We start from the raw sequence: 45,269 nt of genomic DNA, 5'->3' as shown, positions 1-45,269 counted from the left end.
GCTCGTCAGGCTCATAACCTGAAGGTCACAGGTTCAAATCCTGTCCCCGCAACCAAATCCACAAAACGGCCCGCCTCGCGCGGGCCGTTTTGCGTTTGCGGCCTGGCGCGGCCAGTTTTTGATGCTCGTCAAGTTACCCGATGGTGTGGGTCTCGGCAGGCGCCGTCTTCCCGTGTTAAACTGCCTGGCATGGAGATGGACACCGACAAGATCGACAATGCCGTTCTGGGGCTGCTTTGGCTAACGCTGCATGAAGAGAGGCGCGCCTGGAAGGGATTGGATTGGGATGCTCTGGATCGCTTGCACCAGAAGGGGCTGATCGCCAACCCAGCGATCAAGGCGAAGTCGGTAGTTCTGACAGATGAAGTCCTGCGACGTGCCGAGGAGCTGTTCCGCACCCTGTTCACGCGGCCGGCGCCGTGAGCGCTGGCTGGCGTTCCAATTCGACAGCAAGAGTCGCGCAGGCAAAACCGACAACTTGCTCCGCAGGCTCATCCCGCAACAATTGCGGTTGGGCGTTCCGCCCGACCACCGTCTGGCGGCGGTGTCCGGAGCGGCGGACTTTCAAGTCGAATTGCTACCGCCGGCGCTGCCATGGCGCCTGGTTCAGTTGATACGGTTCTCCAACCCCACCGTCAGCGGAATCTCAAGCCCCCGCCGCAATCCCGTCGCAACGACCGACACCCTGAATTTTCCTGCGAGCGCCTTGTCGAAAATGGCGCCGACGATGATGTCGGCATCGGCGTCGACCTCCTCGCGTATGCGGGTGGCGGCTTCGTCGACCTCGAACAGCGTCATGTCAGTGCCGCCCGATATCGAGACAAGGACGCCCTTGGCGCCCATCATGGAGGCTTCGTCGAGAAGCGGGTTTGCGATCGCCGCTTCGGCTGCCTTCCTGGCGCGGTCCTCCCCGGTGGCTTCGCCGGTCCCCATCATCGCGCGACCCATATCGCGCATCACCGACTTCACATCGGCAAAGTCGAGATTGATCAGGCCTTCCTTGACGATGAGATCGGTGATGCAGCCGACGCCGGCGTAGAGAACGCGGTCCGCCATCGCGAAAGCGTCCGCGAAGGTCGTCCTGGCATCGGCGATCCTGAAAAGGTTCTGGTTCGGTATGACGATGACGGTATCGGCGCTTTCGCGCAGCCGCTCGATGCCCTCATTGGCGGCATGCATTCGGCGGTTTCCTTCGAAGACGAACGGCTTGGTGACGACGGCCACGGTCAGTATTCCCGCGTTGCGCGCGGCCTGCGCTATGACCGGTGCTGCACCGGTTCCAGTTCCGCCTCCCATGCCCGCGGTCACGAAGCACATATGCGTTCCCGCGAGATGATCCATGATTTCGTCGATCGATTCGACGGCCGCGGCATGGCCGACATCGGGCAGGGAGCCTGCACCCAAGCCTTCCGTGACGTGCGCTCCCAATTGGATCAGCCGCGTTGCCTTCGACATGGTGAGCGCCTGGGCATCGGTGTTGGCAACGATAAATTCGGTGCCCTGCAAGCCTTCGGCGATCATGTTGTTGATGGCGTTGCCGCCACCGCCGCCAACCCCGATGACGGATATTTTGGGCCTCATCTCCGAGATTGCCGGCCTCGTTGCAGTGTTCATTTGCCGTCTCTCCCCTTGAATGCGCAAGCGCAGCGGTCGGTGGAAGGCTTGTTCCTGGCGCACTGCAAAGACTTTGGACAGTGCGCGAATCAGGACAGCCGAGCGTGACCAAGGGAATCAGACGGTTGAACCGGCTGCAAGTGCACTATTCGCGCTCGCGCATGTTATGCGCTATTGGTTCGCCGTCGGTGCTACGTGTGGCGGCTGCCCGAATGTCGTCCGATGACAACGTCTCCCGTAAACGATTTTCCCGTTCTACTTCACGCCGATGCCGGCAGTCAGGCCGCCATCGATCCTGTAGTCCGCGCCGGTGCAGAACCCGGCTTTCGATGAACACAGAAAGGCGATGAGTTCCGCCACTTCCTCCGGCTCGCCGATGCGCCCGATGGGGTGCGCTTCGCCGAAGCGCTTGTAGGCGGCCTCGACATCGGCGTCGGTGCCGTTTTCGCCGCGCGCCGCCTTTTCCAGGATCGGGGTGCGGATCGAGCCCGGGCTGACGGAATTGACGCGAATGCCAGAGCGCGCGTGGTCGAGCGCCAGAGCGCGCGTCAATGTGTGGATGGCGCCCTTGGTCGTGGCATAGGCGGCGACGTTCTGCTGGCAGGCGAAACCTTGCACCGAAGCCACGTTGACGATGGCGCCGCCGCCTCGCCTGAGCATTTCCGGAATACCGAAATGCGCGGTCAGGTAGATCGAGCCGACATTGACGGACATCGCCCGGTTCCAGATGTCGAAATCGGTGCTCACAGCGGTGCCGTACGGATGGACTGCCGCGGAATTGACGATAATATCGAGGCCGCCGAACCGCTCGACACCGGCTGCGACCGCGTCGCGGACCTGATCCGGCACGGAGACGTCGACGGTCATGACCAGCGCCCCAGCGCCGGAGCTGTCCAGTTCCGCTGTCATCGCCGCGTTGGCCGCGCGATCGATGCCGCAGGCGATGATCGCCGCGCCGCCCGCAGCAAGACGTCTGGCGGTCGCCAGGCCGATCCCGGTCGTCCCCGTCACCAGAGCGATCTTGCCGTCGAAATCCTTCATTGCGCAAACTCCTTTAATTTGACTTCCATTGTGGCCCAACAATACGGTTCTGTTTTATCGCAAAGGGAAAGCCTCGATGGAACAGTGTTGGCGCTGGTATGGCCCGAACGACCCGGTGACGCTCGATCATGTCAAGCAGGCCGGAGCCACGGGCGTCGTGTCCGCCCTGCATAATATCTACGACGGCCGCGCCTGGCCTTTGACGGACATCCTGGAGCGCCAGCGGATCATCGAGGCCGAAGGGCTGACCTGGTCGGTCGTGGAGAGCATTCCCGTCCACAATTCGATCAAGATCGGCTCGGCGGAAAGGCTTCGCTATGTCGGCTGGTACAAGGACACGATCCGTGCGCTCGCCAAGGCTGGCATTGCGACGATCTGCTATAATTTCATGCCGGTGGTCGACTGGACCCGCACCGACCTTGCATATCGGCTTCCAACGACGGGCTACGCCCTGCGTTTCGATGCGATCGATTTTGCCGCATACGACATTTTCGTCCTGAAGCGCAGGAATGCCGAAGCCAGCTACAGCGCGGCACGTGTCGCCGAAGCGGAATCGCGACTGAAGGAACTGAGCGACGAGCAGATCGACAGGATCGAGCGCAATCTCATTGCCGGCCTGCCGGCGACCGAGCGCAGCTACGACCGTGATAGTTTTCGCGAGGCATTGGCGGAATATGACTCGATCGGGCCGAAGGAGTTGCGCGACAATCTTGCCTGGTTTTTGCGCGAGATCATTCCGGTGGTCGAGCAGGAGGGAGTGCGCATGTGCATCCATCCCGACGACCCGCCATTCTCGCTCTATGGCTTGCCACGGATCGTTTCGACTGCCGAGGACGCGCGTTTCATCCTCAACGCCGTCGACAGCCCGGCGAACGGCCTGACATTCTGCACCGGCTCCTATGGTACGCGCGCCGACAACGACATTGTCGGCATGGTCAAGGAATTCGCCGACCGGATCCATTTCGTCCATCTGCGCAATGTAACCATCGAGGATGACGGCTCCTTCTATGAAGCCGAGCATCTGGAGGGCGGCACCGACATGGCGCATGTCATCCTCGCTTTGATGCAGGAAGAGACACGTCGCCGTAGGGAAGGTCGCGCCGATTGGCGGATTCCCATGCGACCCGATCATGGCCATCTGCTTGCCGACGATATCGGCAAGACCAGGATCAACCCCGGCTACTCGTTGATCGGCCGCCTGAAAGGCCTCGCCGAACTGCGTGGCATCATGCGCGCTGTGGAACGTTTTGAGCTGGCCTGAGGATCGCAAACAGGAAGGCCCGGGCGATCAACATCGGCTGGTGCTAAGGTCGATGGCTTGATGAAACAAGCTCGGCCTTGCGCCGTGCCGTCTCCAACCCGATGGCGATGAAGCGGCGCGCATGCCGGGCCAGTTCCATATTGTCGGTCCACAGATTGCGCCAGATGGCGGTTTTCTTCGACAGGTTCTCGTCGACGATCTCGGACGAGAAGGATTCGAAACTGAGGTCGTCGCTATAGCCGATTGCGGTCAACGCATCGAAGATCGCGGCAAAGTCGATGTTGCCGGTGCCGAGGAAGCCGCGATGGCTCTCGCCGATATGGACATAGCCGATCTTGTCAGCCGCATGGCGGATGGCCAGCCCGATATCGGCCTCCTCGATGTTCATGTGGAAAGTGTCGAGATGCAGGAAGATGTTGTCGGAACCGGTGTCCTCGATGAACGCCAGCCCTTGCGCCGCGGTGTTGAGCAGATTGCTCTCGAAGCGGTTGACGATCTCGAGGTTGAGCGTAACGCCGGCGGCTTTGGCGGTCTCCGCGACCTTGGCAAGCGTTCCGGCGCTGCGGTTCCATTGATCGCGTGTCGGCGCCTGCGCCTGCAATCCATGGCTGGTGCTGAGGATGCCGGCGACCTTCTGGCCGCCGAGATCGCGGGTGAGCGCGATCGTGCGTTTCAGGATTTCGACGCCATGCGCGGCAATCGCCTTGTCGGCGCTTGAAATGTCGCCGTCGGCCGGTAGTCCGATGCTGATCGCCACGCCGAGATCGAGCTCGGCGATGCGCTTGGCCAGTCCGCCAATATCGACATTGGCAGGGTCGAGATAGGAGAATTCGATCAGGTCGAAGCCGGCCTCTTTGGTGTTGGCCAGCGTCCGCTCGAGGTCGCCTTGCACCGAGCTCGCCGACCAGACAAAAGAATGGATTCCAATGCGCGACATGATCGTCTCCTGCTGGTCGAGAGCATCGGACCCAAAAGTGGAAACCGGTTTTGGGAAAATCCGATGCTCAAACAAAAAAACGGTGCGACCGGTCGTCCCGGCCGCACCAGCCTTGGGAGGCTCTAAGCTAGCGGGCCGCCGTCCAGCCCTTGTAGTCCTTCAGGTTCTCGGCCGTGATCAGCTGCGGGTCGAGCAGCACCGTCGCCTCGGCCGGCTTTTTGCCGGCAAGCACTTCGGCTGCCATCTGCAGCGACTGGCCAGCCATGACGTAAGGATCCTGCGAGGCCGAGGCCTTGATCATCGACGTGCCGGAAGAGAGTTCCTTCTCGATATCGGGCGCGCCGTCGACCGCGGTGAAGATGAACTCCGAGCGGTTGAGCTGCTTGGCCGCAAGTTGGGCGCCGATCGCCGTCGGATCATTGATGGCGAATACCGCATCGATCTTGTCGAAACGGGTCAGCAGCGACTGGAACACTTTTAGGCCGCCGTCGCGCGAGCCTTCGGCATTCTGGTCGTCGGAGAGGATCTTGATATCCGGGTGCTTCGCAAGCACGTCCTTGCAGCCCTTCACCCGCTCCAGGATCGACGACGATGCAGGGCCGTTCAGGATGACATAGTCACCTTTGCCACCGGTTTGGTCGACGAGGTACTGGCAGGCCGCTTCGCCGGCCTTGACGTTGTTGGTCATCACGGTGACGTCGGCGCCCGGCGCCGAGACGTCGAACGCGGCAACAACGATGCCCGCCGCTTGCGCCTTCTTAACCGCTGGTGCGATGGCCTTAGCATCGACGGCGTTGAGCATGATCACGTCGACGCCGGCCGCGATGAAGGAGTCGACCTGCGAGACCTGCTTGTTGAGGTCGTAGTCGGCCGACACCGACGTCACCTCGACATTGGGATTGATCTTTCTGGCCGTGTCTTCGATGCCCTTGATGGTGGCGACGAAGAACGGGTTGCCGAGCAGGCCGACCGATATGCCGACCTTGTTCAGATCCTTGGCCGAAGCCGGTGCGATGGCGACGGCCGCGAGGGCAACGCCGCAGAGCAGTTTAGCGATGGTCTTCATTGTTTTCCTCCTGATGCCCCGCGCCTCTCACGGTGCGTTACATGAAACCGGGTCGTTGACGCCGGCGACTAAGGTCAATCACGTTCTTGCTCCTGCCTGGAGCCTGTAGCGGTCGAGGGCGACCGCCACGATGATGACCAATCCCTTGATGATGTACTGCCAGATGTCGGAAACACCGGCCAGGATGAGCCCGTTGGAGAGCACCGCTATGATCAGGCCGCCGATCAGCGTGCCCCAGATCGAGCCGACGCCGCCGACGAAGCTGGTGCCGCCGAGAATGACCGCGGCAATGGCGTCGAGTTCGTAGGACTGCCCAAGCTGCAGCCCGTTGGCGGCATAGAGCCGGGCCGCCGACATGGCGCCGCCAAGACCGGCCAGAAGGCCTGAAACGCCATAGACGAAGAGCAGCACCAGCGGCACCTTGATGCCGGTGAGGCGGGCGGCCTCGGCATTGCCGCCGACGGCATAGATCCAGGTGCCGAGCACGGTGCGTTTGAGCACCAGCCAGGACAGCACCACGACCGACAGAGCAATGATGACCAGCCAGGGAATGCCGAACAGCGAACCGTTGCCGATGAAGTCGAACGGCAGGTCCGAGTTGAACACCGTGGTGTCCTGGCCGAGCAGGCGGGCGACGCCGCGCACGGCGGTCAGCGAACCCAGCGTAACGATGAAGGGCGGCAGCTTGATATAGGCGACGAGCAGCCCGTTGATGACGCCGAAGCCGAGGCCGACCAGAATGGCCGCCGGCACGCCGAGCATGCCCCACTCCGGCACCAGCGACACCATCACCGCCACCATCGCCGATGCGGCAAGGATGGAGCCGACGGACAGGTCGATGCCGCCGGTCAGGATGACGAAGGTCATGCCGGCCGCAAGGACGATGTTGATCGACGACTGCTGCGTGACGATCAACAGGTTGGTCTCGGTGAGGAAGCGCGGGTTCATGATCTGGAAGCCGGCCGCCAAAAGGATCAGAACCGGCAGCATGCCAAGGGCGGCGAAGGCGGTGCGCAGCCGCCGGCTTCTGCCGACGGCCTGGTCGCCCGCGCTCATCTCGGTTGCCTTGTCGGTCATCCCTTGGCCGCTCCCGTTGCAAGTTCCATGATTGCCTCCTGACTGAGCGGCTGGCCTTCGGATGCCGTCACCTCGCCAGCGATAGTGCCGTCGCGCATCACCAGCACGCGGTCGGCGACGCCGATCACCTCCGGCAGTTCGCTGGAGATCATCAGGATGGCGATGCCCTTCTTGGCGAGATCGTCGATCAGCCGGTAGATTTCCGACTTCGCCCCGACATCGACGCCGCGGGTCGGTTCGTCGAGGATGAGGACCCGCGGTTCGGTTTCGAGCAGGCGGGCGAGCAGCACCTTCTGCTGGTTGCCGCCCGACAGCGAGCCGGCATTGGCCTGCACCGACCTGGTGCGGATGGAGAGGTCGGAAACGGCCTTGGCGGCGCGCTTTTCGGCCGTCGCGAAGTCGCGCAAGCCTCCGGCCTGCGCATCCCTGGCGAGCACGCCCATGCTGATATTGTCGGAAATCGACATGTCGAGGAACAGGCCGAGTTCCTTCCGGTCTTCGGTAAGATAGGCAATGCCGGCGTCCAGCGCCTCGCGCGGCGAGCCGATCGCTATCGGCTTGCCGTCGAGTTCCAGCGTGCCTGATGTGTGCCTGTCGGCGCCGAAGATCAGCCGTGCGAGCTCGGTGCGGCCCGAACCGACAAGGCCCGCCAGCGCCAGCACTTCGCCCTTGTGCAGATCGAAGGAACAGTGCTTCAGGAGATTGCCATCCGACATACCGCGCACCGACAATGCGATCGCCCGCTTGCTGTCCGGCGGGCGGTGATCTTTTTTGTAGAAGGCAGACAGGTCACGGCCGACCATCATCGAAACGAGGCGCGAGGCGTTCAGATCGGCGCGATCGAGCGTGCCGACATAGCCGCTGTCGCGCAGCACGCTGACGCGGTCGGCAAGCTGGTAGACCTCCTCCATGCGGTGGCTGATGTAGATGATGGCGATGCCCTGCGACTTCAGCGTCGCAATCACCTCGAACAGCCTGTCCGTCTCGCGCGAGGTCAGCGAGGTCGTCGGCTCGTCCATGACGATGATGCGCGCGCTGCTCGACAGCGCGCGGGCGATCTCGACCATCTGGCGCTCGCCAAGCGACAGGCTGGAGACAAGGGAGCGCGCCGGGAAGGAAACGCCGAGCCGCGCAACGATTTCCTTGGCGCGCCGGTTGCACTGGTCGCGGTCGACGATGCCGAACCGTCTCGGCTCGTTGCCGAGGAAGATGTTCTGGGCAACCGTCAGGTTGGGCGCCAGCGACAGCTCCTGATAAATGACGGCAATGCCATTGGCGCGTGCCTTGATCGGGTCGCCGGTCGCGACCGGCGCGCCGTCGATCAAGATGTCGCCGCCGGGATCTGGCCGATAGGCGCCGGACAGCACCTTCATCAGCGTCGACTTGCCGGCGCCGTTTTCTCCCATCAGCGCGTGCAGTTCGCCGGCGTGCACAGTCAGCGACACATCCTGCAAGGCGCGGATCGGGCCGAACGTCTTGGAGATGTGCCGCATCTCCAGCACCGGCTGGCGCACTGGTTCGAACCGGGCAGCGGCGGTCATCGCGCGCCTCCCGCTGCTGCACCAACGATGCCTCGGTCGGCGGAAAGGCCGCGCCAGCTGTCGCGATAGAAGGCAAGCCCTGTGAGGCTTGAAGCACGAACAGGCTCCGGCGCCTCGGCGGCAAATTCGCGTCCAACACTCTCGAAGGCGAGAGCCGCCGCTCCAGTGGCGCTGCCCTCCAGCGTGGCGCCCTGCATGAAGGCCTGGCCGGGACGCAGCTGCGCCAGCAGGCTGGCGAGCAGGCCGCCACTGTTCAGCCCGCCATCGACGATTATGGTGTTGTTCGAATGGATCAGGTCGAGACACAGATCGACCATCAGCGCGACATAGAGCAGCGCCACGGCCGCGCGCTCCTCCGCGGTGGGTGTGCGCCCGACCAGTTCGCCGGGATGGCCAGGCATCGGCCCACCTGGTGCGAAGCTGGGCAGCGCCATGATGCCGGCGTCGATCACCTGCTGTACCGAGGAGCGGTCGATTGCGCCCTGCCAGCCGGCGCTGATCGTCGCGAATTCACGGCCGCCCATGAAGCGGATGGTCGGCACCGGGCCACCGTCGACATCGACATTGACCAGCATGTCGCGATCGCGATCGAGCGCGTCGAGCGGGCAGTCCGGATTGAGCACGACGACCCAGGTGCCGGTCGAGACGACGGTGACCGGGCCAAGCTCCTGGCGGCGATAGGCATGGAGCGCCGCATTGCTGTCATGGACACCGTTGTGAATGGCGATCGGCCGTGTCGCCCCGCCAAAGCGATGCTCGCCGATCACCGCGCCGGCACGCTCGAAGGCGGGCATTTGGCGGCGCCAACCCTCGGCGTCTACCAGCGTGGAGAAATCGCGCTTGCGCGGCGCCCACAGATGCGAGTGGCAGCCGAGATAGGACACCTCCGACACCGCCCGGCCACCAAAGCGCCAGCTCCAGTACTGGGGATAACCGAGGATCGATTTGGCGGCGGCGAACGCGCTTGGTTGCACCGTCTTCAGCCACAGCATGTGGCGACCATAGTTGAAGCCGAGCGGCAGATGGGGCGAGAAGGTCTCGGCAAAATCCGGAATGCGGCGATCGATCTGAGCGGCAATCTCGGCCGGCGGCTCCTGCTCGTAGTCGAGGATCGGATGCGTCAGCGCTGCATCGTCAATCAAGGCAAAGGTGCAGCCATGGCCCGAAACCATCAACCCCTCTATGCGATGGATATCGACCGCCTCGCCGACGGCGCGAGCCGCCCAATCGTGAAGCGCTGCCTCATCGAGCACGCTGAAGCCGCCTTTGCGCGTCCATTTCGGCTGGGTCCGGCGCTCGTCGAGGATTTGCCCGTCCTGACCGAAGACGAACAGCTTCGAGTTGGTCTTGCCGAAGTCGAGGACGGCCACCTTCACTGGACGGCTCCCGAGGCAGAGGCGATCCGCACCATGACGCCGGCGTTTTCGAGCATGCGTGCGTCGGCATCGGAAAGACCGTCGTCGGTCACCAGCGTGCCGATGCGCGACAAGGGCAGCGCGACGTTGCGCGCGTGGATCGACAGTTTGCGGCTGTCGGCCAGCACCACGATCTGGTCGGCGCATAGGCTGAGTTCGACGATGGAGCGGACCAGCAGCGGATGCGATTCCAGCACGCCCTCCGGGCTGATGCCTTGCGCGCCAAGAAAGAACTTCGATGCGTAGAAAGGCACCGTCTGGGTGAGCGAATGAATGATGCCAGGCTCGCGATGAAGTTCACCCCCGGCAACGGTTAGGCTACAATGGCCGTGGTCGCTCAAATAGGCGATGAGCGGCATCGAATTGGTGTAGAGCCGGATGTTGCGGTCGGCGAGTTTGGCGCCGAGATGGAAACAGGTCGAACCGCCATGCACGATGACGGCGTCGCCATCGCGCACCATGGTCGCAGCGAGAGCGGCGATCTGCCGCTTGGCTTCGACCGCGAGATCGCGGTTCTCGTCGTAAGGCCTGGCAAAGGCGACACCCGCCTGCGAAGCGCCATCGAGCGCCGAGATGCCGCCGTAGACCTTCCGTGCTTCGCCGGCCTCGTCGATCTTGTCGATGTCGCGCCGCACCGTCGCAGCCGACACGCCGAGCCGCTCCTGCAGCTCGCGCACCGAGGCGAAGGGGCGATCCCGCAACAAGTCTACGATCTGACGCTGGCGGCCGGAGTCGCTCAACGGATACCCTCCCGAAATGCCATTTTGCCACGGCAATTGGTGAAACTTACTCAACGCGGATCAGATTGCAAGCTAGATTTGATGGGATAAGATCACCATTGACGTAACTTACTCGCATCTGCGATACCAACGTCATTCGTTATCCCAGCTACGGGGATCCAAAGCCGTGGCTACGCGGCCGGTTTGTTGAAAGGAGTTTCGATGGCAATCAATGCGGATGCGCAGGAACTGGCCGCTTTGCGGTCGCTTTCGGCCAGCATCGGGCGCGACCCGCATTTGACCCAGGCCGCGGGCGGCAACACTTCGCTGAAAGCCGGAGACACGCTCTGGATCAAGGCTTCGGGTACCTGGCTGAAGAATGCGCTCGCCGAAGACATCATGGTTCCCGTGGCGATCCCCCCGCTGCTCAGGGCTGTCGAACAGCGCGACCCGGCCGCCGATCAGCCACAGGCGTTCGCCATCCAGGCGCTCAACATCCGCAAGCTGCGACCCTCGATCGAGACCACGGTTCACGCGCTGATGCCGCAGCGCGTCGTTCTGCATGTCCACTGCGTCGACACCATTTCGCTTGCCGTGCAGGCCGACTGCGAGGCTCAACTCGCCAAGCGCCTGGATGGCCTCGAATGGGCGTATGTCCGTTATCTCCGGCCGGGCCTGCCGCTTGCCCAGTGCATTGCCGAGCGCCTTCGGCCTGGGGTCGATGTGCTGATCCTTGCCAATCACGGCCTGGTGGTCGCAGCCGAGACCGTGGCCGGCGCCGAGGCGCTGCTCCGCCGCGTCACGGGGCTGCTGGCGCGGCCGCCACGCGAGGTGGCGGAGCCAGACATCGCGGCATTGACGGCGCTCATCGGACGCACCGGTTACAGGTTGCCGGCGGATGTCGAAGCGCATGCCGTCGCGATCGATCCTGAAACCTGCCGCATGGCGTCGGGGGGCAGCCTCTATCCCGATCACGTCATCTTTCTCGGCAAGGGTTCGGTCGTGGCGCGGCCTGGCGAGGACGTTCTGCGCGTCATCGAACGGTGCGGCACGGCACCGGTGGCGATCCTGTTTCCCGGGCTTGGCGTGCTGATGCGCGGCGACGCCAGTCCCGGCGCCGATGCCATGCAACGCTGCCTTGCCGACGTGACGGCGCGGGTCGACGTCGCGGCGAAGCTGAATTATCTGACCGCCGCCGAGAACGACGAACTGATCAACTGGGACGCCGAGCAGTATCGCCAGAAACTCAATGCAGCTGGCGGCTGACATGGCGCGTCCAATTGGCCCCCTTTCGATCGGCATCGACATCGGCACATCAGGCGCCCGCGCCGTCGCCATGCGCCCGGATTTTTCGATTGCCGCGCGTTCCGCCGTTCCACTCGACAGATTTGGCCAGAACGCCCGCGACCCCTCAGTGTGGTGGTCAGCGGTGGGCGCGGCGCTGGCGGAACTGCTTTCGGGCATCGATCGTGCGGCGGTCCGGTCGATCGCCGTCGACGGCACTTCGGGCACGCTGCTGCCGGTCGACGGCGCCGGGCGGCCGCTGGCCGAGCCGTTGATGTACAACGACAAGGTCGACGACGACGCCATTCTGGCGGTGATCGCGCGCGAGGCGCCGGCCGCGAGCGCAGCACGTGGGGCGACGTCCGGTCTCGCCAAGGCGCTGTCATACCAGCGCCTGTCTGGCGTTGCCGCGGTGCTGCATCAGGCCGACTGGATCGCGGCACAGTTCTCTGGCCGCTTCGACACCAGCGACGAGAACAATGCCCTGAAAACCGGCTACGATTTCGAGGCCCGCCGCTGGCCGGACTGGATCGCGGCGACCGGCATGCGCATGGAACTCCTGCCTGATGTCGTCAGGCCGGGCGATGTCACGGGAACGCTCACCGCGAGCACAGCGGACCTGTTCGGCCTGGCGCACGACGTCGCCGTGGCCGCCGGCACGACCGATGGCTGCGCGTCGTTCCTGGCGACGGGCGCTGCGGCAGTTGGCGACGGCGTCACCGCGCTGGGGTCCTCGCTGACCCTCAAAATCCTCTCCGACCGGCCGATCTCGGCGCCGCAGTTCGGCATCTACAGCCATCGGTTGGGAGATGCCTATCTGGCGGGTGGTGCGTCGAATTCGGGGGGCAAGGTGCTGGCGCAGCATTTCTCGCTCGGGCGTATCATCGAGCTGAGTGCGGCCATAGACCCCATGACGGAGACCGGCCTCGACTATTATCCGCTTCCCGCGGTCGGCGAACGCTTTCCGATAGCCGACCCTGCTCTGCCGCCACGTCTGACGCCGCGGCCTGCGGACGACGCCGACTATCTGAAAGCCATGTTCGAGGGCATTGCGGCGATCGAGGCGCTCGGCTATGGCCGGCTTGCCGAACTCGGCGCCCCCCAATTGACGTCGGTAAGAAGTGTCGGCGGCGGTGCGGCAAACATCGCCTGGACCGCGATCCGGCAGCGCAAGCTGGGTGTCGATTTTCTGCCCGCGCTTTCGGACGAGGCGGCCGCCGGCACGGCGCGGCTGGCGCTGATGGGCGCAATCGAAGCGGGGCTTTTGTGAGCACGAAAACGGTTGAACATCTCGACGGCATCGCGGCGCTGGTTGAGCGCTATCAAGTATTCCTGCTCGATCAGTTCGGCGTGCTGCACGATGGTACGAACCCCTATCCGGGCGCTGTGGAGGCATTGTCGGCGCTGAAGCGAGCAGGCAGGACGATCGTGCTGGTCTCGAACTCCGGCAGGCGGGCGCGGCCCAATGAGGCCCGGTTGCTGAAGCTCGGCTTCCAACCAGGAAGCTGGGATCAATTTGTCTCTTCCGGCGAGATCGCGTGGCGGTCCTTTCACGAAATGGCGATATCCGGAACGCTGCGCCCAAACACAAAGTGCCTGCTGATCAGCCGCGAAGGCGACCGCTCGGCGATTGAAGGCCTGCCTTTCACGTTGACCGGGGACGGCGACGATGCCGAGCTGGTGCTGATCGCCGCCAGCGAGGGCGATCGCTACGACATCGACCATTATCGCAGACTATTTGCACCGGCAGCGATGCGGCAGGTGCCGTGCTTCTGCACCAATCCCGACAAGATCATGCTGACGGCAGTGGGGCCTCGCTTTGGCGCCGGTCAGCTTGCGGATCTCTACGAGAGCTTCGGCGGCAGCGTCACCCGCATCGGCAAGCCCTACGCCCCGATCTTCGACGCCGCGCTGGCGCTGGCGGGCAACCCGGAGCGCAGCAGCGTGGTCTGTGTCGGCGACAGCGTCGAACACGATATCGCTGGTGGAATTGGTGCCGGCGTGGCGACTGCGCTGGTCTTGTCCGGAATATTGGCGGATACCCCTGACCTGGCCGACCTTTTCGACAGTCTGGACGCCTACCCCGATTACACTACGGAGATTTTCAAATTCGCAGATTGAGATGGGCTGCTTCCGAGGGTTGAGCGCTGCCATGGTGATCGTTTCGTCGTTCGTGCTGCTTTTCGTGGCGCAGCCCTTTGGCTGCTGTTGCCAGTTCACATCTGGTTGGTCAGAGGCTATTGAACTGCATGCGTGATTTCCAACTCCCCGGGCGCTCGCCGGTTCGTGCGACGGAAGCGATGGCCGCGACATCGCACCCTCTGGCGACGCTGGCGGCGGTCGAGATGCTGCGGTCTGGCGGCAATGCAATGGATGCAGCCGTGTGCGCGGCGGCGGTGCAGGCGGTCGTCGAGCCGCAATCGACCGGTATCGGCGGCGACTGTTTCGTCCTCTACTGTCCCAACGGCCAAGGCGAGGTTCTGGCCTTCAACGGCTCCGGCCGCGCACCTGCAGCAGCAGAGGCTGAGTGGTATCTGGACAGGGGGCATGACGAACTGCCTGAGTCCGGTCCGCACGCAGTCACCGTGCCGGGCGCCGTCGACGCCTGGTGCCGCCTGCTCGAGGATCACGGCAGAAAGGGCATCGACGCCGCGCTCGCACCCGCCATACGTTACGCCGAACAGGGCTACGTCGTCCAAGACCGTGTGGCCTTCGACTGGGCTGAAAGTGCTGCCTTGCTGGCCGCCGACGAACATGCCGCGCGGATTTTTCTGCCGGATGGAAAGGCGCCGCTGGCCGGCGAACTGCACCGGCAGCCGCAACTGGCCGACACCTTGCGCATCGTCTCGCGCCGCGGTCGTGCCGGCTTCTATGAAGGCGAGGTCGCCGATGACATGGTGTCGCGTCTGCGTGCTCTCGGTGGGCTGCATGCGCTCGAGGATTTTGCGGCTACGAAGGGCGACTATGTCAGGCCGGTCGGCACATCCTACCGGGGCTACGACATCCATCAGATGCCGCCGAACAACCAGGGGCTGACGGCACTGATCATGCTGAATGTGCTGTCGGGCTTTTCGCTCGGCTCTCTGGAGCCGAACGGCGCCGAGCGCTTTCACCTCGAGATCGAGGCGGGGCGGCTTGCCTATCAGGACCGCGACAATTTCATCGGCGACCAGAACCAAGTCCATGTCCCCGTAGAGCAGTTGTTGTCCAGATCCCATGCGGACCAGCTTCGCGCCGAGATCGATCCGGCGCGCGCGATGACGCATCTGCCACGCCTGGAGCTTCAGCCGAGCGATACGGTCTACATCTCGGTGGTCGACCGCGATCGTAATGCAGTCAGCTTCATCAACTCGACCTTTTATTCGTTCGGCAGCGGGGTGGTCGGCCCCAAGAGCGGGGTCGTCCTGCAGAATCGCGGCAGCAGCTTCCGCCTGGCGGCGGACCACCCAAACCGAATCGCCCCGGGAAAACGCCCGATGCACACCATCATGCCAGGCATGGTGACAGCCAAGGGCCGGGCGATCATGCCGTTCGGCGTGATGGGCGGCGGCTACCAGCCGTTCGGCCATGTCCACCTGCTCACCAACATGATCGATTTCGGCATGGACCCGCAGGAGGCGCTGGATGCGCCACGCGTGTTCTACAGACAGGATACGGTGGAGGCGGAGCGTGGCGTTCCGGCCGATGCAATCGCCGGCCTGCGCGAGCGAGGCCACCAAGTGTCCATCGCGACCGAGCCGCATGGCGGCGGCCAGCTGGTGCTGATCGACTGGGACAAGGGTACGCTTACCGGCGCCTCCGATCCACGCAAGGACGGTTGCGCGCTGGGTTACTGACGATCGGCCGCGTCCTGCGTGCTGGTCCTGTTCAGCTTTGGCGCTGCCGCCACCAGCGCCTTGCCGATCGCCGACTGCGGGGCACCGATGACCGCACGGGCATTGCCGCTCTCGGCGACGCGGCCGCCATCGAGAATGACGACACGATGAGCGATGGCGCTAATAACGCCAAGATCATGCGAAATGAACAGATAGGCGATCCGTTGCTCGCGTTGCAGATCGAGCAGCAATTGCAGGATCTGTCGGCGCACCGATACGTCGAGCGCAGACACCGCTTCGTCGAGCACGATCAGCGACGGCATTGTGGCGATGGCGCGAGCAATCGCTATGCGCTGGCGCTGGCCGCCCGAGATCTCGTGGATGGCGCGGCCGGCGAGATCAGCGCTCAAGCCGACACGCTCGAGCAGAGCAGCGATGCGGTGCGGGCGCTCCGGTCGAGATGCGACGCCATGGATGCGCAAAGGATCGTCAAGCACGCGCGCTACCATGGCGCGCGGGTTGAAGGCGGCGAGCGGGTCCTGGAACACCATTTGCAAACGCGCGCGCCGTGCGCGCAAGGCAGCGCCGTTCAGGGACAGGAAATCGCCGCCCTCGAACTCGATATGGCCGGCGTCCGGTTCGATCAGCCGCAGCACCAGCCTGGCGATCGTCGACTTGCCGCTGCCGGACGGCCCGGCCAGCGCCAGCGTCTCGCCGGGCTCGATGTGGAAGGAAATGTCATCGACGGCGGCGATCGTCTTGTCGCCACGACGATATCGTTTGGTCAGGCCGGAAACGGCCAGCAATGGACTGCTCACCTCGTCGCTCCTGCCTGCCGCAGCAGCGGTTCGGCATCGAGGCCGAGATGGGCGTCGAGCAGCGCTCTTGTGTAGGCGTGGCGCGGGCTAGCGATGATCTGCGCCGTCGCACCGAGCTCGACCAGCTCGCCGTGCCGGAACACGGCGATGCGCTCGGCCAGCTCGGCGGCCAGCGCGATGTCATGGCTGACGAACAGCAGCGTCATGCCGTCCTCGGCCACCAATTGCCGGATCAGCGCGACGATCTCGGCCTGCACGATTGTATCGAGCGCGCTGGTCGCCTCGTCGGCGATCAGCAGTTTCGGACCGGCCGCGATCGCTGCGGCGATCGCCACGCGCTGCTTCTGGCCGCCGGAAAGCTGGTGGGGATAGGCGCGCAGAGCGACCTCCGGGTCGGGCAGGCGGACGCGTCCAAGCAGGGTTTTTGCCTTGGCATAGGATTGCGACCAAGTAAGGCCGAGATGCGTATTCGCGACTTCCGCGACCTGCTCGCCGACCGCCATCACCGGATCGAGGCTGGCCGACGGGTCCTGAAAGACGAAGCCGATATCGCGGCCACCGAGTGGGGTGTGGGTGGACCGGGTAATGAATTCGGATGGCGGCGACTGCAAAAACCAGTCGATACGGCCTTCAATCCTGGTGGATTGCGGCAGCAGCCCGGCAATGGCCAGCGCCAGCGTGCTCTTGCCCGAACCGCTCTCGCCGATGATGGCGAAGCGTTCGCCGGCGGCGACATCGAAGCCGACATGTTTCAGCGCCGCCACCTCGCTGCCGTCACGGCGATAGATCACCGTCAGATCGCGGATCGAAAGCAGCGCCGTCACGACAGGCTCCTTCTCACCGCCGCCGTCTCGACGAAGCCTTCACCGGCGAGATAGACGCCGAGCACGGTCAGCACGAGCGCTACGCCCGGAATGATCGACAGGAAAGGCGCGGTGCGCAGCACGGCGCGACCTTCGGCGATCATGCCGCCCCAGGTCACGCGGTTGGGGTCGCCGAGGCCGAGAAACGAGAGGGCCGCTTCGGTGAGGATCGCGGCGGCGACGATCACCGACGACAGCGCCAGCACCAGCGGCAATGCGTTGGGCAGCACTTCGCGAAAGGCGATCTCCAGCGGATGCATGCCGATGACACGGGCGCCGGCGACAAAATCGCGCTCGCGGATCGACAGCACTTCGGCGCGGGCAACACGCGCCGGCCCCGTCCAGGCGCCAAGCGCGATCGCTGCGACAACGACGCCGAGCGACGGCCCGACGACACTGACGAAAGCCAGCGCCAGCAGGAAGCTCGGCACGGTCTGGAAGGCGTCGGTGATGCGCATCAGCACCTCGTCGACGAGGCCGCCGGCAAAGCCCGCCAGCGTGCCCACTATTGCGCCGACGGCAAGGGCTGCGGCTGCCGCCGCCAGCCCGACCGCCAAGGAGGTACGGGCGCCGTGGAGAAGCTCGGCCAGCACATCACGGCCGAGCCGGTCGGTGCCGAGCGGCAGCGACCAGTCCTGAAAGGGCGGCAGCAGCGCCGGCCCGGCAATAGCCTGCGGATCGCCGGGAAAGAATTGCGACGCCGATAGCGCCATGGCGAACAGCACTACCAGAATGATCGCGCCGGCGATCGCTTCCGGCGTGCGAAGAAAGCGGCGAAACGGGCTCACGCGCTGGTCTCGCTGGCGCCGACGCGCGGATCGAGGAAAGCGTAGGCGATATCGACGAGAAGGTTGATGATGATAACGAGAACGGCGCTGACGAGAATGATGCCGAGCAGCAGCGGCGTGTCGCGCGCCGCCACCGCCTCCTGCGCCAGCCGGCCAAGGCCGGGCACCGAAAAGACGCTTTCGATGACGACGCTGCCGCCGAGCATCTGCGCCGATTGCAGGCCTAGCATGGTGACCAACGGCAACAGCGCGTTGCGGGCGACGTGAGCGAGCACGATGCGGCGGCGGGAAAGCCCCTTGGCGCGAGCGGCGAGCACAAAATCCTGCCGCCAGACTTCGGCCACGCCGGCGCGCATCATGCGCAGATAGAGTGCCAGATAGATGAAGCCGAGTGCGGACACCGGCAGGATGAGATGGCGGGCGATATCGGCCGCGCGGTCGAGGCCGGTCTTGCCCGACGCGATGCTCTCGATGCCGCCGATCGGAAACCAGCGCAGGTCGACGGCAAAGATGATGATCAGCACCAACCCGAGCCAGAAGCCCGGTACCGCATAGAGCGCCAGCGAACCGATCGACAGGAAACGGTCGCGAAAACTGCCGGGCCTGGCGCCGGCATAGATGCCGAGTGCCGAGCCGAGCCCGAAGGAGAGCGCGGTGGCGCTGCCCATCAACAGCAACGTATTGGGCAGGCGTTCGAGGATGACGTCGCGGATCGGCCGCGAGAAGGTGACCGACTGGCCGAGGTCGAGATGCAGCAGCGCCCAGAGGTAGTTCGCCAGCCGCGTCAACGCCGACTGGTCGAGGCCCCAACGATGGCGCAGCAATTCGATCATGCCGGCGTCACCGCCGGTCGAGACGATATAGGCGTCGACCGCGTCGCCGGGGGCGGCTTCCAGCAAAAGGAAAGTGCCGATCACGACAATCAGCAGCACGAAGACGCTGCCGACGAGGCGACGGCGAAGGAGGAGAACCGCGCGGGTCATGGTGGCGCCGGCTGCTTGGCGGTGTGCCGATCGTGAGATGCGCTGCGCCCCACACAGATTTCGCTGCGAATTTTCATCCGCGCGATAGTGTCACGATTCCAAATAAGTGTCCGCCCAGTTCGACACCGCCCAGCGCGGGTTGTTGGCGACATTCCCCACCGTGTCTCTGACAACGCTGATGAAGCTCCATTCGGCGACATTGATCAGCGGCAGGTCGGCTGCGACCTTTTTTTGAAACTCCTTGTAAAGTTCCGTCCGCACGGTGGGGTCGAGCGTCTCGGACGCCTTGGCGATGAGGGCGTCGAGTTCGTCGTTCTTGTAGCCGCCCTGGTTGGAGAAAGGCACGCCGTCCGGAATGCCGCTCTGCACCAGGATGGTAGTCGAGATCGCCGGATCGCCGCGGAACACCGGCGGCCCGACCGCAAGGTCGAAGGCGTGGTCGGTGTAGACCGCCTTGATATGGGCGGCCGAGTCGTTGTTGACCAGCTGGGCGTCGATACCGATGGCGGCCAGCGCCTGGCGCAGATAGTCGCCGAACTGCTTGGTTTCGTTGAAATAGGGCGCCGGCAGCAGCTTCAGCGAAAAGCGCTTGCCGTCGTCTCGCTTGCTGTAGCCGGCTTCGTCGAGCAAGGCGTTGGCCTTGGCCACGTCGAAGGCGTAGGTCGGCACATCGGCCGTATAGAATTGCGGATCGTTCTTCGGCACCGGGCCGGTGGCTGTCGCGGCGTAGCCGAGGAACACCGTCTTGACGACGAAATCCTTGTCGATGGCGTGGGCGATCGCCTGGCGCACCTTCAGGTCGGCAAGCTCCTTGCGGCGATGGTTGATCTCGACGACGAGCTGATAGGTCAGCCCCTCATAACCCTTGGTGATCACCTTGAGGCCAGGTACTTTGGATATGCGGTCGAGATCGGCCAGCGGCACAGCGGAAAAGGCGGCGAGCTGGATTTCTTCGGCCTCAAGCGCGCTTGCCGCCGAAGTGCGGTCGGGCAGCACCTGGTAGATGATTTCATCGAGATAGGGCTTGTCCTTGCCCCAATAGTCGGCATTCTTCTCCAGCCGGTAATATTCGCCTGGCTTGTGTTCGACGAATTTGAACGGGCCAGTGCCGATCGGTGCGTTGTTGGCCGGGTTCTCTTCGATCTTTCCGGTCTCGTAGATGTGCTTCGGCACCACGCTGCTCAGCGCCGGCAAGGCGTTGCGGATCAGCTGGAACGGTGTCGGTTTGGCGAATTTGAAAACCGCCGTCAGTTCGTCCGGCGTGTCGACCGCCTCCAGATCCTTGAACACGGTGCGGCCGAGATTCTGCAGCGGCTTCCAGATTTGCAGCGCCGAGAACGCGACGTCGGCGGAGGTGAAGGGTTTGCCATCGTGCCATTTGACGCCCTCGCGCAATTTGAACGTCACCGACAGGCCATCGGCGGCGCCCTCCCAGCCTATCGCCAGGCGCGGGTCGAGCCCGTCCTTCCCGTCGAAGGACGCCTCGGCCAGCGTTTCCACGATTTTGCTCGAGATAAAGAACACACCGTTGGAAGCGACGATCGCCGGGTTGAGGTTACGCGGCTCGGAATCGGCGGCGACAACCAGCCGCCCGCCTTTCTTCGGCGTCTGTGCCAGACCGATGGTCGGCAGCGCCGTCGAGGCCAGCAGGAATGCCGAACCGGCAAGCATGGTGCGCCTGGAAATCGTGACATCTGACATGATCGAACTCCGTCCCTCTCAGCCACCCGGCCGGGTGGCCCAGTACCCTCGGACGCCGGACGGCATCCTTGCAAGGATGATTATGAGCCTTGCCGAGGGTTTCGCCAGAGACGGATTTGGCGCATCCTCATGTGGCTTTGAAAATTTCGTCCGCTGGACCAGTTACAGGGAAGCGGTTCAATCCGACCTTATCTGGTAGAACCAGACTTATCTAGTAGAACCAGACTGGGCACCGCCGGCGATCCGACCGGCCGGCCAGGGAATTCAGGGAGAGAAAGATGAACGTCGCTCCGGGTAAGAATGCCGTCAGCACCATCCCGTTCGACCAGGCCAGGGTCGATCGGCTGATGGAGGAGGCCGGTATCGATGTTCTGCTCGCCACCTCCAAGCACAACACGCAATATCTGCTTGGCGGCTACAAGTTCATCTTCTTCGCCGCCATGGATGCGATCGGCCACAGCCGCTATCTGCCTATCGTGGTCTACGAGAAGGGTGGGCCGGACCACGCCGCCTATATCGGCAACCGCATGGAGGGCGCCGAGCACCAGAACAACCCATTCTGGACGCCGACCTTGCACGCCGCCTGCTGGGGCACGCTCGACGCCGCCAATCTCGCGGTTGAGCACCTGACGAAAATCGGCAAGGGCAACGCCCGCATCGGCATCGAGCCGGCTTTCCTGCCGTCGGATGCCTACACGCTGATCCGCAAGGCGTTGCCGGACGCCAAGCTGATCGACGCGACTGATATGCTGGAGCGGATGCGGGCGATCAAGACGGAAGCTGAGCTGGAGAAGCTGCGCACCGCCTCTGAACTGATCACCGATTCCATGCTGGCAACCATTGCCTGGGCACGCGAAGGCACGACCAAGACCGAGATCATCGAGCAGCTGCGGCGCGAGGAGACCAATCGCGGCGCGCATTTCGAATATTGCCTGCTGACGCTCGGCGCCAGTCACAACCGCGCCGCCTCGCCGCAGGTATGGAAGAAGGGCGAGGTGATGTCGATCGATTCCGGCGGCAATTATCACGGCTATATCGGCGACCTCTGTCGCATGGGCATTCTGGGCGAGCCGGATGCCGAACTCGAGGATCTGTTGGCCGAAGTCGAGGCGGTGCAGCAGGCGGCCTTTTCCAAGGTACGCGCCGGCACGCTGGGTGGTGACATGATTTCCTACGCGCAAGGCGTGCTGAAGAAATCCAAGGTCGCGCCCTATACCGATTTCTTTGCGCACGGCATGGGGCTGATCACGCATGAAGCGCCGTTCCTGATGACCAACCATCCGGTGACCTATGAAGGCACCTATGCCGAAAAGCCGCTGGAGAAAAACATGGTGCTCTCGGTCGAGACGACGATGCTTCACCCGACGCGCGGCTTCATCAAGCTGGAGGACACGGTGGCGGTCACCGACGCTGGCTACGTCATGTTCGGCGACCGGGGCAGGGGCTGGAACCGGGGTGGGGTTTGACAGCCTTGCAATGAAGGCGCTGCCCCCTCACCCGGATTGCCAACCGAATTGCAAGGGCAATTCGGGACAATCCGACCTCTCCCCGAAGGGAGAGGAGATCGCCAGCGACGGCGCCTACCTCTTCTCCCCCCGGGGAGAAGGTGGCCGCCCACGGGTCTTGCCTCCGGCAAGCCCGAGGACAGGCCCCGCGGCCGGATGAGGGGGGCAACTCCAAATGCGATTAGCCCTGCTGCAAACAAGGAGGCGGGGTGTAGAGATCACTTCCCGCCCGGCGGCAGCAGCCTGAAATCCGGCAGTTCGCGCAGCGCCAGTTCCGGCCCGGCCGGCGAATAGACGACGAAAAGCTGCATCGGCGCATCGCCGGTGTTCAGCGTCGAGTGGAAGCGGCTTTCCGGCACATAGATGGTGCAGCCGGGGCCGACCTTCTCAACGACCGGATTGCCGTTCTCGTCTTCGACCATCTGCTCGCCATTGCCTGATATGACAAAGATGATCTCTTCAGCACCTGGATGATTGTGGCGCGTGTGGCCCTTGCCGGACGGCAGGTCGACGACGCCGCCGGAAAAACGCGTCGCGCCGTTCACTTCGGGAGCCACCGTCAGCGACAGTCTGCCCCAGTTGAAGCCGAAGGCGCTGACATCCTTCGGATACACGAATACCTTGCTCTGGTCGGTCATCGTCTCATCCCTTCCTTTTCTTGGCGACAGTTTTTGTGCCGCTTTGTCTTTTTGTTTTAGCGTCGGATTTTCCCAAAGCCGGTTCCCACTTTTGGGTCCGATGCTCCAGCATGACGGCCTTGAAATCCGCAGTCTGCCTGGCGATCGCCGTTTCTGCCGGCAGCCGCTCCATCGAACTGGCGCCGTAGAAACCGTGCAGGCCCTTGCAGCGTTCGAGGATGTACCGGGCATCGTCCGGCATCGAGATCGGCCCGCCATGGCAAAGCAGGATGACATCCTTGCGCACGACACGCGCCGCTTCAGCGATCGCGTCGATCTCCGTCACGCAGTCGTCGAGCGATTTGGCCGACGTCGCGCCAATCGAACCGCCGGTGGTCACCCCCATATGGGCGACGACGATGTCGGCGCCGGCCTTGGTCATGGCGCGCGCTTCATCGGGGTTGAACACATAGGGCGTGGTCAGGAGATCGAGTTCGTGTGCTGCGGCGATCATGTCGACCTCGAGCCCAAAGCCCATGCCGGTTTCCTCGAAACTTTGCCGCATCTGGCCGTCGAACAGGCCGATGGTCGGAAAGTTCTGCACGCCGGAAAAACCCATCGTCTTCATCTCGGCTAGCAGCAGCGGCATGATGACGAAGGGATCGGTGCCGTTGACGCCGGCCAGCACCGGCGTCTTCTTCACCACCGGCAGCACCTCATAGGCCATTTCCTTGACGATCTCGTTGGCGTTACCATAGGCGAGCAGGCCGGCGGCCGAGCCGCGCCCGGCCATGCGGTAGCGGCCGGAATTGTAGATGATGATCAGGTCGATCCCGCCGGCCTCCTCGGCCTTGGCCGAAAGGCCGGTGCCGGCACCGCCGCCAACGATCGGTACGCCGCCGGCAATCATCTTGCGGAACTTTTCCAGAATCTTCTTGCGTGGTATCGCGGCCATGGCTTCGGCTCTCACTGTCTGGCGATGTCGAGGAAAGCCGCAACCGCAGCCTTGGCGAATTTGGGGTCGTTGATGTGCAGCGGCAGGCGGATCACGCGACGCGTGTTATCCGGCATGATCGTGCGCTCGATGGCCTCGAAGAGTGCTGCATCGGCTTCAGGGTCAAAGAAGGCGCCGCCTTCGATGTCGAGCGCCGATACGCCCTTTTCGGGGATGAGGAACCGGACCGGACCGTCGCAGAGGCTCAGTCTCGCGCCGATCCATTCGCCGATTTTGCGGCTTTCTTCCGGTGTCGTGCGCATCAGCGTCACGTTCGGATTGTGCTCGTAAAACAGCCGCCCGCTATAGCGTTCCGGAATGGTCGACGGCGCCCAGAAATTCACCATATCGAGCGCGCCGACCGAGCCGACATAGGGCAGTTTCGTGCGGGCGATCGCGCCGAAGCGGTCTTCGGTCGCCGGCAGAACGCCGCCAAACAGGAGGTCGCAGACTTCTGTCGTCGTGATGTCGATGACGCCGGACAGCAAGCCGCTGTCGGCCAGCTTCTCCATGCTGCGGCCGCCGGTCCCGGTGGCGTGGAAGACCATGCAGTCATAGGTCGAACGAAGCTGCTCGGCGATGGAAGTCACGCATGGCGTTGTGACGCCGAACATGGTGAGGCCAATCGACGGTCTGCCGTCGGGTGGCGGCGGCGGTTTTGCAGCCATGCCTGCTATCGCCTGCGCGGCATTGTGCAGCACGACACGAGACAGCCGATTCAGGCCGGCCATATCGGTCACCGACGGCATCATGACGATGTCGGAGACATCGACGTAAGGTGCAGTGTCGCCCGAGGCGAGCGTCGAGACCATGATCTTGGGCAGGCCGAGCGGCAGCGCGCGCATGCCTGATGTGATGATCGAAGTGCCGCCACCACCGCCGATGCCGATCACACCTGATATATCGGTGCGCGATTGGACAAACCGGGTGAAGGCGATGGCCATTGCCGCCACCGCGGTTCCGCGATCGTCGCTGCCCAGCACGGCACCGCTGCCATCGGGATGATGGCCGGCGACCTCTTCGGCCGAGACATCGACCGGCACGGTCGCATTGCGCGTTCCGACGTCGACGCGGGCGACAGCAGCACCGGTGGCTGCGACCGCATCGGCCAGAAAGGCGAGTTCCTCACCCTTGGTGTCGGCGGTGCCCACCACATAGACGCGCTTCATTGCGTTTCCCCGGTTCTAGGCGCGCTCGGTGTTGCCGCCTGCCGCTCTTTGCCCGGCCGTTCAGCATCGCGAAGGCCATTGCAATTTTTTGAGACGCGCGTATCGTATTGACATGAATGTCTCACGTCAACAAGCGGCGGTTTCCGACGATGCCGGTTCTGGGGCCGCACGTGGACCGCGCGCCCGCACAAGACGGTTGATGCTGGAGACGGCGACAAGGCTGATGCAGGCGGGCGCCACGCCTTCAGTCAGCGAGGTCGCCGAAGCGGCGGAAGTCTCCCGCGCCACCGCCTATCGGTATTTTCCAAGCCAGACGGCGCTGGTCCAGGCGGTGGTCGACGAAGGACTCGGGCCGATCCTCACCTGGAAATCGGCCTCGACCGATCCCGAGCGCCGCGTCGCCGAACTGTTCGATACCGCCATGCCGCGCATCGAGGCCTTCGAGGCGACCTTCAAGGCGGCGCTGAAGCTGTCGCTCGACCAGTGGGCGCGGCGGCAGGCAGGCACGTTGGGCAGCGAGCCGACCTTCACGCGCGGCCATCGTGTGGATCTGCTCAAGGACGCGATCGCACCGCTCAAGAACCGGCTGCCGCCACGCGAATTCAAGCGCCTGGCACAGGCCCTGTCGTTGATCTTCGGCGTCGAAGTGCTCATCATACTGAAGGATATATGGGGGCTGGACAGCCGCAAGATGATGTCGGTAGCGCAATGGGCAGCCGGCGCCCTGGTACGGGCTGCAGTGATGGAATCGATGACCGGAGGAGATAGAAGCGCGCCGGCGACAGCTACGGAATAGCATCGATCTGGTTCGACCAGATGGGGATGCCCACTACCGACAATAGCCGATATGTCGTAGCGCGAACAAGAGCCTTGTGTATCAACGAGTAGGAAAATTTAAGAAAAACAGACAGATGTTGCTGGAATCCGCTTGTCCGAGGCGCTGGCATCGTCCAAGAAAGAGCTTGACGTGCGTCCGAAATTGGTAATACCAGATCAGGACAATATAGCGGATTAAAAGTGAGGGCTGCGATCCATTTTCCGGCTGGGCGAGGAGGCTCAAAAACCGGAATGTTGCCATCACGGGAGGAACTACCAGGGTCGGCCTCACCGCCGGCTCGCATGATACGGTAGAATGCGCACAAGGGAGGAAATCATCATGCGCAAGACAATGACCAGTATGCTTGCTGGTATCGGCTTAGTGCTCGCCTGCGGAACGTCCGTCTACGCGCAGGATAAGGAACTCACCATATTCTGGGCTGAATGGGATCCGGCGAACTATTTGCAGGAACTCGTCAACCTTTACGAGGCCGAAAGCGGCGTGAAGGTCACGGTCGAGACGACGCCGTGGCCAGATTTCCAGACCAAGGCGTTCACCGAGTTCAATGCCAAGGGAAGCGCCTATGACATGGTCGTCGGCGACTCGCAGTGGTTAGGGGCAGCTTCCGAGGGCGGCCACTACGTCGATCTGACGGACTTCGTGAAGAACAACAAAGTGCTGGAGACGATGGCCCCGGCGACCGTCAAATTCTATTCCGAATACCCGGGCAACAGCGGCAAATACTGGTCGATCCCGACTGAGGGCGACGCCGTCGGCTGGTCCTATCGAAAGGACTGGTTCGAAGACCCGAAGGAAATGGAGGCGTTCAAAGCCAAGTACGGCTATGACCTTGCCGTGCCGAAGACTTGGAAAGAAATGACCGACATCGCGGAGTTCTTCAACCGACCCGATCAGAACCGCTACGGCATCGCAATCTACACCCAGAACCAATATGACGGTCTCGCCATGGGCGTCGAGAATGCGATCTTTTCCTACGGCGGCGAACTTGGCGATTATGCGACCTATAAGGTGGACGGGGTCATCAACTCGGACAAGAACGTCGCGGCGCTTGAGAATTACCGCAAGCTCTTCGGCTTCACGCCGCCCGGATGGACCAACGCCTTCTTCACCGAGGACAACCAGGCGATCACCGAGAACCTGGCGGCGATGAGCATGAATTATTTTGCCTTCTTCCCGGCCCTGGTGAACGAGGCGTCGAACCCGAATGCCAAGGGCACTGGCTTCTTCGCCAACCCGGCTGGCCCCGGGGGTGACCAGTTCGCCGCGCTCGGCGGTCAGGGCATCTCAATAGTCTCCTATTCCGAGAATAAGGAAGAGGCGATGAAGTTCCTCGAATGGTTCATCAAGGACGAGACCCAGAAGAAATGGGCCGAGCTCGGCGGCTACACTTGCAATAAGGCGGTGTTGGAGAGCGCCGAGTTCCAGAACGCGACGCCTTACAACAAGGCTTTCTACGAGACCATGTTCAAGGTGAAGGATTTCTGGGCGGTGCCGGAATACGCCGAGCTGTTGCAGCAGCTCAACCAGCGCGTCTATCCGTACGTCGTGAACGGTCAGGGCACTGCAAAGGAGACGCTTGACGCACTTGCAGCCGACTGGAACGCGACGTTCAAGAAGTACAACCGCGTGCAGTAAAGCGCGGCTTGATCTCGGAGGGGGCGGCCGCCCGCCCCCTCCGTTTCCGTTTCAAGAACCGAAATTCAAGAAGAAGACTGGGAAAGAACGGTCCATGGCCACCACAGTCATAACGACGTTGGATCCAAAATCGCGCGCCGCCTCCCATGGCATGAGCGACATCACGATCCGTAACCTCTTCATCATACCGACGATCCTATTCCTGATCATCTTCAACATTTTTCCGTTGATCTATTCGCTCGGTTACTCCTTCACCGATTTTCGTGCATCGACCAGCGCGGCTGCGAATTTCGTCGGACTGCAGAATTATCGCGAGCTGCTCAACGATCCCTACATCTGGAACAATTTCGCGGTCACGGCAAAATACGTGATCGTCTCGGTCGTCGGGCAGGTCGTGGTCGGCTTCGGCACGGCGATGCTCCTCAATCGCGACATTCCCTTCAAGGGGCTGATCACGACGCTGCTGCTTTTGCCGATGATGCTGTCTATGGCCGTCGTCGGTCTGTTCTGGAAACTGCTCTACGACCCGTCCTTCGGCATCATCAATTACGCGCTGGGCCTTGGAAAATTCGAATGGGTCGGAAATGCCGACATGGCTCTCTACGCGATCGCCATCACCGACATCTGGATGTGGGCGCCCTTCGTCATGCTGCTGTCGCTCGCCGGCCTGTCGGCGGTGCCGAAGCATCTTTACGAGGCAGCCGCGATCGACCGCGCCGGCTCGTTCTATACGTTCTTCCGCATTACGCTGCCACTGGTCGCCCCCATCCTGATGATCGCGATCATCTTTCGCACCATGGAGGCGTTCAAAACCTTTGATCTTGCCTATGTACTGTCGACGCAGCCGACCACCGAGGTGATCTCGATCCGGCTCTACAAGATGGCGTTCCAGGAATGGCAGACCGGGCGCTCCTGCGCGCTCGCCTACATCGTGCTGATCATGGTCTTGGCGATCACCAATATTTACGTCAAATACCTGAACAAGGTGAAGGAGCGCTAGCATGGCCGCCGTCACCACCTCTACCGAGCGTTCGCTCAACAAGCTCGCCATCGTCGGCGTGCTGATCGTCACGATTATCTTCCTGGCGCCGATCTACTGGATAGCCTCGACGGCGTTCAAGCCGCGCAACCTCGCCACCACCATCCCGCCGACGGTGGTCTTCCAGCCGGAGATTTCGCCCTTCGTCAAGCTGTTCACCAAGCGCTCGCAGTTGCGCACTGCGCCGACGCCGGAACAATACGCCGCCGCCCCGTGGTGGGAGCGGCTGGTGTTTGACGGCGGCGAGAAGGTGGTGCGCTCGGGCAGGGGCGAGGTGCAGTGGTCCGGCTATCCGAGCCGCTTCATGAATTCGCTGATCGTGGCCATCACCTCGACGATCCTCGCCGTCGGCATGGGCACCTTCACGGCTTACGGGTTCTCGCGCTTCAAGATAAAGGGGGAGCAGGACCTGCTCTTCTTCATCCTGTCGACGCGCATGCTGCCGCCGGTGGTGGTGGCGATCCCTATGTTCCTGATGTACCGGGCGGTTGGCCTCAACGACACGCATTGGGGCCTGATCATCCTCTACACCGCCTTCAACCTCAGCTTCTCTGTCTGGCTGATGAAGGGGTTCATGGACGAAATTCCGAAGGAGTACGAGGAGGCGGCCCTCGTCGACGGCTATACGCGCATGGAGGCATTCTTCAAGATCGTGCTGCCGGAGGCGGCTACCGGCATCGCCGCCACCGCCGTGTTCTGCTTCATCACGGCGTGGAACGAATATGCCTTCGCGCTGATCATGACCAACCGGCGGGCCCAGACCGCGCCGCCGTTCATTCCGAGCCAGGTCGGTTCCGGCCTGCCCGACTGGACGGTCATCGCGGCCGGCACCTTCCTGTTCCTGCTGCCGGTCGCCATCTTCACCTTCCTGTTGCGCAACCACCTCCTGCGCGGCATGTCCTTCGGAGCGATCCGCAAATGATCCGCCATGGTACAATCCAGCGCACGGCCGAGATCGTGATGGTGCTCGGCATCATCGCGCTCTGCCAGCCGTGGAATTTCTTCCTGCACCGCTACGGGCTGACGATCATCATCGTCGGGCTGCTGACGTTCATGATCACCGGCTGGGTCGGTCCAAGGCAGAAGCCGCAGGCGACCGGCGCGCCGGAAAAAGAAGGTCACGCATGACCCAGATCGAGCTTCGTGGCGTCCAGAAATTCTTTGGCGCCGTTCAGGTCATCAAGGACCTCAATCTCAAGATCGACGACAACGAGTTCATCGTACTGCTCGGCCAGTCGGGCTGCGGCAAGACGACGACGCTTCGCGCCATCGCCGGGCTGGAGACGATCGACGGCGGCGATGTCCTCATCGACGGCAAGCCGGTCCAGCATCTCAAGGCTGCCGACCGCGACATCGCCATGGTCTTCCAATCGTTCTCGCTCTATCCGCATATGAGCGTCTACGAGAACATCGCTTTTCCGTTGCGCGCCATGCGCAAGAGCAAGGCGGAGATCGACGGCGAGGTTCGCTCGGTCGCCAAAGTGCTGCAGATCACCGACCTGCTCGGCAAGAAGCCGTCGGCGCTGTCGGGCGGCGACATGCAGCGCGTGGCGATCGGCCGGGCGCTAGTGCGGCGGCCGAAGGCGATGCTGATGGACGAGCCGATTGGCGCACTCGACGCCAAGCTGCGCGAGGAGATGCGCGCGGAGATCAAGCGGCTGCACATCAAGCAGGGCTCGACCACCATCTACGTCACCCACGATCAGATCGAGGCGATGAGCCTTGCCGACCGCATCGTCATCATGCATGAGGGCGTTCTGCAGCAGGTAGGCAGCCCATCGGAAGTGTATACGCACCCGGCCAATTTGTTCGTCGCGCAATTCGTTGGCTCGCCAGTGATGAACGTCGCCAACGCGGCGGTGACGATGAACGGCTCCGGCGCCAGGGTCACCCTCGACGGGGCCGCGGAAGGGTTCCTTTTCCCGGCCGAACTGGGCGGCCAACTCGACGTCGCGAACGTCGGGCAGGACCGCCTTGCACTCGGCATCCGCCCCGAAGGCGTGATGGTCTCGCGCGAGCCGGCGGACGGTTACCTGCCGGTCGAGGCGCACATCATCGAACCGCTTGGCTCCTACGACATCGTCGACCTCAAGGTCGGGGCACAGATGTTGCGCGCCCGCACCCGTTCCGGTTTCGTCGGCAAGCCGGGGGTCCAGGTCTTCGCCAAGCTCGACCCGGCGCAGGCGCACTTCTTCGACACGGCAAGCGGCAATTCGCTGGGGGTGAGACTCTGATGGCCCATATCCAGCTCAAGAATATCTCGAAGACATTCGGCAATCACACCGCATTGACCGGGCTCAATCTCGACATTGCCGACGGCGAGTTCTTCGTGCTGCTCGGCGAGACCGGCGCCGGCAAGACGACGACGCTGCGCATGATCGCCGGCCTGGAAAAGCCGGACGAGGGTCAGATATTCATCGACGGCGCTGATGTCGCCGACTGGGGTGCGGCCGAGCGCGACGTGGCACTGGTTCTGCAGCAATACTCGCTCTATCCGCGCTATACGGTGCGCGAAAACCTCGAATTCCCGCTGAAGCCAAAAATCCGCCGCATCGAGCCCGACGAGATCAAGACGCGCGTCGACCGCGTTGCCAGGACCTTGCGTATCGAGCATCTGCTCGACCGCAAGACGGATCGCCTCTCTGGCGGCGAGATGCAGCGCGTTTCGATTGGTCGCGCCATCGTCAGGAAGCCCCGCGTATTCCTGATGGATGAGCCCCTTTCGGCGCTCGATGCCAAGCTGCGGGAGGCGCTGCGTACCGAGCTGAAGAACATCCAAATGAACCTTGGTCAGACCTTCCTGTTCGTCACGCACGACCAGATCGAGGCGATGTCGATGGGCGACAAGGTTGGCGTGCTCAACCATGGCCGCATCGTCCAGACCGGCACACCGTATGAGATCTATAACAATCCGCGCGACACCTATGTGGCGAGCTTCGTCGGCTCGCCGCCGATGAACCTCATCGACGGCAAGCTCGTCGACGGCCGCGCGGTGATGGCACCGCTGAATTTCGAGCTGCCTTTTACGGGGGGTGCCAAGACGAGCGGTGCGACCGACGGTCGCCCGCTCGTCTTCGGTATTCGTCCCGAGGATGTCTATCTCGAGGGCGGGGCGCCGGTGGAAGCGCGCGTCCACGATGTCGAGAACCATGGCGTCGAGAAGATCCTTACCCTGCGGGTCGGCGACGCCATGCTGCGGGCCACGGTGCCGGCCAGAACCGATGTCGAAATCGAGCAGCCGGTGCGCTTTGCCTGGGATCCGGACAAGGTGGTGCTGTTCGACAAGGCTAGCGGAATAAGCCTTCGTCACGCAGGCTAAGAGACTGTTTGGAAACTCTACTCCGGCGGCCATCTGATGGCGTTTTCTGTGCTTCCGGTGCTCACGGACCCAAATGTCCGCTCCGCTCCGGTTCTCGAAACCACCACCATATGACTCGCCGGAGCGACTTTCGAAACAGTCTCTAAGCGCGCCTGCTGGGCGGGAAGGATGCTAGAGCGGGATGCGTTCAAACTGAACGAGGCATCCCGCTCTATCTATTTGTTTTAGCCGCATTTCTGCGACGCCAAGTGATTCCACTTGGGTGCAAAATGCTCTCGCGGCTTGAAGCCTTTGGCCAGGTTTAGACGGCTTGACGGGCCTCGGCCTGTTCCTCGGCGCGGAGATGGCTGGGAGCCGATCCGATGACGCGCTTGAACGCCCGGCTGAAGGACGCGTCGGATTCATAGCCCAGGCGTGCGGCGACGACGGAAATCTTCAGCTGGTCGCGGACCAGCCATTGCCGTGCCTGGTGCATTCTCACCTGGGTGACATATCTCGCCGGGGTTTCGCCGACGACCGTCGCGAAGCGCTCGGCGAAACCCGATCGCGAGGCGCCCATCATCCTGGCGAGCGTTTCCACGGTCCAATCGCGGTCCGGTTCGAGATGGATCGCGGCCAGCACGCGGCCGATCTCGCGGTCTCTCACCGCCGCGATCCATCCGGACGAGTCGCCGCAGCCGCGCTCGACCCACGAGCGGATGACGGTGGCCGCCAGCACATCGGCGAGCCGGGCCAGGATGCCGCCGGAACCGACGCGCTCCATCGTCACTTCGCGCGCCATCGCCTCCAGCAGATGCGGGATGCCGGGTTCATAGGCTTCCAATTCGTGCGCGCGCATTACGTCCGGCATCATGCCGAGCAATGGGTGCAAGCCGTCGAGATTGAAATACATGCTGCCGAAAAACAGCAGCGTCCCCGGCCGGCAACCTTCATTGGACATGCAGTAAACGTTCTTGCAGACCTCGGCGACCTCATAGCCCTGGATCGGCGAAGCCTCGGTGCCGGGCTCGCTCGCCAGGACGTGTGCCGCACCGCGCGGCAGCAGCACCGCGTCGCCCGCCTTGAGCTCCACCCATTCGCCGGACGGCTGCAGCAGCCAGCATCCCTTGCGGCCGATGAAATGAAACCGCGCAGCCGTCTGGGCCGGAAACTGGAGGCCCCAAGGCTCCTGCATTTCACAGCGGCCGTATTCGACGCCGTCGAGCCGTAACCCGCGCAATATGTCTGTCAGCGGATCACCGGTGACCGGAACTTTGGACGAATAGTCAAGCATGATGGTGTTTCTAGCATGGAAACTCCAGGCGGTCACTCCCTATGTTGCACTGCAGCCAAATGTTGCGCTGCAACCAGATCGGAGATTCCATCATGACCGAACCCGCGACAGGCGTCATGGACGCCGTTCTCGATCCCGCGGAAACCGAGGAACGAGCCGAGCCGGCGTGGGGGGCGGTCGTATCCCTTGCGCTCGGTGTGTTTGGGCTGGTGACCGCAGAATTCCTGCCTGCCAGTCTGCTGACGCCGCTGGCGCAGGACCTCGGTGTGACGGAAGGGACTGCCGGCCAAGCGGTGACAGCGACGGCCGTTGTCGGCGCGATAGCCGCTCCGACCATGGCTATCGTCACCAAACGGCTGGACCGCAGGCTGGTCATGTGGGGACTGACAGTGCTCCTGATCCTGTCGAATCTGGTAGCGGCGTTTGCCTCTTCGCTTCCCGTTCTTCTGATCGCTCGCATCATGCTCGGAGTAAGCCTCGGCGGCTTCTGGTCGATGTCGGCGGCCATGGCGATGCGGCTTGTCCCGATGCGGCTGATGCCGCGCGCCATGTCGATCATTCTCACCGGCGTTTCGGTGGCGACGGTCTGTGCCGCCCCAGTCGGCGCCTATGTCGGCGACATCTGGGGATGGCGAACGGCCTTCATGATCGCGGCGGTTGTCGGCGCCCTGGCGCTGCTCGTGCAGATCGCCACCCTTCCGAAGCTGCCGCCGGCGGGCGTGGCAAGTGTTCGGACCTTGCTGGAAGTGATGAAGCGCCCGATGATCAGGGTTGCGCTTCTGGTGGTCCTACTGGTCGCTTCGGGACACTTTGCCGGCTTCACCTATGTCCGCCCGTTTCTTGAGAAGGTGCCTGCGCTGGACATCGAGACGATCTCTCTCGTGCTGCTCGCCTTTGGCATCGGTGGATTCTTCGGCAACTTTGCCGGTGGCTTCATGGCCGAACGCAGTCTCAAAACCGCCGTCGGCATGGCGCCTCTGCTGATTGCTGTGGCAGCCGCCTTGCTGCTTACTCTCGGAGCCTCGCCAGTCGTTGCGGCGATAGCGGTTGCCGCCTGGGGCTTTGCCTTCGGCGCGGTGCCCGTCGGGCTGCAAACCTGGCTGGTGCGAGCCGCTCCCGACCAGGCTGAAAGCGCCGGCGGGCTGATGGTCGCGACGTTCCAGGTGGCCATTGCGCTGGGCGCGGTTTTCGGCGGCCTGCTCGTCGACAATGCCGGCGTTGCCAGTGCTTTCGCCTATTGCGGAATCGCGACGTTGCTGGCGGCCTTGGCGGCGTTCTTGCTCGGCCCGAGAAGCGCGACCTAAGCCATTCCGCACGTGCGTCCAACGTAGGACGCCTCTTGCCTCCAAGAAATGGCCCGAAAATCGGTTATGGTTTTCGGGCCGTGGCGATTGCGGCGACGAAACGGCCCAGACTGTCTTCGACGTAGGATGCAACTTCGACTTTCGGGTCGAAACTCCACCAAAGCAGCGAACCTTGCCAGTGCGATGCCATCAGCAGGCCGATATCCAACGGCGTGTTGGCCACCGAAGCAAAGCAAGAGTCGAGGATGTTGCACAGGGATGCCTTCCACGATGCCCCGCGCGCGCGAAGCATCGGATCGCGCAGATCTTCACGCAGGACGAGCAGGCCCTCGGCATAGGATTCGATGCCGCCATAGTCACGCGAAAGCGCCACCAACAACCCGATCGCGCCAGCAGGGGTTCTCTGTATCGCATCGGCGAGCTTTATCGTATTCTCATCCAGCCTATCCCATGCCTGCAGCAAGGTTCTTTGCCTGAGCGTGGCCTTGTTCTTAAAACGCTGCACCAGGGTCGAGCCGGAAAGTCCGCAAGCCTTGGACAGCCGTTCGAATGTGAGGCTCTCCGGGCCATGCTTGTGGATCAGCCGGTGCGCCGCTTCCAGCACGTGCTCGTCGGATTGCGTTTTTTGCCGCGGCATCTTGACATCCATTTATAACCGAATGATCATTTATATATTATGGCATTGAAGAAAGCCAGCGTTTGGTTGGTCAGAGTCTGGTTGGTCAGAGCCGTGGGGAGTTCAATGACGCTTGAGGGAAAAGTCGCCTTGGTCGCGGGTGCAACGCGCGGTGCGGGGAGAGGTATTGCGGTCGAACTGGGCGCCGCGGGCGCGACGGTTTATGTCACAGGGCGGACGACACGCATGCATCAGTCCGAATACGCCCGCCCGGAAACCATCGAGGAAACGGCGGAGCTTGTTTCAGCGCAAGGCGGCCATGGCATCGCTGTGCAAGTCGATCATCTGGTTGTGGAAGACGTGCGCAAGCTGGTCGACCGGATACGTACCGAGCAGGGCCGCCTCGATGTGCTGGTCAACGACATCTGGGGCGGGGAGAAACTGTTTGAATGGAACAAGCCGGTTTGGGAGCATGATCTCACGAATGGTTTGCGCATGTTGCGGCTGGGCATCGACACGCATCTGATCACTGCGCATTACGCGCTGCCGCTTCTGATTGAGCGCCCGGGCGGGCTGCTTGTCGAAGTCACCGACGGCACAGCCGAGTATAATGGAGACCACTATCGGCTTTCCCCGTTCTACGACCTCGCCAAAGTGTCGGTGACCCGCATGGCCTGGGCCCATGCTCAGGACCTTGCCCCGCACGGTGCCACCTCGATTTCGCTGACACCCGGCTGGTTGCGTTCGGAAATGATGCTCGAGGCATTCGGCGTCACGGAGGACAACTGGCATGATGCGACAGCGAAAGTGCCGCATTTTGTCATCTCGGAGACGCCGCGCTTTGTCGGGCGCGCGGTGGCGGCGCTTGCGGCGGACCCGGATCGTTCGCGCTGGAACGGACAGTCGCTGTCGAGTGGCGGGCTGGCGCAGCTCTACGGTTTTACCGATCTCGACGGCTCGCGGCCCGACGCGTGGCGCTACGTTCCCGAGGTTCAGGACGCCGGCAAACCAGCCGATGTGACGGGGTACCGTTAGACCGCTCGAACGCTGGGAGCCGGCAATAGTTTCGGTTTCAGGCCGCGCGGCCGTCGAAGTCGAGAACCGGCACAGCGGCAAGGTCCAATCCGTCGATGCAATGGATATTGACGTAGGCGCTTCGTTCGCTCCCTTCGCTGACATCCTCGGCCAAGGGGTGAATGCCGCAGGTCCGGCAGAACCGGTGGGCGATGACATGGTTGCCGAAAGTGTACCTGCCAAGATCGTAGCCCCAGGCAATCACCTGCAATGCCTCGTGCGGCACCGCCCATAGCAGCGCGCCCTTGCGCGAGCAGATCGAGCAATTGCATCGCACGGCTCCGGTCAGATCGCCTTCGACCTCGAAGGCGATCTTGCCGCAGTGGCAGCTGCCTTTGTAGAGCATCAGGTCTCCTCCTTCCGTTCGACAGGGGTGCAAATGTGCTTTTGCCGGGTTATGTCTCTGCAGGCCATGCACCAGTCGTTGCCTGTAAGACGTTGCAGGCGTCCGGAGTCCGACACCGAAAATGCAATCCGTCCGCGACCGCCTCGAAGTCGTCCTTTCGCGTCTCGCCGTCCGCGCGGACAATGAAAGCGTATTCGTAAAGCTCTATCCGGAGGCCGCACGGGCAGCAGCCGATGCGGCCGATGGTCGGCGCAGAGCCGGCGTGACGCTCGGGCCGCTCGACGGAACAATTCTGTCGATCAAAGACCTGTTCGATGTCGCCGGCGAGCCGACCACGGCCGGTTCGTTGCTGCTCAGCACCGCGGCGCCGGCGCTGCGGGATGCCGTCATCGTGCAACGATTGCGGCAGGCAGGCGCCATCATCTTCGGCAAGACCAACATGACTGAATTCGCCTTCACCGCGATCGGCGTCAACCCGCATTACGGCACGCCCGGCAATGCGACCGACGCCAGCCGGATTGCGGGCGGCTAATCCTCCGGCGCCGGTGTTTCCGTTGCCGAAGGCACGAGCGAGATCTCGATCGGTTCCGACACCGGCGGTTCGGTGCGCATTCCGGCATCGCTGAACGGTGTCGTCGGCTTCAAGCCGACGGCGCGGCGCGTGCCGCGCGATGGCGTCTTCCCGCTATCGGCCACGCTGGACTCCATTGGCCCGCTCGCGCGCACCGTTGCCGAATGTGCCGCAGCCGACGCGGTGATGGCCGGCGAAGAGTTCGCGGCACTTGTTCCGCTCTCGCTTGCCGGACTGCGCATCGGTGTTCCGCGCGGCGCGCTCTTCGAGGATACGGAAGAAGAGGTCGCAGCAGCGTTCGACCGATGTGTTCACAAGGTGGAACTCGCGGGTGCACGCCTCGCTGATCTGTCCATCGATGACCTCCTTGCCGATTTGCGCGCGGTAACCAGGCGGGCCTCGATCGCGGCAATGGAGGGTGCCGAGGTCCATGCAGATTGGCTGGCGACTGGCGCGACGACACCGGTGGATCCGCGGGTGAGCGAGCCGTTGTCACGCGCTGCCGCCGTTCCGGCCACGGCCTATATAAGGGCAATCCGCCGCCGCACGGCGCTTGTCGCGGCCATGGAGGAGCGGCTGGCGTCTGTCGATGTGCTGGCCCTGCCGACCACACCGGTCACCGCACCGACAATCGTGTCGATGACCAGCGACGAAGTTCTATGTGAGCGTATGGAAGGCCTTCTGCTGCGCAACACGCAGGTCGCCAACCAGTTCGACCTCTGTGCGATCTCGCTGCCGATGCCGGGAATGGCGCGCCCTGCCGGGCTGATGCTGGTGGCGCGCAACGGCCACGACCACCGTCTCTTGCGTATCGCGGCGGAAGTCGAGGCACTGCTTGGCCGTGGATGATGTGAACGTCAATGCGACGAACAGTGGCCGCGTTCGCTATCCCTGGACGCGCGTTCGACACCGGTCGCGACCAGCCATGGCAAAGTGTATCGCTTGCCGTTGAGGGTCTGGGTCCGGGTCTCGATGGAGCCGACAACGACGACCTTGCCGGCGTAGAGCTTGTCAGAGAGATCGAGCGCCTTGTCCTCCTGCGGCAATCCATCGATGTCGATCGACACGCCCTTGATGATCTTGCCCGTGGCAAGATCGAGCGCGCTGTCCGACGGACAGGGCGCCATCACGCACCGCAGGCCGTTGTCGCAATAGACATAACTGCTCTCGGCCGCAGCGAGCGAGGGCGGGACGCACATCGAAAAGATGGTAGCAAGCAGCGGCGTGTGGCGAAGAACGGGCATGGGTCCAGCGTCTTGAAGAAATGGGGCGAAACGGCCGTGGCGCTACGCGTCGGCCGGAAACCGCCGCCGGTAGTGCTCGACCACTTCGGGATTGCGCAGATTGACCGGCAATTTGTTGGCCAGTACCAGCAAGGTTTCATCAGCCGACCCGACGCCCATGCGCATCATCGATTGCTCGGTGATGCCGGCCATGTGCGGGGTGATGATGACATTGTCGAAGCCGAAATAAGGATGATCTGAGGGCAGCGGCTGCGTCGCAAAGACATCGAGCGCGGCACCGCCGATACGGCCCTTTTGCAGCGCTTCGATCAGCGCGTCGTCGTCGATCACCGGCCCGCGCGAAATATTGATCAGCAGCGCATGGGGCTTCATTCGACCGATGCGCTCGCGGTTGATCAGGCCGCGTGTCTCCGGTGTCAGCGGGCAGCACAGAACGATGATGTCGCTCTGCTCGACCAGTGCGTCGATCGACAGGAAGCCGACGCTGTCCAGCGCCGGCCTCATGCTGCGCGTCGTCGCCACCACGTTCAGGTCGAAACCATGGGCCGCGATATGGCCGACTGCCTGTCCAATGGCGCCGAAGCCAATAATGCCGATCGTCTTGCCGGCAAGCTCGCTGGCGAGAATGGTGTGGTCGCGACCGGCCAGCCAGCCCTTCGCCCGCAAGTCGCGGTCTACTACGCGGAAACGCCGAAGCAGCGCCAGGGCTGCAAACATCACGTATTCGGCGACCGACCGCGCATTGACCGCCGGCACGTTTGCGACCAGCACGCCGGCTGCAGTGGCCGCCTCCATCGGGACCATGTCGAGCCCGGCGCCATGGCGGATTGCGGCCCGGAGCTTCGTCGCACCTTCGAAAAGCGCTGATGGCAGTGGCGCACGAACGATGATGATGTCGGCATTCCTCGCCTCAGTCGCCAGCGTGTCCGCATCGAGGGCGGAGGCGACGACGAGTTCACCGGCCCCAGTCAGCATGGCGGAGGCGCGCGGGTGAAGCGTGTGTGTCGTCAAGATTTTAGGCATGTCAGACCTGTTCGAGCGCTGGACTGTGAGGTTCTGCCCCACCACCCTCGATCAGGCCTTTCCAGTAGCTTTCCGCACCTTGCAGATGGGCGCTCATGAGCGCCTGGGCGAGGTTGCCGTCGCGGCGCAGCAGCGCCTCGTAGATCTGGATGTGCTCGGCATGCGAGCGCACGCTGCGTTCGGGATCGTTGAAATAGATCGGCAGGCGTTGTTCGCCCATCATGTAGTAGACGCTGCATATGTTGTGAAAAACGCTGTTCTTGGTCGCCCGCACGATTTCAAGGTGAAATTCGCGGTCTTCCTTGGCGAGACCCTCGCCCGCCGCAATGCGGTCTTCCGAAGCCTTCAGGATTTCGCGCAGCCGCTCGAAATTTTCCTCGGTGGCACGCGAACAGGCAAGCTCGGCGGCCTTGATCTCGTGGATCTTGCGCAACTCGACCGTCTCGTAGATCTGGATCGGATCGAGCGGCAGGCCGGCCCTGGCAAAAAGCGCCATCGCCTCGACGCTGGCCTGCTTGGTGTCGATGTAGATGCCGGACTTGGCCCGGCGCTCGACGATGCGCATGGCTTCAAGGATAGCCAGCGCCTCGCGGATCTGGCCGCGGCTGACGACGAAATGCTCCGCCAGTTCTCGCTCCGACGGCGTTCGGCCCGTCGCCTTGTCGGAGTGGGAGAACAGATAGGCGGCGAGTTCCGCGAGAAGGTTCTTTTCTTTCATGATCAGCCGCGTAGCGCGTGCGCCTCCAGGAACCGTTCCGAAAGGGTGAATCCCAGTCCGGGCTTCTCGGGGATCGCTATCATACCGTCCTTTGCTTCGACAGTCTCCTCGATCAGATCGTGGATCATCGGGTTGGCGCCAAGCGAATATTCGACGGTAAAGCTAGCCGGCGAAGCAGCGCAGACATGCAGCCCGGCAAAGAAGCAAGGGGCGCCGGCCCACAGATGCGGCGCGAAGCGCAGATTGAAGGCGCTGGCGATGGTGCTGATCTTCATCGCCTCGCTGATGCCGCCGCAGAAGGCTGGATCCGGCTGGAAGATGTCGGCCGCTTTGAGCGTGGCGAGGTCGCGGAAGGCATAGCGCGTCGCCTCGCTCTCACCGGTGGCGATCGGGATGGAGCCGGACGCCCGCACTTCGGCCATCCCAGGCTTGTCGTCGGCGATGACCGGCTCCTCGAACCAGGCCAGATCGAGATCGCCGGCGAGATGGATGAAGCGTTTGGCTTCCGCCACCGTATAGGTGCCGTGCGCATCGACCATAAGATCGAGTTCAGGGCCGAGCGCCTGTCTTGCGGCGCGGACGCGGGCGGCCGAATTGTGCGGGGTGCCGTCCATCGCGCCGATCCGCATCTTCAGCGCCTTGAAGCCACCCTTGGCGATATAGGATTTCAACTGGTCGCCGATCGCTTCGGTGGGGGCCCAGCCACCGGAAGCGTAGGCCGGCATGCGATCGAGCTTGCGGCCGCCGAGCAGCCGCCAGACCGGAACCCCCAGCGACTTGCCCAGAATATCCCACAATGCGATGTCGACGGCGCTGATTGCGGCGACGCTGATGCCGCGCCGCGCCAGTTGCGGCATGGCGTGGCCGTTTTGCGCGGCGCTGTCGTGGCGCACGCCATTGTAAAGCATCTCCCAGATCACCCCGAGGTCGGCCGGATCGCAGCCGATCAGCTGCGGGCCGACCTCATGGTTCAGCATGTGGACGAGGGCGCCATAGCTGCCGGTGCTGCCGGCGGCATTCTTGCCTTCGCCCCAGCCGACCAACCCATCGTCAGTCTCGATGCGCAGGATGGCGGCGTCGAACGTCGTCACCTGACCGAAGTCGCTGCGGTGCTGCCGTGCCGCTTCGATCGGTATGCGGACCCACCAGGCTTGGACCGTCTTGATGCGCATGTTCATCCTCTGCCTTGCCGCCGTTAGGGGCCGCCGTCGGGCGGAAAGGCTCGTTTCCAGAGATCGACTACTTGATCAGCGGCAGCAGCGTTTCGGCGGTGATGCGCATCTGGTCGGTGTAGAACTTTTCCGTGAGCACGCTGGAACCGTGGTCCTGGATGAATTTGAGCTGCTCCGGCGAGATGTCGACCGGGTTGCGTTCAACCATGTCGGGATAGGGAGCAGCCGGCGTGCGGTCGACAGGGGCGACGAACTCGTTGGTCAGCGCGCCGTCGTAGCCGACTTCCTTCAGGGTGCCGACGATCTTCGGCCAGTCGATCTGTCCGAGACCGGCGGCGAAGCGGTTGTTGTCGGCGACGTGGAAATCGAACAGGCGCTTTCCGACCTGCCGGATGGCATCGTAGACGTTAAACTCCTCCATATGGAGGTGATAGGCGTCAAGGCAGACACCGCATTCGGGGCTGACCGCATCGGCCAGCGCCATTGCCTGGGCGCCGCGGTTGAACAGATAGGTCTCGAAGCGGTTGAGCGGCTCTACCGCGATCTTGACGCCCACTTTCTTGGCATGGGTAAAGCATTCCCTGGTGGCGTCGACCACCCATTTCCATTCTTCTTCCTCGGTGCCGTCCGGCACCACCTTGCCGACGGTGGCGGGAACCAGCGTGATGATCTCGCCGTCGAGTTCGCTCACCATCGTCAGCACGTCCTTGACGTACTGCACCGAGCGCTCGCGCTGGCCCTGGTCCTTGGCGGCGAGGTTGCGCTCGCCCAGCATCAGCGTCACCGCCCCCCAGCAGCGGATGCCGTGCTCCTTCAGGAGGGCACGTGTCTCATTGATCTTGTATTGCGCGGGCTCGCCGGAAATCTCGATCGACTCATAGCCGAATTTCTTGATGCGTTTGAGCGTCGTCTCCAACGGTTCCGCCCGCATCCAGTTGTGCGTCGAAAGATGCATGGTCTGTCCTTCCCAGAATTCGCCTGTAACAATTCGCCTGCGACGCACTCCACCAGATTGCGTTGCATGGTTCCTCCCCAAGGCACTCCAGCATTTGTCGTAACTGGTTCGACCAATTGGGCGTGAAAAGAGGGTCTACAGCAATTTCATCTGGACGGCAAGAAATCCTGCACGGCAGCCCCGGCCCATGATTATTTCTTTGATTAAACTGGCGTATTTGCCCGCAGCCCGGTAATTTTCGCAGCGCTGGTTGCGAGCGGCGGCGCTTGACCAAACGACCATATTTGGTAATACCAGAATGGCGGTGCGCACTAGCGCCTGTCGAGAAAAGACCAAAGAGGCTGGCCCTGCTTTCAATCGGCGCTATGCTTGGTCGTGGATAAATTAGGGAGGATGCCGATGCCGTCGACAATGAAGGGTCCTGGGCTGTTTCTGGCGCAATTCGCGGGCGATGCCGCACCGTTCAACTCGCTGCCGTCGATCACCAGATGGGCGGCCGGGCTGGGCTATAAGGGCGTGCAGATCCCGACCTGGGACAGCCGGCTGTTCGACCTCGAGAAGGCGGCGTCCTCCCAGGCCTATTGCGACGAAGTGAAGGGCATCTGCACTGAGGCGGGCGTTGAGATCACCGAGCTGTCGACGCACCTGCAGGGGCAGTTGGTGGCGGTGCATCCGGCCTATGACGCGCAGTTCGACGGCTTCGCGCCGCCTGCGGTGCACAACAATCCTAAAGCCAGGCAGCAATGGGCCGTCGAACAGATGAAGTTCGGCGCCAAGGCTTCGAAAAATCTCGGGCTCAAGGCGTCGGTGTCGTTTTGCGGGGCGTTGGCCTTCCCCTACCTTTATCCTTGGCCGCAACGGCCGGCGGGGTTGATCGAGGAGGCGTTTTCCGAACTGGGAAAGCGCTGGAAGCCGATCCTCGACGTCTATGAGGACAATGGCGTCGATCTCGGCTACGAGATCCATCCGGGAGAGGACGTCTTCGACGGCGCGACCTTCGAGATGTTCCTCGACGCCGTGGGCGGCCACAGGCGCTGCAACATCAATTACGACCCGTCGCATTTCCTGCTGCAGCAACTCGACTATCTCGAATTCATCGACATCTATCACGAGCGGATCAAGGCGTTCCACGTCAAGGATGCCGAGTTCAATCCGACCGGCCGGCAAGGCGTCTATTCCGGCTATCAGAGCTGGACGAACCGGGCCGGGCGTTTCCGCTCGCTCGGCGATGGCCAGGTGGATTTCGGCGGCATCTTCTCCAAGCTCGCCCAATATGACTACGATTCATGGGCGGTACTGGAATGGGAATGCTGCCTGAAGCACCCCGAGGATGGCGCGGCCGAAGGCGCTCCCTTCATTCAGCACCACATCATCAGGGTGACGGAAAAGGCATTCGACGATTTCGCCGGCAGCGCGACCGATAAAAAGGTGCTGCGCGCCATGATGGGAATCTAGCGCGATTTTCCCTCCCCCTCGAGGGGAGGGTCGATCCGCGCAGCGGATCGGGGTGGGGTCGCAGGGCGTAGAGCTCCGCATCAACCGACCCCTCCCGGCCTTTCGGGCCACCCTCCCCTCAAGGGGGAGGGGTATTTCAGACACGAGGGAGAAAATCATGGTCGGCGCATCGAAGTCGGAAGCGGGAGGCGGCCCGATCCGCTACGGCATGGTCGGCGGCGGGCAAGGCGCCTTCATCGGCGCCGTGCACCGGATCGCAGCGCGAATGGACAATGAGTTCGTGCTGGTCGCCGGTGCCTTATCGTCCGATCCGGCGCGTGCGAAAGCGTCGGCCGAGGAGCTCGGGCTCGATCCGGCGCGCAGTTACGGCTCGTTCGCCGAGATGGCCAAGGCCGAGGCCAAGCGGCCGGACGGTATCGAAGCGGTGGCCATCGTCACGCCCAACAATGTGCATGTGCCGGCGGCGAAGGCTTTTCTCGAAGCCGGCATCCACGTCATCTGCGACAAGCCGCTGGCGACGACGTTGGCGGAAGCGAAGAAGCTGGCGGCATTGGTCGAAAAGACCGGCAAGGTCTTTGTCCTCACCCACAATTACACCGCCTATCCGATGGTGCGGCAGGCGCGCGAGATGGTGGCCAAGGGACAACTCGGCGACATCCGTATCGTGCAGTCGGAATACCCGCAGGACTGGCTGACCGAAGACCTCGCCGCCACCGGCCAGAAGCAGGCGGCCTGGCGCTCCGACCCCAAGCAGGCCGGCGCCGGCGGTGCGCTGGGCGACATCGGCACGCACGCCTACAATCTCGCGCGCTTCGTCTGTGGATTGGAGCTCGATTCGCTTTCCGCCGATCTCGACGCCTTCGTGCCGGGGCGACAGCTCGACGACAATGTCAACGTGATGTTGCGCTTCAAGCCGGTCGGCAAATCGCATCCGGCCAAGGGCATATTGTGGGCGAGCCAGGTGGCGCCCGGCCACGAGAATGGGCTGAAGCTGCGTATCTACGGCTCGAAGGGCGGGCTTGAATGGGTGCAGGCCGACCCGAACTATCTCTGGTACACGCCGTTCGGCCAGCCGAAGCAGTTGATCACCCGAAACGGCCCCGGGGCGCTGCCCGTCGCTGGGCGCGTCAGCCGCGTTCCGTCAGGCCATCCGGAAGGCTATCTCGAAGGTTTCGCCAACATCTATCAGGAGGCGGCCCGCGCCATCCGCGCAGCGCGCCGCAAAGGCGGCAAGCCGGCTAAGGATGTCATCTTCCCGACCATCCAGGACGGTGTCGAAGGCATGGCCTTCATCGAAGCCTGCGTGAAGTCGTCGAAGAAGAATGGAGCCTGGACGAAACTTTAATCGCTGCGCCCGGTTAACGGGGGAGGGGGGGGCCCCCCCCCACCAACCACCCCAAGGAAAAGCAAAAACATGGGAGAGACCGACAGCCCAACCCCCACCGCCGGCCGGCGGCGGACAGGGGGGCGGGGCGCCGG

Annotated in this window: 42 protein-coding genes and 1 pseudogene; 19 read left to right on the top strand and 24 right to left on the bottom strand. The window is 63.1% G+C overall.

Features of this window, described 5'->3' with window-relative positions; all coding sequences use genetic code 11:
* Positions 1 to 189: 189 nt before the first annotated feature.
* A complete protein-coding gene (locus tag AC0L3I_RS15210; RefSeq protein WP_473527386.1) occupies positions 190 to 423 on the top strand; it encodes a DUF6429 family protein in 234 nt (77 codons plus the stop codon).
* Positions 424 to 606: 183 nt separating this feature from the next.
* Here the strand turns inward: AC0L3I_RS15210 and ftsZ are convergent, their stop codons facing one another.
* Both ftsZ and AC0L3I_RS15200 read right to left on the bottom strand, forming a co-directional pair.
* Positions 607 to 1,614: a cell division protein FtsZ gene (ftsZ, locus tag AC0L3I_RS15205; RefSeq protein WP_123151630.1), complete on the bottom strand. Its 1,008-nt coding sequence runs from the start codon at positions 1,612 to 1,614 to the stop codon at positions 607 to 609.
* Between the two features lie 255 nt (positions 1,615 to 1,869).
* A complete protein-coding gene (locus tag AC0L3I_RS15200) occupies positions 1,870 to 2,655 on the bottom strand; it encodes an SDR family NAD(P)-dependent oxidoreductase (RefSeq protein ID WP_473487793.1) in 786 nt (261 codons plus the stop codon).
* 76 nt (positions 2,656 to 2,731) lie between these two features.
* On the opposite strand from AC0L3I_RS15200, the gene uxuA reads away from it, so the two are divergent.
* Positions 2,732 to 3,916: a mannonate dehydratase gene (gene uxuA / locus AC0L3I_RS15195; protein ID WP_473487794.1), complete on the top strand. Its 1,185-nt coding sequence runs from the start codon at positions 2,732 to 2,734 to the stop codon at positions 3,914 to 3,916.
* Positions 3,917 to 3,959: 43 nt separating this feature from the next.
* Here uxuA and AC0L3I_RS15190 read toward each other — a convergent pair whose 3' ends face one another.
* The 6 genes from AC0L3I_RS15190 to AC0L3I_RS15165 form a co-directional block, all read right to left on the bottom strand.
* Complete coding sequence (locus AC0L3I_RS15190) at positions 3,960 to 4,853, bottom strand: sugar phosphate isomerase/epimerase family protein (RefSeq protein WP_473527384.1); 894 nt, start codon at positions 4,851 to 4,853, stop codon at positions 3,960 to 3,962.
* 127 nt (positions 4,854 to 4,980) lie between these two features.
* Positions 4,981 to 5,919: an ABC transporter substrate-binding protein gene (locus AC0L3I_RS15185; RefSeq protein WP_473527383.1), complete on the bottom strand. Its 939-nt coding sequence runs from the start codon at positions 5,917 to 5,919 to the stop codon at positions 4,981 to 4,983.
* Between the two features lie 78 nt (positions 5,920 to 5,997).
* On the bottom strand, positions 5,998 to 6,996 hold the full coding sequence (locus AC0L3I_RS15180; protein WP_095493261.1) for an ABC transporter permease subunit: 999 nt from the start codon (positions 6,994 to 6,996) through the stop codon (positions 5,998 to 6,000).
* A complete protein-coding gene (locus AC0L3I_RS15175; RefSeq protein WP_473527382.1) occupies positions 6,993 to 8,537 on the bottom strand; it encodes a sugar ABC transporter ATP-binding protein in 1,545 nt (514 codons plus the stop codon). Before AC0L3I_RS15175 ends, AC0L3I_RS15180 begins: the two co-directional genes overlap by 4 nt.
* The gene (locus AC0L3I_RS15170) at positions 8,534 to 9,913 is read right to left on the bottom strand and encodes an FGGY-family carbohydrate kinase (RefSeq protein ID WP_473527381.1); all 1,380 of its coding nucleotides are present in this window, start codon (positions 9,911 to 9,913) and stop codon (positions 8,534 to 8,536) included. Before AC0L3I_RS15170 ends, AC0L3I_RS15175 begins: the two co-directional genes overlap by 4 nt.
* The gene (locus AC0L3I_RS15165; RefSeq protein ID WP_473487798.1) at positions 9,910 to 10,692 is read right to left on the bottom strand and encodes a DeoR/GlpR family DNA-binding transcription regulator; all 783 of its coding nucleotides are present in this window, start codon (positions 10,690 to 10,692) and stop codon (positions 9,910 to 9,912) included. Before AC0L3I_RS15165 ends, AC0L3I_RS15170 begins: the two co-directional genes overlap by 4 nt.
* A 201-nt stretch (positions 10,693 to 10,893) precedes the next feature.
* Between AC0L3I_RS15165 and AC0L3I_RS15160 the strand changes: the two genes are divergently transcribed.
* From AC0L3I_RS15160 to ggt, 4 genes are all read left to right on the top strand, one after another.
* Entirely contained in the window at positions 10,894 to 11,937 is a 1,044-nt protein-coding gene (locus tag AC0L3I_RS15160; protein ID WP_473527380.1) for a class II aldolase/adducin family protein, read from the top strand.
* Position 11,938: 1 nt separating this feature from the next.
* On the top strand, positions 11,939 to 13,225 hold the full coding sequence (locus AC0L3I_RS15155) for an FGGY-family carbohydrate kinase (protein ID WP_473527379.1): 1,287 nt from the start codon (positions 11,939 to 11,941) through the stop codon (positions 13,223 to 13,225).
* Positions 13,222 to 14,076, top strand: a complete 855-nt coding sequence (locus tag AC0L3I_RS15150) for a TIGR01459 family HAD-type hydrolase (RefSeq protein WP_473527378.1) — start codon at positions 13,222 to 13,224, stop codon at positions 14,074 to 14,076. Before AC0L3I_RS15155 ends, AC0L3I_RS15150 begins: the two co-directional genes overlap by 4 nt.
* Before the next feature lie 128 nt (positions 14,077 to 14,204).
* Positions 14,205 to 15,791, top strand: a complete 1,587-nt coding sequence (gene ggt, locus AC0L3I_RS15145; RefSeq protein ID WP_473527377.1) for a gamma-glutamyltransferase — start codon at positions 14,205 to 14,207, stop codon at positions 15,789 to 15,791.
* On the opposite strand, the gene AC0L3I_RS15140 is transcribed toward ggt, so the two are convergent.
* The 5 genes from AC0L3I_RS15140 to AC0L3I_RS15120 form a co-directional block, all read right to left on the bottom strand.
* A complete protein-coding gene (locus AC0L3I_RS15140; protein ID WP_473527376.1) occupies positions 15,785 to 16,588 on the bottom strand; it encodes an ABC transporter ATP-binding protein in 804 nt (267 codons plus the stop codon). The genes ggt and AC0L3I_RS15140 overlap by 7 nt on opposite strands.
* Positions 16,585 to 17,412 (bottom strand): ABC transporter ATP-binding protein, encoded by an 828-nt coding sequence (locus tag AC0L3I_RS15135; protein WP_473527375.1) that lies wholly within the window; start codon positions 17,410 to 17,412, stop codon positions 16,585 to 16,587. The genes AC0L3I_RS15140 and AC0L3I_RS15135 overlap by 4 nt, the downstream gene beginning before the upstream one ends.
* Positions 17,409 to 18,239, bottom strand: coding sequence for an ABC transporter permease (locus tag AC0L3I_RS15130; RefSeq protein ID WP_473527374.1), 831 nt, complete (start codon positions 18,237 to 18,239; stop codon positions 17,409 to 17,411). The genes AC0L3I_RS15135 and AC0L3I_RS15130 overlap by 4 nt, the downstream gene beginning before the upstream one ends.
* Positions 18,236 to 19,222 (bottom strand): ABC transporter permease, encoded by a 987-nt coding sequence (locus tag AC0L3I_RS15125; RefSeq protein WP_473487806.1) that lies wholly within the window; start codon positions 19,220 to 19,222, stop codon positions 18,236 to 18,238. The genes AC0L3I_RS15130 and AC0L3I_RS15125 overlap by 4 nt, the downstream gene beginning before the upstream one ends.
* Positions 19,223 to 19,312: 90 nt before the next feature.
* Positions 19,313 to 20,923, bottom strand: coding sequence for an ABC transporter substrate-binding protein (locus AC0L3I_RS15120; RefSeq protein WP_473527373.1), 1,611 nt, complete (start codon positions 20,921 to 20,923; stop codon positions 19,313 to 19,315).
* Positions 20,924 to 21,201: 278 nt separating this feature from the next.
* Here AC0L3I_RS15120 and AC0L3I_RS15115 point away from each other — a divergent pair, with 278 nt between their 5' ends.
* Positions 21,202 to 22,389: a M24 family metallopeptidase gene (locus AC0L3I_RS15115; RefSeq protein ID WP_473527372.1), complete on the top strand. Its 1,188-nt coding sequence runs from the start codon at positions 21,202 to 21,204 to the stop codon at positions 22,387 to 22,389.
* Between the two features lie 257 nt (positions 22,390 to 22,646).
* Here the strand turns inward: AC0L3I_RS15115 and AC0L3I_RS15110 are convergent, their stop codons facing one another.
* Genes AC0L3I_RS15110 through AC0L3I_RS15100 form a run of 3 tightly spaced genes read right to left on the bottom strand, consistent with a single transcriptional unit; the run spans position 22,647 to position 25,208 of the window.
* Positions 22,647 to 23,066 (bottom strand): cupin domain-containing protein, encoded by a 420-nt coding sequence (locus AC0L3I_RS15110; protein WP_473527371.1) that lies wholly within the window; start codon positions 23,064 to 23,066, stop codon positions 22,647 to 22,649.
* A 4-nt stretch (positions 23,067 to 23,070) separates the two neighbouring features.
* Positions 23,071 to 24,000 carry a phosphoenolpyruvate hydrolase family protein gene (locus AC0L3I_RS15105; protein WP_473527370.1) on the bottom strand — a complete coding sequence of 310 codons (930 nt, stop codon included), beginning with the start codon at positions 23,998 to 24,000 and terminating at the stop codon, positions 23,071 to 23,073.
* An 11-nt stretch (positions 24,001 to 24,011) separates the two neighbouring features.
* The gene (locus tag AC0L3I_RS15100) at positions 24,012 to 25,208 is read right to left on the bottom strand and encodes a Tm-1-like ATP-binding domain-containing protein (protein ID WP_473527369.1); all 1,197 of its coding nucleotides are present in this window, start codon (positions 25,206 to 25,208) and stop codon (positions 24,012 to 24,014) included.
* A gap of 112 nt (positions 25,209 to 25,320) precedes the next feature.
* Between AC0L3I_RS15100 and AC0L3I_RS15095 the strand changes: the two genes are divergently transcribed.
* The 7 genes from AC0L3I_RS15095 to AC0L3I_RS15065 all read left to right on the top strand — a co-directional run bounded on the left by AC0L3I_RS15095 (position 25,321) and on the right by AC0L3I_RS15065 (position 32,039).
* Positions 25,321 to 26,004 carry a TetR/AcrR family transcriptional regulator gene (locus AC0L3I_RS15095; protein ID WP_473527368.1) on the top strand — a complete coding sequence of 228 codons (684 nt, stop codon included), beginning with the start codon at positions 25,321 to 25,323 and terminating at the stop codon, positions 26,002 to 26,004.
* A gap of 360 nt (positions 26,005 to 26,364) precedes the next feature.
* Entirely contained in the window at positions 26,365 to 27,681 is a 1,317-nt protein-coding gene (locus AC0L3I_RS15090) for an ABC transporter substrate-binding protein (RefSeq protein WP_473527367.1), read from the top strand.
* Positions 27,682 to 27,775: 94 nt separating this feature from the next.
* On the top strand, positions 27,776 to 28,681 hold the full coding sequence (locus AC0L3I_RS15085) for a carbohydrate ABC transporter permease (protein WP_123151652.1): 906 nt from the start codon (positions 27,776 to 27,778) through the stop codon (positions 28,679 to 28,681).
* A 1-nt stretch (position 28,682) separates the two neighbouring features.
* Positions 28,683 to 29,642, top strand: a complete 960-nt coding sequence (locus AC0L3I_RS15080; RefSeq protein ID WP_123151653.1) for a carbohydrate ABC transporter permease — start codon at positions 28,683 to 28,685, stop codon at positions 29,640 to 29,642.
* A complete protein-coding gene (locus AC0L3I_RS15075; RefSeq protein ID WP_123151654.1) occupies positions 29,639 to 29,848 on the top strand; it encodes a hypothetical protein in 210 nt (69 codons plus the stop codon). The genes AC0L3I_RS15080 and AC0L3I_RS15075 overlap by 4 nt, the downstream gene beginning before the upstream one ends.
* Positions 29,845 to 30,954 carry an ABC transporter ATP-binding protein gene (locus tag AC0L3I_RS15070; RefSeq protein ID WP_473527366.1) on the top strand — a complete coding sequence of 370 codons (1,110 nt, stop codon included), beginning with the start codon at positions 29,845 to 29,847 and terminating at the stop codon, positions 30,952 to 30,954. The genes AC0L3I_RS15075 and AC0L3I_RS15070 overlap by 4 nt, the downstream gene beginning before the upstream one ends.
* The gene (locus tag AC0L3I_RS15065; RefSeq protein WP_473527365.1) at positions 30,954 to 32,039 is read left to right on the top strand and encodes an ABC transporter ATP-binding protein; all 1,086 of its coding nucleotides are present in this window, start codon (positions 30,954 to 30,956) and stop codon (positions 32,037 to 32,039) included. Before AC0L3I_RS15070 ends, AC0L3I_RS15065 begins: the two co-directional genes overlap by 1 nt.
* A 301-nt stretch (positions 32,040 to 32,340) precedes the next feature.
* Here AC0L3I_RS15065 and AC0L3I_RS15060 read toward each other — a convergent pair whose 3' ends face one another.
* Positions 32,341 to 33,312 (bottom strand): AraC family transcriptional regulator, encoded by a 972-nt coding sequence (locus AC0L3I_RS15060; protein WP_473527364.1) that lies wholly within the window; start codon positions 33,310 to 33,312, stop codon positions 32,341 to 32,343.
* A 92-nt stretch (positions 33,313 to 33,404) separates the two neighbouring features.
* Between AC0L3I_RS15060 and AC0L3I_RS15055 the strand changes: the two genes are divergently transcribed.
* On the top strand, positions 33,405 to 34,616 hold the full coding sequence (locus AC0L3I_RS15055) for an MFS transporter (protein ID WP_473527363.1): 1,212 nt from the start codon (positions 33,405 to 33,407) through the stop codon (positions 34,614 to 34,616).
* Between the two features lie 64 nt (positions 34,617 to 34,680).
* Here AC0L3I_RS15055 and AC0L3I_RS15050 read toward each other — a convergent pair whose 3' ends face one another.
* Complete coding sequence (locus AC0L3I_RS15050) at positions 34,681 to 35,253, bottom strand: TetR/AcrR family transcriptional regulator (RefSeq protein ID WP_473527362.1); 573 nt, start codon at positions 35,251 to 35,253, stop codon at positions 34,681 to 34,683.
* A gap of 105 nt (positions 35,254 to 35,358) precedes the next feature.
* Here AC0L3I_RS15050 and AC0L3I_RS15045 point away from each other — a divergent pair, with 105 nt between their 5' ends.
* Positions 35,359 to 36,267, top strand: a complete 909-nt coding sequence (locus AC0L3I_RS15045; protein ID WP_473487819.1) for an SDR family oxidoreductase — start codon at positions 35,359 to 35,361, stop codon at positions 36,265 to 36,267.
* 37 nt (positions 36,268 to 36,304) lie between these two features.
* Here AC0L3I_RS15045 and AC0L3I_RS15040 read toward each other — a convergent pair whose 3' ends face one another.
* A complete protein-coding gene (locus tag AC0L3I_RS15040; protein WP_473527361.1) occupies positions 36,305 to 36,652 on the bottom strand; it encodes a GFA family protein in 348 nt (115 codons plus the stop codon).
* A gap of 121 nt (positions 36,653 to 36,773) precedes the next feature.
* Here AC0L3I_RS15040 and AC0L3I_RS15035 point away from each other — a divergent pair.
* Positions 36,774 to 38,072: pseudogene (locus tag AC0L3I_RS15035) on the top strand (amidase).
* Between the two features lie 8 nt (positions 38,073 to 38,080).
* On the opposite strand, the gene AC0L3I_RS15030 reads toward AC0L3I_RS15035, so the two are convergent.
* From AC0L3I_RS15030 to AC0L3I_RS15010, 5 genes are all read right to left on the bottom strand, one after another.
* Complete coding sequence (locus tag AC0L3I_RS15030) at positions 38,081 to 38,467, bottom strand: hypothetical protein (protein WP_473527360.1); 387 nt, start codon at positions 38,465 to 38,467, stop codon at positions 38,081 to 38,083.
* A 42-nt stretch (positions 38,468 to 38,509) separates the two neighbouring features.
* Positions 38,510 to 39,490, bottom strand: coding sequence for an NAD(P)-dependent oxidoreductase (locus tag AC0L3I_RS15025; RefSeq protein WP_123151662.1), 981 nt, complete (start codon positions 39,488 to 39,490; stop codon positions 38,510 to 38,512).
* Position 39,491: 1 nt separating this feature from the next.
* The gene (locus AC0L3I_RS15020) at positions 39,492 to 40,208 is read right to left on the bottom strand and encodes a FadR/GntR family transcriptional regulator (protein WP_123151663.1); all 717 of its coding nucleotides are present in this window, start codon (positions 40,206 to 40,208) and stop codon (positions 39,492 to 39,494) included.
* 2 nt (positions 40,209 to 40,210) lie between these two features.
* Positions 40,211 to 41,380 (bottom strand): mandelate racemase/muconate lactonizing enzyme family protein, encoded by a 1,170-nt coding sequence (locus AC0L3I_RS15015; RefSeq protein WP_123151776.1) that lies wholly within the window; start codon positions 41,378 to 41,380, stop codon positions 40,211 to 40,213.
* Between the two features lie 67 nt (positions 41,381 to 41,447).
* Positions 41,448 to 42,335: a sugar phosphate isomerase/epimerase family protein gene (locus tag AC0L3I_RS15010; RefSeq protein ID WP_473487825.1), complete on the bottom strand. Its 888-nt coding sequence runs from the start codon at positions 42,333 to 42,335 to the stop codon at positions 41,448 to 41,450.
* A gap of 399 nt (positions 42,336 to 42,734) precedes the next feature.
* Between AC0L3I_RS15010 and AC0L3I_RS15005 the strand changes: the two genes are divergently transcribed.
* Both AC0L3I_RS15005 and AC0L3I_RS15000 read left to right on the top strand, forming a co-directional pair.
* On the top strand, positions 42,735 to 43,790 hold the full coding sequence (locus AC0L3I_RS15005; protein ID WP_473527359.1) for a sugar phosphate isomerase/epimerase family protein: 1,056 nt from the start codon (positions 42,735 to 42,737) through the stop codon (positions 43,788 to 43,790).
* Between the two features lie 157 nt (positions 43,791 to 43,947).
* A complete protein-coding gene (locus AC0L3I_RS15000; RefSeq protein ID WP_473527358.1) occupies positions 43,948 to 45,135 on the top strand; it encodes a Gfo/Idh/MocA family protein in 1,188 nt (395 codons plus the stop codon).
* The last annotated feature ends 134 nt before the right edge of the window (positions 45,136 to 45,269 follow it).

This window comes from Mesorhizobium sp. WSM4840 (assembly GCF_055811755.1).
Note: the sequence above shows the minus strand (reverse complement) of the source record. Positions and strands in the feature narration are given on the sequence as shown.

What these genes read in the sequence shown, in the direction of transcription:
- AC0L3I_RS15210 (WP_473527386.1), top strand. Translation starts at nt 190, where the DNA reads ATGGAGATGGACACCGACAAGATCGACAATGCCGTTCTGGGGCTGCTT.
- ftsZ (WP_123151630.1), bottom strand. Translation starts at nt 1,614, where the DNA reads ATGAACACTGCAACGAGGCCGGCAATCTCGGAGATGAGGCCCAAAATA.
- AC0L3I_RS15200 (WP_473487793.1), bottom strand. Translation starts at nt 2,655, where the DNA reads ATGAAGGATTTCGACGGCAAGATCGCTCTGGTGACGGGGACGACCGGG.
- uxuA (WP_473487794.1), top strand. Translation starts at nt 2,732, where the DNA reads ATGGAACAGTGTTGGCGCTGGTATGGCCCGAACGACCCGGTGACGCTC.
- AC0L3I_RS15190 (WP_473527384.1), bottom strand. Translation starts at nt 4,853, where the DNA reads ATGTCGCGCATTGGAATCCATTCTTTTGTCTGGTCGGCGAGCTCGGTG.
- AC0L3I_RS15185 (WP_473527383.1), bottom strand. Translation starts at nt 5,919, where the DNA reads ATGAAGACCATCGCTAAACTGCTCTGCGGCGTTGCCCTCGCGGCCGTC.
- AC0L3I_RS15180 (WP_095493261.1), bottom strand. Translation starts at nt 6,996, where the DNA reads ATGACCGACAAGGCAACCGAGATGAGCGCGGGCGACCAGGCCGTCGGC.
- AC0L3I_RS15175 (WP_473527382.1), bottom strand. Translation starts at nt 8,537, where the DNA reads ATGACCGCCGCTGCCCGGTTCGAACCAGTGCGCCAGCCGGTGCTGGAG.
- AC0L3I_RS15160 (WP_473527380.1), top strand. Translation starts at nt 10,894, where the DNA reads ATGGCAATCAATGCGGATGCGCAGGAACTGGCCGCTTTGCGGTCGCTT.
- AC0L3I_RS15155 (WP_473527379.1), top strand. Translation starts at nt 11,939, where the DNA reads ATGGCGCGTCCAATTGGCCCCCTTTCGATCGGCATCGACATCGGCACA.
- ggt (WP_473527377.1), top strand. Translation starts at nt 14,205, where the DNA reads ATGCGTGATTTCCAACTCCCCGGGCGCTCGCCGGTTCGTGCGACGGAA.
- AC0L3I_RS15125 (WP_473487806.1), bottom strand. Translation starts at nt 19,222, where the DNA reads ATGACCCGCGCGGTTCTCCTCCTTCGCCGTCGCCTCGTCGGCAGCGTC.
- AC0L3I_RS15120 (WP_473527373.1), bottom strand. Translation starts at nt 20,923, where the DNA reads ATGTCAGATGTCACGATTTCCAGGCGCACCATGCTTGCCGGTTCGGCA.
- AC0L3I_RS15115 (WP_473527372.1), top strand. Translation starts at nt 21,202, where the DNA reads ATGAACGTCGCTCCGGGTAAGAATGCCGTCAGCACCATCCCGTTCGAC.
- AC0L3I_RS15110 (WP_473527371.1), bottom strand. Translation starts at nt 23,066, where the DNA reads ATGACCGACCAGAGCAAGGTATTCGTGTATCCGAAGGATGTCAGCGCC.
- AC0L3I_RS15105 (WP_473527370.1), bottom strand. Translation starts at nt 24,000, where the DNA reads ATGGCCGCGATACCACGCAAGAAGATTCTGGAAAAGTTCCGCAAGATG.
- AC0L3I_RS15100 (WP_473527369.1), bottom strand. Translation starts at nt 25,208, where the DNA reads ATGAAGCGCGTCTATGTGGTGGGCACCGCCGACACCAAGGGTGAGGAA.
- AC0L3I_RS15095 (WP_473527368.1), top strand. Translation starts at nt 25,321, where the DNA reads ATGAATGTCTCACGTCAACAAGCGGCGGTTTCCGACGATGCCGGTTCT.
- AC0L3I_RS15090 (WP_473527367.1), top strand. Translation starts at nt 26,365, where the DNA reads ATGCGCAAGACAATGACCAGTATGCTTGCTGGTATCGGCTTAGTGCTC.
- AC0L3I_RS15085 (WP_123151652.1), top strand. Translation starts at nt 27,776, where the DNA reads ATGGCCACCACAGTCATAACGACGTTGGATCCAAAATCGCGCGCCGCC.
- AC0L3I_RS15080 (WP_123151653.1), top strand. Translation starts at nt 28,683, where the DNA reads ATGGCCGCCGTCACCACCTCTACCGAGCGTTCGCTCAACAAGCTCGCC.
- AC0L3I_RS15075 (WP_123151654.1), top strand. Translation starts at nt 29,639, where the DNA reads ATGATCCGCCATGGTACAATCCAGCGCACGGCCGAGATCGTGATGGTG.
- AC0L3I_RS15070 (WP_473527366.1), top strand. Translation starts at nt 29,845, where the DNA reads ATGACCCAGATCGAGCTTCGTGGCGTCCAGAAATTCTTTGGCGCCGTT.
- AC0L3I_RS15065 (WP_473527365.1), top strand. Translation starts at nt 30,954, where the DNA reads ATGGCCCATATCCAGCTCAAGAATATCTCGAAGACATTCGGCAATCAC.
- AC0L3I_RS15060 (WP_473527364.1), bottom strand. Translation starts at nt 33,312, where the DNA reads ATGCTTGACTATTCGTCCAAAGTTCCGGTCACCGGTGATCCGCTGACA.
- AC0L3I_RS15055 (WP_473527363.1), top strand. Translation starts at nt 33,405, where the DNA reads ATGACCGAACCCGCGACAGGCGTCATGGACGCCGTTCTCGATCCCGCG.
- AC0L3I_RS15050 (WP_473527362.1), bottom strand. Translation starts at nt 35,253, where the DNA reads ATGCCGCGGCAAAAAACGCAATCCGACGAGCACGTGCTGGAAGCGGCG.
- AC0L3I_RS15045 (WP_473487819.1), top strand. Translation starts at nt 35,359, where the DNA reads ATGACGCTTGAGGGAAAAGTCGCCTTGGTCGCGGGTGCAACGCGCGGT.
- AC0L3I_RS15040 (WP_473527361.1), bottom strand. Translation starts at nt 36,652, where the DNA reads ATGCTCTACAAAGGCAGCTGCCACTGCGGCAAGATCGCCTTCGAGGTC.
- AC0L3I_RS15030 (WP_473527360.1), bottom strand. Translation starts at nt 38,467, where the DNA reads ATGCCCGTTCTTCGCCACACGCCGCTGCTTGCTACCATCTTTTCGATG.
- AC0L3I_RS15025 (WP_123151662.1), bottom strand. Translation starts at nt 39,490, where the DNA reads ATGCCTAAAATCTTGACGACACACACGCTTCACCCGCGCGCCTCCGCC.
- AC0L3I_RS15020 (WP_123151663.1), bottom strand. Translation starts at nt 40,208, where the DNA reads ATGAAAGAAAAGAACCTTCTCGCGGAACTCGCCGCCTATCTGTTCTCC.
- AC0L3I_RS15015 (WP_123151776.1), bottom strand. Translation starts at nt 41,380, where the DNA reads ATGCGCATCAAGACGGTCCAAGCCTGGTGGGTCCGCATACCGATCGAA.
- AC0L3I_RS15010 (WP_473487825.1), bottom strand. Translation starts at nt 42,335, where the DNA reads ATGCATCTTTCGACGCACAACTGGATGCGGGCGGAACCGTTGGAGACG.
- AC0L3I_RS15005 (WP_473527359.1), top strand. Translation starts at nt 42,735, where the DNA reads ATGCCGTCGACAATGAAGGGTCCTGGGCTGTTTCTGGCGCAATTCGCG.
- AC0L3I_RS15000 (WP_473527358.1), top strand. Translation starts at nt 43,948, where the DNA reads ATGGTCGGCGCATCGAAGTCGGAAGCGGGAGGCGGCCCGATCCGCTAC.